This is a genomic window from Deinococcus radiotolerans (assembly GCF_014647435.1).
GTDB classification, from domain to species: domain Bacteria; phylum Deinococcota; class Deinococci; order Deinococcales; family Deinococcaceae; genus Deinococcus; species Deinococcus radiotolerans.
In genome coordinates, this window is sequence record NZ_BMPE01000005.1 from 1 (window position 1) to 54,513 (window position 54,513).

Consider the following 54,513-nt stretch of genomic DNA (forward strand, 5'->3'; position numbering starts at 1 on the left):
GTCGCCGAAGGTGAGTTTGATCTGCCCTTCGCTGATCACCGCCGCCCGCGACCGCCCGAAATTCGCCGCGGCGTCCGTACCGCCGCCCTGACGGCTGCGCATCAGCAGCACCACCAGGCCCACGATCAGCGCCAGGGTCAGCAGTAGACTCAGCGCCCCCAGCACGCTCAGGCGCGACGGCGAGCCGTACGTGACGCTCACCCCCCGCGCCTGAAGCGCCTCCAGGTTCAGGAGGGGGTCAGCCGCCAGCGTCCGCGTACGGAACGGCCCGCTGTCCAGCTCGCCCGCCACGACCGCCGTGCCGTTCTGGAACGTGATCGTGGCGGACTGCACCTCACCGCGGGCCAGCGCGCGCCCGAACGCCGTGACGTCCAGCTCACCACTCTGCACGCGGGGCCACAGCAGCCACGTCAGCAGCAGCGCCAGCACCACACCTCCAGCCGCCCACAGCCACGCTCCGCGCTTCATGCCCCAGTGTATGCCGCCCGCCGCGCGGTCAACTGCAACGCAGCCCGTCATCCCGCGCGGCGCCTCCACCCGCCAGGGGCACACTTCATACAGCCCTCAGAATGCCCCGCCGGGGCAGACGTCCGTCAGGTTCAGCGGGCATACTCTACCGGTGCTGTCTGCCCGCCCCCCCCACCCCACCCGCTCGCGCCGCACCCGCTTCCGAACGGCGCTGCTCACCAGCCTGAGTCTGCTCACGCCGCCCCTGCTGGGCGGCGCGCTGACGCTGGCCCTGCCCCTGACCAGCGCCGCGCACGCCGCGCAGCCCACCCTGGGGTCCGTGCAGATGACCTTCACCGTGGACGACGCGGACGTCTACGTGAACGGCGCCCCGCAACGCTGGCTGAGCCCGCCCCGCAACATCGGCGGGCGGACCATGCTGCCGCTGCGTGAAGCGGCCGCGCTGCTCGGCCAGCCCCTGCAGGCCAGCGGCACGCAGGTGCAGCTCGCCCGCCTGAGCCTCGACACCCGCAAGAACACGGCCGCCCTGAGCGGCGCCGCCCAGCCCGCGGGGACCGTCACCAGCGTCGGCGCCGTCACGTACGTCAGCGTCCGCACCCTGGCCGACGCGCTGAACGCCAACCTGATCGGCGAGGACGGCCGCACCTTCACCCTGACGGCCCTGCGCGACGGCGGGAACCCCATGATCCCCCAGGCGCGCTTCAGCACCGACAAGAACGTCTACGCCCCGGGCGAACGCGTCGTGTTCACCGAGTACCCCTTCGACCCGGACGGCGCGGACATCACCGCCCGCCGCTGGACGGGCCGGCAGGACGTGTACTTCCAGCCCGGCACGTACACCGTGACGCTGACCGTCACTAACGGCCGCGGCCTGCAGAGCCAGCCGTTCACGCGCACCATCCGCGTCGAGGGGCAACCCATCGACACGCCCCTCACGTACGCCCTGAAGTACGCGCAGCCCGGCGACGCCTTCCCCGACCCGCAGGTCCTGAACTACCCGGCCGCGCTGATCAGCCCGCAGCCCAGCCCCAGCTACCCGCTGCTGTTCAGTGACAGCCCCGAGGTGCCCGATCAGAGCGGCATCCTGTACCAGGACAGCGTCACCGGCCGCGCCCGACTGCTGGGGTACCACCTGAATGGCCTGAACCGCGGCGCGCGGCTGTACGTCCTGGCCCGCAACCTCGAGAGCCGCCCCGTCGAGGTCCGCAGCGAACGCCTCGGCGAGACCGCGCCCACCCGCATCGAGAGCATCCTGGGGCAGGTGACGCTGCTGGAGTACTTCGCATCGGCGGGCGGCACCACCCTGACCCTCTCGCCCGGCCAGTCAGCCGCGGTGTACGCCAGCCCCACCCTGAGCCCCGGCAGCGGCGTGAACGTCATGCAGGACCTCAGCACCTCCGGCAAGGTCGAACTGACCTACGTGATGCTCGAAGACAGCCTGCCCCCCACCCCGCAGGTCGTGCAGCAGCTGCCGTACCTGCGCCCCGACGGCCGCCACACGCGCGGCACCTTCCCGGACGCCGTGCGGACCCTGCGCGTCACGCTGGGCGCCCTGCCCACCCGCCTGATCATCGGGGACGGCCGCGTGGACCCCGCCGTGACCGGCACCGACGCCCTGACCGGCCAGAGTGTGCGCCTGAGCGGCAACTACGGCGTGCTGTACGACCTGGAAGTCAACGGTGCCGCCGGCACCGCCGTGGCCCTCAGCCCACGCGGCGGCCTGTACCGCGGCGCCATGAACATCCAGGACGGTCCGATCACGCAGACCATCAAGCTGCCCCGCACCGGCAACGCCCTGAAACCCGACGAGCCGGTGCTGCTGTGGCGCGCGCAGAGTGACCGCCTGAACATCGACTTCGTGCCCAGCAGCGGCAGCAACCTGCCCATCAGCCTCATCTTCTACCGCACGGGCCGCGTGGACGCCGAGGGCGGCGTCATCAAAACCTACCGCCCCTGACCGGGCGGGAGAGAGGGGCGCCTGCGGGAGACTGCGGCGCCCCTCCCGGCTGTTATGCCGGGTGCGCGGCCAGCCAGTCCAGCACGTCCTGCGCGCTGCGGTCCGGCGGGAACACCGGGTAGAAGACGTGTTCGATCACGCCGTCCCGCACGATCAGCGTCACGCGCCGCAGCAGCGTCTCGCCGCCCGCCTGGAAGGTCGGCAGCCGCAGTTCTTGGCGGACCGCGCCTGCCGCGTCGGACAGCAGCGGGAACGGCAGGTGCAGCCGCGCCGCCGCCTCCCGCTGGTACGCGGTGTCCTGCACGCTCAGGCCGAACACCCGCGCACCCGCCGCGCGCAGCTCGGCGTGATGGTCCCGGAACGCGCACGACTGCGGCGTGCAGCCCCGCGCGCCCGGGATCACGTCCCAGTCTTCCGGCATGGCCTGATCCGGACGGGCCGTCTTCGGGTAGGCGTAGACCACCGTCCGTCCCGGCAGGACCAACAGGTCGTGGGTCACGCCGTCCGTGCCCGGCAGCGCGTACTCCGGCCAGCGCCGCCCGGGCAGGTGCGCGCACGCGCCGTCATCAGTGGGGACGGGCAGGTCAGCCGGGAGGACATGCGGGTCAGTCACGCCCGGCAGGATAGGGAAAACGCCGCCCCCACGATCAGGGGGCGGCGTTCAGCGTCGGGGTTTACGCGCCGACGAGGGCTTTTTCCCAGCCGAAGACGGCCTTGTCGTCCACGGCGAGGCTCTCGTTGCCGGCCTTGATGGTCGCGGCGAGCGCCTTGGTTTCGGGGAACAGTTTGGCGAAGTAGAACTTCGCGGTCTGCACCTTGCTGAGGTAGAAGCCGTCCTTGTCCTGCCCGGCGTCGATCTTGTCCTGGGCGACCTTGGCCATGCGGGCCCACAGGTAGCCGTACACGACGTGCCCGAAGTAGCGCAGGTAGTCCACGGCGGCGGCGTTGACCTCGTCGGCCCCGCCTTCCTGCATGGCCTTCTGGCCGATGACCATGGTCAGAGACCCGAGCTGCTGCGCGGCCTTGCCGAGCTGGTTCACGTAGTCGCCGATGTGCTCGTCGCCCTCGTGCTCCTCGGCGAATGCCTGGAGGGTCGCGGCGAGTTTCTGAAGTTTCTTGCCACCGTCCATGAGGACCTTGCGGCCCAGCAGGTCGAGCGCCTGGATGCCGTTGGTGCCTTCGTAGATCTGGCCGATGCGGGCGTCACGGACGAACTGCTCCATGCCCCATTCCTTGATGTAGCCGTGGCCGCCGTACACCTGCTGGCTCTGCACGGCGATGTTGAAGCCGTTGTCGGTCATGAAGGCCTTGGCGATGGGGGTGAGCAGCGCGACCAGGTCGGCGGCTTCCTTGCGGGCCGTCTCGTCGGTGTGGTGGTGCTCGGTGTCGAGGCTCAGGGCCAGCCACATGGCCATGGCGCGCCCGGCCTCGGTGTAGGCCTTGCCGGTCAGGAGCATGCGGCGCACGTCGGGGTGCACGATGATCGGGTCGGCCTGCTCGCCGGGGTTCACGCGGGGCTCGTGGCGCATCTGGAGGCGGTCCTTGGCGTAGATCAGGGCGTTCTGGTACGCGACTTCTCCGAGGCCCAGACCCTGGAGGCCGGTGCCGAGGCGGGCGGCGTTCATCATGATGAACATGTGGTTCATGCCCTTGTTGATCTCGCCGACCAGCCAGCCCCTGGCGCCGTCGAAGTTCAGCACGGCGGTGGCGTTGCCGTTGATGCCCATCTTGTGTTCGAGGCTGCCGCAGATCACGCCGTTGCGCTCGCCGGGTTTGCCGTCAGCGGTGGGGATGTACTTGGGCACGAGGAACAGTGAAATGCCCTTGGTGCCCTGGGGGCTGCCGTCCAGGCGGGCCAGCACGAGGTGCAGGATGTTGTCGGCCATGTCGTGCTCGCCGGCGCTGATGAAGATCTTCGTGCCGGTGATGGCGTAGGTGCCGTCGCCGTTGTCGCTGGCCTTCGTGCGGATGATGCCCAGGTCGGTGCCGGCGTGCGGCTCGGTGAGGCACATGGTGCCGGTCCACTCGCCGGACACCAGCTTGGGCAGGTACAGGTCCTTGAGTTCTTGGCTGCCGACGGCGTGCAGGGCGCTGTACGCGCCGTGCGAGAGGCCGGGGTACATGCTCCAGGCGACGTTGGCGCTGTTCATCATCTCGACGAGCACGTTGCTGATCAGGTGGGGCATGCCCTGACCGCCGAACGCGGGGTCGGCGTCCAGCGCGGGCCAGCCGGCGTCGCGGTACTTCTTGTACGCGGCCTTGAAGCCGGTGGGGGTGGTGACCTCGCCGTTGTCGTGGCGCACGCAGCCTTCGCGGTCACCGACGACGTTCAGGGGCACCAGTTCGGTTTCCACGAAGCGGGCGGCCTCGTCGAGGACCTGTTCCAAGAGGTCCTGGTCGGCGGTGTCGTTCTGGGCGTAGTAGGGCATCTGGCCGAGCGCTTCGGGGGCGCCGAGGAGTTCGTTCATCAGGAACTTGATGTCGCGCAGGGGGGCCTTGTAGGTGGGCATTCTGTGTCCTCCTTGGTGGGGTTCGTCCGCTGGTGGACACAACCCGGCACTGTTAGTTGAACCGAGTATAAAACTTTTGGTGCGGAATGTCATGTGGGGTGGATTGCGATTCGCCCCGCGCGACCCCACCACCTGGGGGAGAACCGCGCCGCATGCGGGCCCACCGCGACATTTCAGGTATGGTGTGAAGAATCATGAACTACCCAAGCCTGGTCTGGCACCTCAAGCGAACGGAGCTCTTCGCCGACCTTGAACTTGCCGAACTGGAGCGCGTGGCCGCCAGCACGCCCTACCGCTCCTACCAGCCCGGCGAAGTCATCTACCGCATGGACGACCCCGCCGACGCCCTGTACTTCGTGCGCAGCGGCCTCGTCAAGATCAGCAAACTCTTCCCGAACGGCAAGGAAGCCATCCTGGGCGTCATCGGCCAGCACGACACCTTCGGTGAACTGCTGCTGCAACCCGAGGAGCGCCGCCCCACCCAGGCCGAGGCGCTCGAACGCACCACCCTGATCGTCCTGCCCCGCGCGGAACTCCAGAAACTCCTGGCCACCAAACCCGACCTGGCCATGAAACTCATCCGCCTGATGGCCGCGCGGCTGTTCGAGGCGCAGGCCTGGACCGCCACCGTCAGCGCCTACAGCGCCCCGGAACGCGTGGCCAGCCTGCTGTACCGCCTCGCACGTGAATTCGGCCGCCCCCACAGCCAGGGCGTCGAACTGAACCTGAAACTCAACCAGGAAGACATTGCCCGCATGGTCGGCGCCACCCGCGAAACCGTCAGTCACAGCCTGGGCAAACTGAAGCAGGAGGGTGCCATCGTCCGCGCCCGCACGCCCATCATCGTCCGCCTGGACGCCCTGAAGCACTACATCGAACAGGGCAACTGAAGCCCGCCCAGCATGCGGGCCGCACCTGCGTTACCTTCCGGGGTGGCGCGCGCCTATGCTGCCCTATGTCCGTGCCCCGCGCCCCCCTGATCCGCGCCGCCACGCCCGCCGACGCCCCCGGCATCGCCGCCGTGCACGTCCAGAGCTGGGCGGAAACCTACGCGGGCCTGATGCCCGACGACTTCCTGACCCGCATGACCAGCCCGGAAACCCAGGCCCGGCGTGAAGTGTTCTGGACGGGCAACATCGCGGACGGGCAGGACGCCGTACTGGTCGCCGAGGACGCCGGACAGATCGTGGCCTTCGCGTCCGCCGGAACGGCCCGCGACCATCCGGGCTTCGACGCGGAACTCTTCACCCTGTACAGCCTGAAAGCTGCTCAGGGCGCAGGTCTCGGGCGCGACCTGCTGCGGCGGGCGGCGCAGGCCATGCAGGCGCGCGGCGCGGGCAGCCTAGCGCTGTGGGTGCTGGACACCAACCCCACCCGCCACTGGTACGCCCGCCAGGGCGCCCACGAGTGCGGCGAGAAGCGTGAAGGCGCCCTGCGCGAACTCCGCCTGGGCTGGTCAGACCTCGCGGCCCTCGTGGGCACGCCCGCGTGACAGGCTCACCTGTATGGCGACCGATCTCAAACCCACCGTCACGCCGGCCCAGACCCTCGACCAGCTGGACATCCGCCTGGGCCGCGTCCTGAGTGCCGAACCCGCCCCCGGCACCCCCAAACCCGCCTACCGCCTGACGGTCGATTTCGGGAAGTTCGGCACGCGCGTCAGCGTGGGCCGCTTCACGGGCCACACCCCGGACGAACTGATCGGCACGCAGGTGCTGGGCGTCCTGAACTTCGAGCCTCGCCCCGTCGGGGACACCCTGTCCGAGGTGCTGCTCCTGGGGGTGCAGCTGCCCGGCGCGCCCAGCGGCGACGCCACGCCCCTGACGCCGCTCCACGCGGCGAAACTGGGCAGCAAGGTCTTCTGAACCTGCGCTGCATCCGGCGTCCGTAGGACGCTCAGCGTCTCAACTTGCGCGCCGCCTCGTCCGGGGTGATCTCACCGCGTTCCAGGCTGGCCAGCACGTCCGCCTGCGGGTCCGCCTGCTCCGGCTCGTAGCCGATGGCGCGCAGCAGCGTGTCGAAGCGGGCGCGGACCGTGGGGTAACTCAGGCCCAGCACCCGCTCGACCTCCTTCAGGTTGCCGCGCACCCGGATGTACAGTCGCAGGAACTCCAGGTTATCCGGCGTGAGGACCGCGAACTCGTTCAGTTCGAACACGCCGCGCACCGTCACGCCACTCGTGGGAAAACGCAGTTCGGTCACCAGCGGCGACTCGGTCTCGTCAGGGAAGGGCAGGGGCAGGGGCCGCATCCTCCCACTGTACGCCCCGCGCCCGGCAGGTCAGCGGACGCGCGTGACGCGCCGCGTCTCCGGGTCTTCCTGGTGTTCCAGACGCAGAATGGGCGCGTCCGGGTACTCGGCGTACAGGCCCTCGCCCCACTCGATCACGCTGACGCGACTCTCCCGCACCAGGTCCTCAAGGTCCATCTCGAACAGTTCTTGCACGTCCCGCACGCGGTAGGCGTCCACGTGCAGCACCGGACCGCCCGGCGCGGGGTACACGTTCATCAGCGCGTACGTGGGGCTCGTGACGGGTTCCGTGAAGCCGTAAGCGCCCACCAGTCCCTGTGTGAGGCTGGTCTTCCCGGCGCCCAGCTCGCCCTCCAGGAACAGCACGCTCCCCGCCGGTAGCGCCCCGGCCAGCGCCGCGCCCAGCGCCTGCTGCTCGCTCAGGCCACGCAGGATTCGGGACTCGCCGGGACGCAGGGGCAGGGAAGAGGTGACGCTCATGCGCCCAGTATCGCGCAGGCGCGCGGGCCCGCTCCAGGGGCCAGACGCAGGGCTGGACAACTGACGCTGTGCCAGTCGGGCAACGACACGGACGTCACCCGCGGCACGCCCCTGTGGCGGCGCCGCCCTGCCGGTGACGTCCGCTCGGGTTGAACAGGAGTCACGCACCGTCCAACCGGCGTGTCGTTACTCGCGCCAGATGGCCCAGTGGTTGTCCAGCGCGTCCATCTGCTCGGGCGTGCGGCCCCCCTGACGCAGCAGGCTCATGACCTGCCCACGGTGGTGGCTGTCGTGCACGATGGTGTGCATCAGGAAGTGCGCCGGGTCGCTCTGATACGTGCCCTCATTCCAGGGGTCCGCGAAGGGCTCGCCGGACGCGCGGTGCGCCTCCACGGCGGCGATGGCCGCGGCGTCCCCGGCGGCCAGCGCCGCGGGCAGGTCCGTGGCGGGCGCATTCGCCCAGCGCCACTGCGGGTCACCGTCCGCGTCCAGCTCATCCGGGTTCAGCAGGGGCATGGCGTGATCGCGGCTCATGTTCCACAGCCAGCCCACGCGGAAGGTGGCCATGTGGCGCAGGTGCCGCTCGACGGTCCAACCGCCGCGCCCGTCCGTCAGGGCAAATTCTTCGGGCGTCAGGGCGCTGATCAGCGTGTCGTTCACGCGGGCGTTGCGGCGGAAGGATTCAAGCAGCAGGGTCAGGTCAGTCATGGAATCTCCGGTGAGGGTGGGGGGCGCCCCAGGGCTGGGCGCGGCATCGACAGATGGTCTTGGAGCCGCGCGGAAAGAGGCGCCGCCCCGGTGGGTGGCATGGACGGTCGGCTCGTCCGGCAGAGGGTCGGGCGCGTGCCCGTGGGTCCAGCCCGGCCCGCAGCATGGCACGGCTGGGCCGGACGGAGCCCCACGGATCAGGGCCCGTGGGGACAGCGCGTCGGTGCGGTGCGTGGAGGCTGAGGTGACCGGTCCGGCCAGGGCCGCCGGGCTGGTCGTCAGGGGAGCTGGCAGCGAATACGTTTGGCCGGTGGCAGCGGCCCGGGTGGGGGTGCGGGTGTCAGCGTGACCTGAGGCTGTGGGGCGCTCGGGGCGGGGGTCATGAGTCCTCCGGGGGTGGGTTCACGAAGGCGGCGGCGGAACGTCCGGTTTCCAGGACGGGCAGGTAGAACAGCAGGTCCAGCTGGGGCGGCCTGACGCCCTGGGTGCGCAGCAGCGCCGCGATCTGCGCCGTGTGCCGCACCTCGTGCAGCAGGACGTGCCAGATCAGGCCGTCCAGCGTGAACTGCCGGTGCCCTTCGGGCCAGTCGTCCAGCGTGACCGTGCGGTGCAGGTCGGTGCCGTGCAGGGCGTTCAGGTACGCGCGGGTGTCAGCCTCCACGGCCTGCCAGTACGCCTCGATGGCCGCCAGGCTGAGGGTCGTCTCCGGGCCTGCCGCGCCCGCCTGCACGTCCGGGAAGCGGGCCTGCACCATCGGGAGCCCCTGGAAGTCCCCGTGAATCCAGCCGTCCTCGACTTCGGCCGTGTGGACCAGCAGGTCCAGGATGGAGTGGAAGCGCTCGCCGCGCAGCAAGGGCGCGCGCAGCACCTCGTCCGGCGTGGCGCGCAGCGTGGCAAGCAGGTCGCGCCGCGCGTGGCTCAGGTGACCGTACAGCGTTTCGGGCTTCATGGTATCTCCCTGGGGGTGCGGTTCCAGAAGTCCGGCGGGGTGAGGTCCAGCAGGCGCAGGTACGTCATGCCCTGCGCGCGGTGGTGGACCTCGTTGTCCACGGCGCCCAGCGCGGCGTTCAGCAGCAGCATCTCGCCCCAGGGCAGCCGGTCGGTCTCGCCCAGCCGGGTGTCGGGCAGGCCTTTCAGGTGACGGACGCGCTGCGTGCCCTCATCCAGCGCGGCGAGCAGCGCGGCCGGGTCCTGGCTGGGGCGGGCGTCCCGGGTGGGCGCGTCCCACGCGCCGGCCAGCAGGCCGCGCAGGACGTAGCCGCTCTGGCCCACCACCTCCCACAGCATGTCCCCGAAGGGCCGCAGGGTGGGGGCGGGCGTGAACGAGAACAGCGCGTCTGGTGGGAAGGCGGTCAGGACGCGGCGGGTCAGGGCGCGGTGGCCCAGCCAGTGATCGGCCAGCTGCGCCGGGGGCAGCGAGGCAATGGGCGCGCGGGGCACGGTTCAGCGCTCGTAGAAGGCGGGGGGTTCGGTGCCGAGGGCGCGCAGGGAGACGTACCCTTGGGCGCGGTGATGGATGCCGTTGTCCACGGCGTAGATGGCGGCCACCCAGCCGGGCATTTCGCCCCAGGGCAGGGCGTGCAGGCGCGTGAAGAAGGCCGGGTCGGTGCGCGGGCCGTGCTCGGCCAGTTCGGCGCTCACCTCATCCCAGGCGGCCAGCAGGCTGGCACGGTCGGTAGGTCCAGCGCTCCAGTCGGGTTCAGGCCACTCGCCGGTCCGCAGGGCGGTGACGGTCATGGCGTCCACGAGGTGGATCTCGGTAGCCTGCGCGCCGAAGGGCCGCATGCCGCCCAGGCTGAAGGTGAACAGCTGATCCTCGGGGAAGGCCTCGATGACGCGGCGGGTCAGGGCGCGGTGCCCCAGCCAGTGGGTGACGAAGTCGGGGATGGACAGGGCAGCGGCGGACACGGCAGCGGGTGCGGTCATGGGTGGAACCTCCTGGGGTTGAATCTGCCTGTAGCGTAACGCGGATTCCCGTCAGGGTGTGACGTGAATTCCAGTTACCCTGAAGGCATGTACGACCCGAGCATGCGGGTACTGACCGTGCTGGAACTGCTCCAGGCGCACGAGGAAGTCAGCGGCGCCGAACTGGCCCGCCGCCTGGAAGTCAGCCCACGCACCGTGCAGCGCTACGTCGCCCGACTTCAGGACCTGGGCATTCCCGTCGAGGGCCGCCGCGGTGTGGGCGGCGCGTACCGCCTGAAAGCGGGCTTCCGCCTGCCCCCCCTGATGTTCACGCCTGAAGAAGCCTTGGCTGCCGCGCTGGGCCTGCGCACCCTGCGGCACCTGGGCCTGCACGCCCTGGCCCCCGCCGCCGAGGCGGCCAGCGCCAAGCTGTCCCGCAGCCTCCCGCATGACCTGCGCGCCGACATGCTGGCCCTGGAAAGCAGCGTGCAGTTCGACACCGGCCCCTGGGTGGCGCCCACCGACGCGCACCTGCTGGCCGCGCTGCTGCGCGCCGTGCGCGACGCCTGCACCGTGACCTTCACGTACGCCGCTCCTGAGGCCCCCGAGACCCGCCGTGACGCGGACGTGTACCGCGTGGTGCACCTGGAGGGCCGCTGGTACGCGGTCGCGCACTGCCACCTGCGTGGGGCGCGGCGCTCGTTCCGGCTGGACCGCATGAGCGCCCTGACCGTGCAGGAGCGCCAGTTCACGCCCCCCGAGCACTTCGACGCGGCCGCCTACCTGCGCTCCACGCTGCGCGCGCCCAAACCCACCTACGAGATCAGCGTGTGGCTCGACTGCCCGCCCGACGACCTGCGCGGGCGGGTGTCCACCTGGGGCACGGAGGTGCGCCCCGACGGGCGGGGCACGCGCCTGACCACCACCCGCGAGGGCCTGAGCAGCTTCGCGGCGTTTCTGCTGGGCCTGGACTGCGACTTCCGCGTGGACAGCCCCCCGGAACTGCGCGCCGAATTCGCCCGGCTGGCCGAACGCTGCGCCGTGACGCTGCACGCGGTCCGCCATGAGGGACACGCCGGGGCGACGTTTCGGTCCTCTTAAGATCACGTGAGTCCACCCGCACACCGCTGGTGGTATCCCTGAGAACAGTTCACGGCGCCCCACCTCACCGCTGACCCGACCGGTCCGCGCACTTGCTCTGTGACGGGGCCGGGATGGCCCGCCGTGTTCCGGAGGTGCATGATGCCCACTCCAGACCGTCCGACCCCATTGAGTGCCAGCCTCGCGCTGGCTGGCGGCGCGCTGCTGGCCCTCTCGGCCGCGCTGGCGGTGCCGCCCCCCACCAGCAAGGGCCCCGCCTACACGGCGGCGCAGGCCACTGCGGGCGCGCAGGTGTACACCACGAGCTGCGCCGGCTGCCACGGCGCGAACCTGCAGGGCGCCGCCGGCCCCGCCCTGAGCGGCGCGTCCTTCCTGACCAAATGGGCCAGCGGCACGCACCCGCTGGCCGACCTACACGGCGTGATCGCCAAGCAGATGCCCCTGACCGCCCCCGGCAGCCTCAGCGCCGCGCAGTACCTGAACGTCACCGCGTTCATCCTCTCGAAGAACGGGTACCCCGCCAGCAGCACGGCCCTGAGCCCCACGACCCTGCAGGTCAAGCTGACCAGGCCCGCCGGGAGCAGCGGCAGCGCCGCCAGCGCCCCATCCCCGGCGCCGGGTACGCTGCCGCGCGTGCTGGGCAGCGTCAAGCCCGCCAGCACCCAGGCCCCCGACCAGGAGGAACTGACCGGTCCCGTGGGCGACAACTGGATGACCTACAACGGCAACTACGCCGGGCAGCGCTACTCCACCCTCAAGCAGATCACCACCGACAACGCCGCGCAGCTGGGCGTGAAATGCGTGTACCAGCTGGGCGAGGTCGGCAGCTTCCAGACCGGACCCGTCGTGTACCAGGGCCGCATGTACGTCACTACCCCCCGCAACACGTACGCCCTGCGCGCCGACACCTGCACGGCCCTGTGGCAGCACAGCTACGCGCCCAAAGGCGCCGAGCCGCAACCCGCCAACCGCGGCGTGGCGCTGTACCAGGGGCGCCTGTTCCGCGGCACCACCGACGGCCACCTGATCGCCCTGGACGCCGCCACCGGCAAACTCCTGTGGGACACCTGGGTGGCCGACAGCGCCAAGGGGTACTTCCTGTCCGCCGCGCCCATCGCCGCGAACGGTCTGGTGTTCGTCGGGGAGGCCGGCGCCGACTGGGGCGCCAACGGCCACATCCGCGCGTTCAACGCGCAGACCGGGCAGCAGGTGTGGAGTTTCAACGTCATCCCGCAAGGCCAGGAGAAAGGTGCCGACACCTGGAAGAAGGGCGCCGAGCACGGCGGCGGGTCCATGTGGACCACCCTCACCCTGGACGCCGCCAGCGGCCTGCTGTACGCCAGCATCGGCAACCCCGCTCCGGACTTCAACGGCGGCATGCGCCCCGGCGACAACCTGTACACCAACTCCGTGATTGTGCTGGACGCCAAGACCGGCAAGCTCTCCTGGTACGTGCAGCAGGTGCCGCACGACACGCATGACTGGGACACGGCGGCCGCGCCCCTGATCTACGACCTGAACGGCCGCAAGATCATGGCTGTGGCGAACAAGGGCGGCTGGCTGTACCTGTACGACCGCGCCACCCACAAACTCATCAGCCGCCAGGAGACCACCACGCACCTGAACGCCGACAAACCCGTCAGCCTGACCGGACGCCGCGACTGCCCCGGCATCCTGGGCGGCGTGGAATGGAACGGCCCGGCCCTGAACCCCGCCATGAACGCCCTGTTCGTGAACTCCGTCGACTGGTGCGCCACCTACAAGCTCGGTGAAACCCGCTACGTGGACGGCAGCCTGTACTTCGGCGGGGACGCCACCTTCGACCCGGTCAAGGACGCCCGCGGCTGGGTGCGGGCCTACAACGCCACGACCGGCGCGCCCCTGTGGCAGAAGAAGATGGCTACGCCCATGATCGCCGCGATCACACCCACGGCGGGCGGTGTGCTGTTCACCGGGGATCAGAACGGCGACTTTATGGCCCTGAACGCCAAAGACGGCAAAACCCTGTACCAGTTCCGCACCGGCGGCGCCATCGCCGGGGGCGTCGTCACGTACACCGTGGGCGGGCAGCAGTTCGTGGCCGTCGCGTCCGGGAACGCCTCGCGGTCCATCTGGAGTACCACCGGCTCGGCCAGCATCTTCGTGTTCAGCGTGCCCAGGCCGTGAAACGCGCCGCGCTGCTGGCGCTGCTGCTGGGCAGCGCCCTGGCTGTGCGCCCCGCCGTGACCCCGGCCCTGCTGCAGGCGGCCGCCGCCGAGGGCGAGCGGCTGGCCGCCGCGCCGGAAGCCGGGTACCCGCTGCGGCCCTACACCGTGTACGCCGTGCCGGACACCCTGAAACTTGTGGCCGCGAACGGCAGCGTGGACGCCGTGACCATCGCCACGCCCTTCGAACGCACCCGCTACGAGGTCTTCCTGCACCGCCTGGGCGAGGACCCCGTCACGCCCGCCGAGGCCCGCGCGCAGGCCGAGCTGCCCGACCATCAGGTGGCGTTCATCGTCTTCGCGCACGGCCGCACACCTGACGATCAGGCGTTCCTGTCGCAGTTCAGCGCGGCCCGCCTGACCCTGGGCGGCCAGAGCGCGCCGCTGCTGGGCACGGCCCGCTCCGGGGCGTCCATCTCGCAGTACCCCCGCACGGAAGGCGAGATCGGCCTGCGCTTCATCGGGACCGTCACGTACCGATTCCGCCTGCCCGCCGGACTGGAGAACGCCAGCGGCACCCTGCGCTTCACCGACGCCACCGGGAAGGCCTTCACGCTGCCCGTTCAACTCTCCCGCTACCGCTAGGCGCGCCCCGGCGCCCGTACACTGGGGCATGACCACGCCCACCAACGAGGAACTGGCGCAGGGAAAGGCGTACACGGCGCCCGGCATCACGGTCTACTACGACGCGCGGCGCTGCCTGCACGTCGCCAGCTGCGTGCGTGGCCTGCCGGATGTCTTCGACCCGAAGGCCCGCCCGTGGATTCAGCCCGCCAACGCCGGGGCCGAGGAGGTCGCGGCGGTCGTCCGCACCTGCCCCACCGGGGCGCTGCACTACGTCCTGGATGGACAGGAGGCCGAAATGCCCGACGAGATCACCACCATCACCCCCAGCCCCGACGGTCCACTGATGATCCGGGGGAACCTCGTGATCGACACGCCCGGCGGCGAGAAGAAGGACGTGCGCGCCGCGCTGTGCCGCTGCGGCCAGAGCGGCAATAAGCCCTACTGCGACGGCACGCACAAGAAGGTCGGCTGGACCAGCGGCGAGGGCAGCGCCCAGGGCTGACGCGCAACCACCCCCTCGAAGGGGCGCCTGGAGACAGATTTCCGTCCACCAGACGTAAACTACCCTATGACCGCGATCATTCCCGACCTGATCCGCAAGAAACGCGACGGCCAAGAGCACACCCGCGAGGAACTCGAAACCCTGGTGCTGGGCTACACGCGCGGCGACGTGCCCGACTACCAGATGAGCGCGTGGCTGATGGCCGTGTTCCTGCGCGGCATGGCTGAACAGGAAACGGCCGACCTGACCATGGTCATGGCCGAGAGCGGCGACCTGATGAACCTCGGCGACCTGCCACGCACGGTGGACAAGCACTCCACGGGCGGCGTGGGCGACAAGACCAGCCTGATCCTGACGCCCATGCTGGCCGCGCTGGGCCTGACCGTCGCCAAGATGAGCGGGCGCGGCCTGGCGCACACCGGCGGCACCATCGACAAACTGGAAAGCATCCCCGGCTGGACCAGCGAGCTGGAGGAGGAGCAGTTCCTGACCCAGGCGCGCGAGATCGGCCTCGCGCTGGTGGGCCAGAGTAAGGACCTCGCCCCGGCGGACGGCAAGCTGTACGCGCTGCGTGACGTGACCGCCACCGTGGACTGCCTGCCCCTGATTGCCAGCTCAATCATGAGCAAGAAGCTCGCGTCCGGCGCGCACACCGTCGTGCTGGACGTCAAGGTGGGCGCCGGCGCGTTCATGCGCACCCTGGACGCCGGGCGCGGCTTGGCCCGCGCGATGGTGGACATCGGCAACCGCGCCGGACGGCAGGTGCGCGCTGTCCTGACCGACATGGACACCCCGCTGGGCCACATGGCCGGCAACAGCCTGGAAGTTCTGGAGGCCCTGGCGACCCTGCGCGGTCAGGGCCCCCACGACCTGACTGAACTGTGCGTGGCGCTGGCCGTCGAGGCCCTGGCCGCCCAGGGTGAGGACGAGGCCGCCGCCGAGGCCCGCGCCCGCGCCACCCTGACGGACGGCAGCGCCCTGGCGAAATTCCGCGCGTTCATCGCCGCGCAGGGCGGCGACGCCACCTACATGGACGACATCAGCAAGTTCGACGTGGCGCCCGGCCGGGCCGACGTGACCGCCCCCGAAGCCGGGTTCGTGGCGGGCATCGACGCCCTGAGCGTGGGCCGGGCGGTGCTCGTACTGGGTGGCGGCCGCGAACGTAAGGGCGAGGCCATCGACCACGGCGTGGGCGTGGAACTCCTGCGCAAACCCGGTGAGGCTGTCCAGGCGGGCGAACCCGTGCTGCGCATCTACCACCGGGACGGGCGCGGCCTGGACGCCGCCACGCGCCTCCTCACCGAGGGCCTGACCCTCAGCGCCCAGACCCCCGCACCCGAGGCCCTGATCCTCGACCGCGTGTTTTAAAGGGTCGGTAGTCAACAGTTGATGGTTGATGGAAGGGACACCCCCTCTATCAACCATCAACTGTCAACCATCACCTCGTCTTACCGCCGACCGTAACCGCTCCCGCTGGGATTCGTTTCCGGCGTGCTGGTCGTGCGGGCGTCCCCGCTGCCATTGCCGCGGCCGAAGTCGTTGCGGCCTGAGGCGTACCCGCCCTGGGCGGGCGTGACGGTCGCGCCGAAGCCCTGCACGGGCGCCTGGCCGTACCCGGCGGGCATGCCGGCCGCGCCGCCCGCCGTGCTGATGTTGGGGTCGTTCGCCAGGCGGGCGAATTCCTTGCTGTCCACGGCGCGCTCCACGCCGGTGTCGAAGGAGATCACGCGGCGGCGGTACAGGTTCGCCAGGAAGGCGTCCATGGTGATCATGCCCTCGCGCGCGCCGGTCTGCATGACGGACGTGATCTGGTACGTCTTGCCCTCGCGGATCAGGGCGCGCACGGCCGGGTTGGCGATCAGCAGTTCGTACGCCAGGATGCGGCCCTGCCCGTCCAGGCGCGGCAGCAGCTGCTGCGTCATGACGGCCACGAGGTTGTTCGCGAGCTGCACGCGGATCTGCTCCTGCTGCTCTTCGGGGAACACGTCCACGATACGGTCGATGGATTCCGGGGCGCTGTTCGTGTGCAGGGTGCCCATGACCAGGTGGCCGGTTTCGGCGGCGGTCACGGCGGCCTTGATGGTTTCGTAGTCGCGCATTTCGCCCACGAGGATCACGTCGGGCGCCTGGCGCAGCACGGCGCGCAGCGCGTCGTTGAAGCTCATGGTGTCCGCGCCGACCTCGCGCTGGTTGATGATCGACTGCTTGTGCGTGTGCATGAACTCGATGGGGTCCTCGATGGTCATGATGTGCAGCCGCTTGGTGGTGTTGATGTGGTCGATCATCGCGGCCAGCGTCGTGGATTTGCCCGACCCGGTCGGGCCGGTCACGAGCACCAGGCCGCGCGGGGCGTTGGCGATCTCGATGACGCTGGCAGGCAGCCCCATGTCGGCGGCGCTCTTGATCTTCGTGGGAATCAGGCGCAGCACGCCGCCCACGTTGCCGCGCTGCATGAACGCGTTCACGCGGAAGCGGGCCTTCTCGCCCAGCGCGAACGAGAAGTCCAGCTCGCGGCGTTCCTCGAAGGTCCGCTGCTGCTTCTCGTTCATCATGGAGTACATCAGTTTCCGCGTGTCCGTCGCGGAGAGCTCCGCGAAGCCCTGCGAGTCGTACGTGCCCTGCAGCTTGAACTGCGGGGACAGGCCGACGGTGATGATCACGTCGGACGCGCCCTTATCGGCGGCGAAACGCAGGATGTCGGTGATGTCGGCGGCGGGCTGGGTCATAGGGATCACCTCGCGGGTGGGGAGGGGCGGGGAGCTGGGGTGGGGGGTTACTTGCTGGTGACGGCCAGCACCTCTTCCAGGGTCGTGACGCCCTGGAGGGCCTTCTCGATGCCGTCCTGCCGCAGGGTTTTCATGCCGCTCTGGGTCATGGCGACCTCGGTGATCTCGGTGGCGTTCTTCCCGGAGCCGATGGCGACGCGCAGCGGCTCGTCAATGACCATCAGTTCGTGGATGCCCATGCGGCCCTTGTAGCCGGTGCCGCCGCAGCGGTTGCAGCCTGCGCCGCGCATCAGCTGCGCGCCCCGCAGGTCCCGCTCGGTGATGCCCAGGCGGCGCAGCACGTCCGGATCGGCGTTCGTGGGTGCCTTGCAGTCCGTGCAGACCTTGCGCACCAGGCGCTGCGCGACCACGCCCACCACGGCGGCGCCGATGTTGAAGTGCTCGACGCCCATCTCCTCGAGGCGCACGATGGCGCCCGGGGCGTCGTTGGTGTGCAGCGTGGCCAGCACCAGGTGTCCGGTCAGGGCGGCTTCCACGGCGATCTTCGCAGTTTCGGTGTCGCGGATCTCGCCCACGAAGATGATGTCCGGGTCCTGACGGAGGAAGGCGCGCAGCGCGCGGGCGAAGGTCATGCCCGCCGCGTTGTTCACCTGCGACTGGATGATGCCCGGAATCTCGTACTCGACCGGGTCCTCGATGGTGGTGGTGTTCTTCTCCGGCACCGCGATGCGCTTGAGGGTCGAGAACGACGTGAACGACTTGCCCGACCCCGTGGGCCCGGTCACCAGGAAGATCCCGTTGGGCTTGTGGATGGTGTCCAGGTACCGCTGGTAGTTGTGCTCACTGAAGCCCAGCTGCTCCACTTCCGGGATGTTGCTGGCCTTCTGCAGCAGACGCATCACGGCCTTCTCGCCGTACACGGTGGGCAGCGTGGACAGTCGCAGGTCCAGGTCGATGCTGCCCTTCTTGAAGCGCACGCGGCCGTCCTGCGGCACGCGCCGCTCGCTGATGTCCAGGTGCCCCATGATCTTGATGCGCGCCAGGATGCTCTGCGAACTGCCCTTGGGCAGCTCGTTCTGCTCGCGCAGGATGCCGTCCACGCGGTAGCGGACCTTCAGGGCCGATTCGGTCGGCTCGATGTGAATATCACTGGCCTCCTGCAGGGCCGCCTCGCGGATGATGTTGTCCACGACGCGCACCACGGCGTTGTCGTCCAGTCCGGCGCTCAGGTCCTCGGCGTCCTGGCGTCTGTTGGCCGTTTCGCGGTCCTTGCTTTCCTTGGCGAGCTGCTGGTTCAGGTTCGCCATGTCCTGACTGCCGAAGTACCGCTCGATCAGGCGGGTGATGTCCTTTTCCGCCATGACAGCCGGGATAATCTCGCGGCCCGTGATGAGCTTCAGGTCGTCCAGCGCGAACACGTTGCGCGGGTCCTTCATGGCCACGACCAGCGACTCGCCCTGGAGCCGCACCGGCACCACGCCGTAGCGGCGGGCGGTGGATTCGGGGATCATCAGCGCGACCTTGCTGTCCGGCGGGTTCTGAACGGGATCCAGGAATTCGTAGCCCAGCTGCGCGGCCAGCGAGCGGGCCAGCATCTCCGGGCTGAGCTTCCCGGACTGCACCAGCGTGTCCTCCAGGCGCCCGCCGCCCGAGTTCTGCTTCTGCAGGGCGTTGTCGATCTCGTCGGCGGCCGCGAAGCCCAGTTCGACGATCACCTCGCCCAGCGGTTTGACGCGGCCCTCGCGGGCCTGCACCTGAAGGGCCTCGCGCAGCTGCTCGCGCGACAGGGTGCCCTGCTGCACCATCTGCTCGCCCAGGCGACCACGCTGCGGGTAAAAGCGCTCGATCAGCGTCTCGATGTCACGCGGTTTGGCCAGCACCAGCTGCACCGGGCGGCCCACCAGCGCCTCGATGTCGTCCTGCTTGCGCGGGTCGCTGGCGACCACGGTCACGCCGTGATCGGTCTCGTCGACCGGCACGGCCGAGAGGCGCAGCGCGTCGGCGCGCAGCATGCTGCCCAGCACGTCCTCGCTGGGCTGGAAGTCCCGCGGGTTGCGCAGGAACACCCCGCCGGTCTGCTCGGCCAGCACCTCGTACAGCTGGTCCTCCCCGATGATGCGCTGCGCGACCAGCGTCGCGCCCAGCGGCTCGCCGGTCTGCTGCTGCGCGTCGAGCGCCACCTGCAGCTGCGCGTCGGTGATCAGGCCGCGCGCAATCAGGCGCTGGCCCAGCATGCCGCCCGCCGGGCCGCCCTCCGCCTCGGCGGGCAGGTCCGCCGTGAGGTTCAGTTCCGGGTAGAACGTGGCGATCGCCCAGAGAATCTGATCGCGCAGCGCCTGGTACACCTCGATGTTCAGGCCGCTGTCGTCCTCCAGCGCCTCGATGGCCATGCTCGACAGGGGGTCCACGATGGCCACGCGCAGCGTCTGGCCGTCCAGCGCGAACGGAAACGCGTGGTGTTGCAGCGCCGTCTGGGCGCGCACGGCCTGCAGGGCGCTGGGTTCGGGATTCACGACCAGCAGGTTCACGAGGGGAATGCCCAGCGCTTCCTCGATGGCGCGCGCGATGCGTTTCTCGCCGACCAGGCCGGAGTCGATCAGGATCTCCGCGAGCCGCCCGCCCACCTCGGCGTGGCGGACCAGTGCTTTTTGCAGGTCCATGTCGTTCACGTAGCCCTGTTCGAGCAGAATGGCGCCCAGGCGCCGGTCACCAATGGAAAGAGCCATGCGTTCAGTCTCCTTTCGTGAGGGAAATGGGGAGGCCAGGGGTCAGGCGGGCGAGGTCAGGCATCAGTACTGCCAGTCGTGGCCGTAGCGTTTCAGCACGGCGCGTTCCAGTCGCCGGGCGACGCGCGTGTGAGGAAGGGCGTTGGTGGCCAGTGGGCGCACCAGGATCGTGTGCATGCCGCTTAAGTTACCGCCCAGCACGTCCGTGAACAGCTGATCCCCCACCATCCCCACCTGCGCGGGCGGCAGGTTCAGGGCCCGGACGGCCTTGCGGAACGCCCGGGGGTTGGGTTTCCCGGCCAGTCCGACGCCCTGGAATTCCAGTTTGTCCAGCCAGAACGAGGCGCGCTGCCCGGTGGCGTTGCTCAGCAGGTACAGGCCCACCCCGGTGAGTTTCAGGTCGCGGACCCACGCCAGGGTCTGGGCGACCCCCGCCTCGTCGTAGCTGCCGTACGGCACCAGGGTGTTGTCCAGGTCCAGCAGCAGGCCCCTGAGGTTCCGGTCGGCCAGGAATTCCGGCGTGATGTGCGTGACGTGGTCGATCACGTCGGCCGGGCGCAGCAGGCTGCGGGAGGCGGCGGGGCGGCTCACGCGGCCCTGCCGATCACGGCCCACATGCGCCCGGTGACGCCCGCGTCGCGCCGGAAGGAGTAGAAGTCACCCTCCGTGGAGCAGCGGCCGCTGACCCACACCTGCGCGTCCGGGACGCCCGCTTCCAGCAGCACGGCGCGGTTCGCCCCGGCGAGGTCGAGGTGCGGTCCGTCCCCGCGGGCCTGCACGAACTCGCCCAGGCCCGCCCCGCGGAAGGCGTCCGCGACGGCCCCGCCCACCGGGTACGCGGCGGCGCAGATGCCCGGGCCGACTGCCGCCCGAATCCGCTCCGGGTGCGCGCCCAGCGCGGTCATGGCGTCCACCGTACGCTGCGCGACGCGGCCCAGCGTGCCCTTCCACCCGGCGTGCGCGGCGCCCAGCACGCCCGCTTCCGGGTCTTCCAGCAGCAGGGGGTAGCAGTCGGCCGTGCCGATGGCCAGCAGCACCCCGGCGCGGTCAGTGACCAGCGCGTCCCCGGTCCAGTGCCCACCCGAGGTGACGGTCACGACGTCCGTGCCGTGCACCTGGGTCAGGCGGGCCACCTGCGCGGGCGTGAAGCCCAGCGCGCCGGTCAGCCGCGCGCGGTTTTCCTGCACGGCCTGCGCGTCATCCTCCCGGTCGTCGAGGTTCAGTCCCGCGTACGGCCCGCCGGACACGCCGCCCAGCCGCGTGGTGAACGCGTGCGGCGCGCTCAGGTGCGGCGCGTGAAGCAACATCAGCCCAGTATCGCGTGTCATCTCTCACCGGATTCTGACGCTTTTCACTGCTGCGGCGCTGTGAAGGTCCCCATGCCCGCACGTTTTTTGCACCCGCATCAGCGCCGGGCGGCGCGGGATTGCTAGAGTCCCCCGCATGACGGTGCAGATTGACCTGAGTGACAAGACCGCCCTGGTGATGGGCGTCGCGAACGCCCGCAGCCTCGGCTGGGCCATCGCCGAGCAGCTCCTCTCGGCGGGCTGCCGCGTGGGCTTCTCCTACCAGGGCGAGCGCCTCAGGAGCGAACTCGACAAGCTCCTGATCGGTAAAGAGGGCGTGTGGGCCCAGCAGGCCGACGCGACCAGCGAGGAGGACCTGAGCGCCCTGTTCGCCCGCGTCAAGGAAGAGTTCGGGCACCTGGACTACCTGATCCACTCCATCGCGTTCGCGCCGCGCACCGCCATGGACGGCCGCTTCCTGGATACGACCGAGGCCGACTGGAACACCGCCCTGAACGTCAGCGCGTACACGCTGGTGTCCACCGCCCGCCACGCCGAGCCGCTGCTGCGCCCCGGTGCGAGCATCGTGAGCCTCACGTACCACGCGTCTCAGAAGGTCGTGCCCAAGTACAACGTCATGGGCGTCGCCAAGGCCGCGCTGGAAGCCACGACCCGCTACCTCGCCAGCGAGATGGGTGCGGCGGGCGTGCGCGTGAACACCATCAGCGCCGGACCCATGCGCACCATCGCCGCGCGCAGCATCCCCGGCTTCGGCACGATGTTCGAGAAGGCCGCCGAGGCCGCCCCGCTGGGCCGCAACGCCACCCCCGAGGAGGTCGGCAAGCTGGCCCTGTTCCTCCTGAGTGACCTGGGCAGCGGCGTGACCGGACAGACCGTGTACGTGGACGCGGGCTCCAGCATCATGGCCATGAAGATCGAACAGCCGAGCTGAGCGGCGCTGTATTCGGGGTCGGCCTTCCAGTGTGGAGGTCGGCCCTCAGTCCGTTCAGGTGCCCTGTTCGCGCTGGCGGTACGTTTCGCCCCAGGCGAGCATGGCGCGCACGATGGGTTCCAGCGTCTGCCCCAGCGGGGTCAGCGAGTACTCCACTTTCGGCGGGACCTGCGGGTAGACCTCCCGGTGCACGAGGCCGTCGGCTTCGAGTTCGCGCAGTTGCAGGGTCAGCATGCGCTGCGTGACGCCCGGCATGCGCCGCTGGAGGTCCGAGAAGCGGCGCGGCCCGCCGAGCAGGTGGTACACCGCCACGGCCTTCCACTTCCCACCGATCACGGACACGGTGGTCGTGACCGCGCAGGTGGGGGGCGCCTCGGTGGGGGAGGGGTGTGGCGCGGGCGCGGTCATGCGGTCAGGATAGGCCTTCACGGTTCCTGAAATGTGCGTACCTACCTTTGCTGTACGTACTTGGAAAGTCGTGGGTACCCTGGCACACTGGGGGCACCGCAGGGGGGAGCCGCCCGCCTGCCCCAACCTCCCAGTTCAGACCGGCGGGCGCCCTGACAGGCCCGCCGCAGGAGTCCCCATGTCCCTGACCGAACCCCTGTCCCTTCCCGGAACCATGACCGTGATCGAACTCGCGCAGCCCGGCGGGCCCGAGGTGCTGCGCCCCGCGACCCGCCCCGTCCCCACGCCCGGGCTGGGCGAGGTGCTCGTGCGCGTGCGGGCCGTGAGCATCAACCCGGTGGACACCAAGGTGCGCCGGAACGGCCCGCTGCCCACGCTGCCGGCCGTGCTGGGCTGGGACGTGTCCGGCGAGGTGGTGGCCGTGGGGCCCTTCGTGAACGAGTTCGCCGTGGGCGACGAGGTGTTCGGCATGCTGGCCTTCCCCGAGCAGCCCGGCGCGTACGCCGAATACGTCCTGGCCCGCGCCGGAGACATCACCATCAAGCCCGCCGAGCTGAGCCACACGGACGCCGCCGCCATGACCCTGGCCGCCCTGACCGCCGAGCAGGCGCTGGAGAAGATGGACCTGCGGGCCGGGCAGCGGATCCTGATTCACGCCGGGGCCGGAGGGGTCGGGCACTACGCGGTGCAGCTGGCCCGCGCGCGCGGCGCGCACGTGATCGCCACCGCGTCCGCGCCCAATATGGACTTCGTGCGGGCCCTGGGCGCCGACGAGGTCATCGACTACCGCGCCCACCCCTTCGAGGAGCAGGTGCAGGGCCTGGACGCCGTGCTGGACACCGTCGGCGGCGACACCGCCACGCGCTCGCTGGAGGTGCTGCGGCCCGGCGGGTGGCTGGTGTGCATCGCCGCGCAGCCCGACGCCGCGCGGGCGCAGGCGCTGGGCGTGCACGCCGCGCGCATCCTGGTGTACCCGTCGCGCGCGGGGCTGAACACCCTGGTAAAGCTGGTGGAGGCCGGGGCGCTGCGCTCGCACGTGAGCCGCACCTTCCCGCTGGCGCAGGTCGCGGACGCGCACCGCGCGCAGGAAACCGGGCGCACGGTCGGCAAACTGGTCCTGACCGTCCCCTGAGCCTGGGGGCGTGCCGGACGGGGCAGACCGTCAGCGGTCATGCCGTCCTGGCGGGCGCGGGGCCGCTATTCTGGGCGGCATGACCCTTTCCGCGCACGCCCTGCTGCTGCTGAACGCGCAGCGTCACGATCTGGACGACCGGCCCGACGAGCGGTCGGTGGCGCGCGACTGGTCGCACCACGTGGCCGAGGCCCGCGCGCAGGGCTGGGTGGTGGCGTTCGTGCAGTGGGACGCCCCGCACGGCGCCGGGTGGGACACCTTCTCGAAGGACTGGACACTGCACCCGGACTTCCGCGCCGAGCAGGGCGACGTGCTGGTGCGCGCCGAACTGCCCGACGCGTTCGCGGGCAGTGAACTGGCCGCGCAACTGCACGCCCGCGCCGTGCAGAGCCTGCACCTGCTGGCCCTGAGCGGCACGCCCGCGCTGGACGCCACGCTGGCCTCCGCCGGCGAGCAGGGCTTCCGGATCGAGTCGCTGGAGGTGCCCGCATGAACCTGGACTACACCCTGGACGTCCTCGTGCGTCTGCTGGGCACGCCCAGTCCCACGGGCTTCACGGAGGCGGCGGTGGCGCTGCTGGAACAGGAGCTGACGGCGCTGGGGGTGGCGCCACAGCGCACCCGCAAGGGCGCCCTGACCTGGGAGGTCGCGGGGACCGGCGACGGCCACGTGACGTTCAGCGGGCACGTGGACACCCTGGGCGCGATGGTCAAGGGCGTCAAGGACAGCGGGCGGCTGCGGCTGTGGCCGCTGGGCGGCTACGACTGGGCGACCGTGGAGGGCGAGGATGTCCTCGTGCACACCCAGGCGGGCCGCACCCTGACCGGGACGGTCGTGAACGTCCGCCAGAGCACCCACGTGCACGGCGCGGCCCTGCGGGACCTGAAACGTGAGGCGGCCGTCATGGAGGTCCGTCTGGACGAGACGGTCTTCAGCGCCGGGGACGTGCGCGCGCTGGGCGTGCAGGAGGGCGACTTCGTGAGCTTCGACGCGCGCCCCCGCGTGACCGCGAGCGGGTACGTGAAGGCCCGGCACCTCGACAACAAGGCGGCGGTGGCGGTGTTCCTGGCGGTCACCCGTGACCTGCTCGCGGCCCCCGCGCCTGTCACGGCGTCCTTCCACGTCACCACCTACGAGGAGGTCGGGCACGGCGCGGCCACCGGTATTCCCGCCCACACCGACGCGCTGATCGCGGTGGACATGGCCGCGGTCGGCGAGGGGCAGACGAGCAGCGAGCACTGCGTCTCGCTGTGCGTCGCGGATGGCGGCGGGCCGTACGATCACGCGCTGGGCAATCGCCTGCGCGCCGCCGCCCGCACGGCCGACCTGGACCTGCGGGTGGACATCTACCCCTTCTACGCGTCGGACGGCACCGCCGCGTGGCGCGCGGGCGGGGACTACCCGGTCGCGCTGATCGGGCCGGGCGTGGACGCCAGTCACGCCTATGAGCGCACGCACACGGACGCCCTGCGCGCCACGGGCGAACTGATCCTGGCCTACCTGCGCGTGTAGAGACGAGGGAGGCGCCGCGGCGTGCCCGCTGTGCCCGGGCCGGGTCAGTGGGCGGGCGCCTGATCGGGCGTGGGGGCCGGGTCGGGCTCGTTCACCTGATCCAGGGTGTCGCGGGTCAGGCTGCCTTCGGGGAGCGGGAGGCCGTTTTCACGCAGCAGGTACGCGGTGACGTCCAGGACCTCCTGGGCGCTCAGGGTGCCGCGGCGGTCATAGGGCATGGTGTCGCGGATCAGGTCGTGCAGCGCGCGCGGCGGCAGCTTGCGGTACAGCGCGCGGAAGTCGTCGCCGCTCAGTTCGGGGGCGCTGACGCCTTCCAGACGGTCGCCGTGGCACATGGCGCAGGCCAGGACGTACGTGGTCTCGCCGCGCTGGAGCTGTTCCGCCAGGGCTGGGCTGGGGATGGGGGCCGTGGGGGTCACGGCCAGGGCGCTGAGGGACGCGAGCAGCGGCAGGAGGAGCAGGGCGGGGCGCACCGGGGCACTCTAGCGGGGCGTGCGGGCCCGGCGGATGAACCGGGTTCAGCCGTGCGGTAGGGGCGCTGAAGATGTATACAATCCCGCCTCGTCCCTGTAAGCTGGACGGGTGCTCTCTCTTCAGAAGGCGGCGAACATCCTGGGCGCATTCAGCGCCGAACAGCCCGAATGGGGGGTCCGCGCGCTCGCCGCGCACCTCAGCGTGCCCCGCGCCACCGCCCACGCCTACTTGGCCGGGCTGACCGAGGCCGGATTCCTGCGCCGCACGCCCGCCGGCAAGTACCGCCTGTCCTGGCACATCGCCGAGATGGGCGCCCAGCTCACCTCCTCCCTGCCGTGGTTCCAGGAGGCGCGCGCCCTGATCACCCGCCTCGCGCTGGAAGTCCGCGCTGTGGCCTTCCTGTGCATCCTGGAAGGCGACGAGGTCGTGGCTGCCATCCGCGAACGCCACCCCGACGCGGACATCGACCTGCCGCTGGACATCTACCTGCCCGCCACCGCCACCGCCAGCGGCAAGATCCTCTACGCCCACGCCGACATGACCCCCCGCACCTTCGCCGCGTGCACGCCCAGCTCCATCACCAGCATGGACGAGTGGCGCACCGAGGTCGCCAAGGTCAAACGCCTCGGGTACGCGTACTCCATCGAGGAATGGGTCCCCGGCCAGTGCACCCTGGGCGTGCCCTACCACGCGCTGCACACCGCGCACGGCGACACCGACACCGTCGTGGCCGCCATCGGCGTGCAGATGAGCGCCCAGCGCTACCTGCGCGAGGAACGCCACATCCGCGAGCGCGTCGTGCAGATCGTCCGCGAAGCCGAAGCCCTGCTGTAACCCGGTCCTGCTCCAACGCGCCGCCCAGCCGCACAGGCCGGGCGGCGCGCCCGCTGTTCACTCCTCAGTCAGTTCGCCCGTGCGGGGCACCAGCGTCCAGTCCGTCACAGCCCAGCCCTGCGCGCCGCGCGCGAGGTTCACGATCATCGTGAAGCGCTCCCCGTTCACGTACTCGCTGTCCGTCTTCGCGTCCGTGAAGCCCACCGTGGTCGTCATGACCGCCTGCGCCCGCGTGGGCGTGTCCGTCAGCAGCCGCACAGAACTGAACGTGAAATTCCCCAGCCGCTCCAGCGCGAACGCCTCCGGGCCCTTCCAGCCCGCCAGCCACGGCTGCGCGCGGCTCACGGCCGCCTGCACGCGCCGCTTCACCTCAGCCTGCTGCTCGGGCGTGCGCTTCACGTCCCGGAACTGCGCCGCCACGTGCCCCGCCACGCCACTCAGGTCCCCCAGCAGGCGCGCCGTGACGCCCAGCGCGTCGTCCTTCAGTTCCGTCATGCCGCCCGCCGACACGCGCACCGGCAGGTAGCGGACGCTGCCGCTGCGCGCGTCCCGCAGCAGCGCGTCGTCCCGGCCCGACGCGCGGCGCACCGTCACCTGGGGCCACACCGGCACGACCGGCTCCCCATACCCGTCACGGGTCACCGGCACCGACAGCAGGACGGGCCCCGCCACCACCCCTGACCCCTGCGCGCGGTACAGGCGCAGCGTCGCCGCGTCGGTGCCGATCACCTGCGCCAGGTACGCCCGCGTGCCCGGCGTGAGGAACGCCCCGCCGATCCCACTGCGCCCCGCGTCCGCGTTCACCCCGGCCCGCGTGGGCCAGTCCCACATCCCGAAATCCGACAGGTCCTGCCCCACGTCTGGGCCGTAGTTCGCCAGCCACGACCGGTACGGCTGCGGCTGCCCCTGCGCCCACGCGTCCGCCGCGGCCGCGCCCTGCGTGAGCACCCGCGTGGCGTACGCCACCAGCACGCCCCCACTGAACACGTCGCCGCTGTTCATGCGTGCGGCGAAGGTCTGCATGAACCCCGGAAAGGCCCGCGTGTTCTCCACGAACCGCGCCCCGCCCGGCGTGGGCAGCAACGAGTACACCACCGGCAGCGGCGCACTCTCCGCGAAACTCATGCCGTACCCGTACGCGAAGCGCCAGTCCGACCCGACCAGTTCCAGCGGCCCCCGCCCGTCCAGCTGCCGCGCCTCCAGCGTGTCACTGTGCGCGCTGAACGCCGTCAGGAGCTTGCGGGGTGGCGAGGTCAGCGAGTACAGGTGATGCGTGAAGCAGCAGTGCGCGCCGCCCGAGAAGCCCGCCAGCAGCACCTCCGGCACGCCGTCCCCCGTCACGTCCCGGCACCAGTCCACACTGACCATCGTGTCCTCGACGGTCGCGTACGTCACGCCCCCCCGCGACAGGGTCACGCGGTCCGGCGGGTCGTCGAAGCCGTTCTCGACGGTCTTCACGGTGTACGCCCCGCAAGTGCTCAGGGTCGTCTTGGTGGTCTGGGTGGCCTGCGCGCGGGCAGAGACACACAGGAGCAGGGCGGGCAGGGACAGGAGCAGCAGGGCGCGGTTCATGGAAACCTCCGGGCAGTGGGATACCGGGCTTCATCTTCCCCGGTCTGGACGTGTGAAACCACCCCGGCTTCCACGCCCGGGCGGCGGGGTGTACACTCGCCGCACAGTCACCAGGGGTGCCGACCGTCAACAGCGTCGGCTGAGAGAACACCGTGTTCAACCCTAGGAACCTGATCTGGTTCACACCAGCGGAGGGAGCGTGACGGGTGCCGAAACGTTTGTCGTGTTTCGCTCCCCTCCGACGCGTGAGGGGGGCGTTTTGTTGTTGCGAATCCACTGACCTGACCGACCTGATCTGCCCTGACGGGCTGCCCGGCTGACGGCAGCCCCCATATCCGGACGCCCGCATGGGTGCCCGGCGGCCCCGTCCTGTTCCCGTTTTCTTTGGAGTGTTCATGACCACCCTGACCGAAGCCCTGACGATTCTCGACCCGGAGCTGACCGCGCCGTTCCCGAACAGCGAGAAGGTGTACCTGACCGGCACGCTGCACGCGGGCGTGCGGGTGCCCGCGCGGTGCATCCGGCAGTCGCCGACCCTGGAACGCGTGGGTGACCTGACCCGCACCGTCCCGAACCCGGTGGTCCTCGTGCCGGACACGAGCGGGCCGTACACGGACGCCCGCCTGAGCGTGGACCTGCGCGCCGGGCTGGGGCACGCGCGCCCCTGGCTGGCCGGGGACGCCCGGCTGGCACTGGCGCAGGAGCGGCACCACCCGGCGCTGGATGTCAGTGGCCCGCTGCCGTTCCCGCGTGTGCCCCGCCCGCGCCGCGCCCGCCCCGGCGCGGGGATCACGCAGTTTCAGGCGGCGCGGCGCGGCGAGATCACCCCGGAGATGGAATTCGTCGCCCTGCGTGAGGCGCTGCGGCAGGAGGCGGACTTCGACCTGACCCACCAGCACCCCGGGCAGGCCTTAGGGGCGGCCATCCCGCGCGAGATCACGCCGGAATTCGTGCGGTCGGAGGTCGCGCGGGGCCGCGCCGTGATCCCTGCGAACATCAACCACCCGGAACTCGAACCCACCGTGATTGGGCGGAACTTCCGCGTGAAGATCAACGCGAACCTCGGCACCAGCATCGTCACCAGCTCCATCGAGGAGGAGGTCGGGAAGATGATCTGGGCGACCCGCTGGGGCGCGGACACAGTCATGGACCTCTCCACGGGTCGGCACATCCACCCCACCCGCGAGTGGATCGTGCGGAACAGCGCCGTGCCGGTCGGCACCGTGCCGATCTATCAGGCGCTGGAGAAGGTCGGCGGCGTCGCCGAGGACCTCACCTGGGACGTGTACCGCGACACGCTCATCGAGCAGGCTGAGCAGGGCGTGGACTACATGACCGTCCACGCCGGCGTGCGGCTGGCGCACCTGCCGCTGACCGCGCGGCGACGCACCGGGATCGTGTCGCGCGGCGGGAGCATCCTCGCGAAGTGGTGCCTCGCGCATCACCGCGAGAACTTCCTCTATACCCACTTTGCGGACATCTGCGAGATCCTCGCCGCGTACGACATCACCTTCAGCCTCGGGGACGGCCTGCGCCCCGGCAGCATCGAGGACGCCAACGACGCCGCGCAGTTCGCGGAGCTGGATACGCTGGGCGAACTCACGCGCGTCGCGTGGGACCACGGCGTGCAGACCATGATCGAGGGTCCCGGGCACGTCCCCATGCAGCTCATCCGCGAGAACATGACCCGGCAGCTCGACGTGTGCCAGGAGGCACCGTTCTACACGCTGGGGCCACTCACGACCGACATCGCGCCCGGCTACGACCACATCACGTCCGCGATCGGCGCGGCGCAGATCGCGTGGTACGGCACCGCCATGCTGTGTTACGTCACGCCGAAAGAGCACCTGGGCCTCCCGGACCGGCAGGACGTACGTGACGGCGTGATCGCGTACCGCATCGCCGCGCACGCCGCCGACCTCGCCAAGGGCCACCCCGGCGCGCAGGCCCGCGACAACGCCCTCAGCAGGGCCCGCTTCGAGTTCCGCTGGGAGGACCAGTTCAACCTGTCCCTGGACCCCCTGAAGGCCCGCGCGCTGCACGACGAGACGCTGCCCGCCGACGCGGCGAAGACCGCGCACTTCTGCTCCATGTGCGGCCCGCACTTCTGCTCCATGAAACTCAGCCACGACCTGCGCGCCCCCGACGTGCTGGCCGGACTGGAGGAGAAGGTCCGTGAGTTCCGCGCGCTGGGCGGCGAGGTATACGTGCCCCGGCCCGAACAGGCTGGCGAGGAGCAGGGATGAAGCTCGGCCACCTGTATCTCGTCGCCACGCCCCGCGCCGGGCAGCCGGAACCCGAGTTCCTGGCGCGGGTGGGGGCCGCGCTGGACGGTGGGGTGGACACGCTGCAACTGCGCTGCAAGGACTGGGAGGCGGGAGCGTACATCGCGCTGGGCGAGCGGGTGGCGGCGCTGGCTCGCGCGCGCGGCGTGCCCTTCTTCATCAACGACCGCGTGGACGTCGCCGCCGCGTGCGGTGCGGACGGCGTGCACCTGGGGCAGGGGGACCTGCCGCCCGCCTGGGCACGCAGGCTCGCGCCGGGGTTGCCCCTGGGCTTGAGCACGCATGTGCCCGCGCAGGCGCACGCCGCGCTGGCCGAGGTACCCGCCTACATCGCCGCCGGGCCGGTGCACGCCACGCCCACAAAACCGGGCCGCGCGCCCGCCGGACTGGCTTACGTGCGCACCGTGGCCGCGCTGAACCCACCGCTGCCCTGGTACGCCATCGGCGGCATCGACGCCTCGAACGTCCACGAGGTGCTGGTCGCCGGGGCGACCCGCGTGGCGGTCGTGCGCGCCGTACTGGACGCCCGCGACCCCGCCCAGGCCGCGTCTGACCTGCGGGCGGCGCTGCGGGGGGTGCCCGCGTGACCCGCCCCGCCACCCTGACCGTGAACGGCGAGGCGCGGCCCCTCACGCCCGGCCTGACCCTGCACGCCCTGCTGCGCGAATTGAACGTGAACCCCTCGCGCGTGGCGGTGGGCGTGAACGACGACGTGTACCCCGGCGCCCGCGCGCCGCACCGCACCCTGGAGGCTGGAGATGTCATCGAGATCGTCCGCATCATCGGGGGGGGCTGAGATGGCCCCTGATGCATTCACCCTCGGCGGCAGGACCTTCACCTCGCGCCTGATGACGGGCACGGGCAAGTTCACGGATTTCGGCGTGATGCGCGAGGCGCTCGCCGCGAGCGGATCGCAGATCGTGACCGTCGCCATCCGCCGAGTGGAACTGAGGGCGCCGGGGCACGACGGGCTGCTCGACGCGCTCGACTGGGACGCGCTGCAACTCCTGCCGAATACTGCCGGGTGCCGCACCGCCGAGGAGGCGCTGCGCGTGGCGCGGCTGGCGCGCGTGGCGACCGGCGTGAACTGGATCAAGCTGGAGGTCATCCCCGACGCCCGCTATCTCCTGCCCGACCCGGTGGGCACGCTGCGCGCCGCCGAAGGGTTGGCGGCCGACGGGTTCACGGTGCTGCCGTACGTGCAGGCGGACGCGGTCCTGGCCCGCGCGCTGGAGGAGGCCGGGTGCGCCGCCGTGATGCCCCTGGCGAGCCCCATCGGCTCCGGGCGCGGTCTGCGCAGCCCCGAGCTGCTGCGCACCGTGCTGGACGGCGCGCGCGTGCCCATAGTCGTGGACGCGGGCCTGGGTGTCCCGAGCGACGCGACGCAGGCGCTGGAACTCGGCGCGGACGCCGTGCTGGTGAACACCGCGATTGCCGAGGCGCGCGACCCCGTCGGCATGGCCCACGCCTTCGCGCTGGGCGTGCAGGCGGGCCGCGCGGCCTTCCTGGCCGGGCGCATGCCTGAACGCGCGCACGCCAGCCCCAGCAGTCCCACGGGCGGGGTGGTGCGCCTGCCCGACCCGGAAGTGCCCGTGTGAAGCGGCAGAAATCCCTTCAGGGGGGAGGCCGCGAGGGGGTGCCGTCATGACCCGCACGCGGGAGGTCATCGTGGTGGGCGGCGGCCTGATCGGGTCGCTGGTAGCGTTCACGCTGCGCCGGGCGGGCGCGGACGTACTCGTGCTGGACGCGGACCGGCCGGGCGCGGCGTGGCGGGCGGCGGCGGGCCTGCTCACCCCGGACGGCGAGCGGCTGCGGGGCACGCCCCTGCACGCGGACGCGCTGGAGGGACTGCGGCGCTGGCCCGCGCTGGCGGCGGCACTTGAACGCTCGGGCGTGCCCGTTTACCTGCGGTCCGGCGTGACCCGGATGCAGCCGGGCGGGGGGGTGGTCTGCACGCCGGGGGAGGGGAGCCTGCACCCGCCCTCGGTGGTCCGCGCCGCCCGGCAGGGGCTGGAGGTGGTGGCCGCGCAGGTCCAGGGCCTCGTGCCGTCGGGTGGCGGGGTGCGGGTGCGGACGGACGCGGGCGACTGGTTCGCCGGGCAGGTGATCCTCGCGGCGGGCGCGTGGAGCGGCGCGTTCGGCGTGGATGTGGGGGCGCAGCAGGGGCAGGCGCTGCTGCTGCGCGGCGCGGAGGATGTGGGCGCGTGGTACGGCCCGCCCGCGCGGGGGTTCTCCCGGTACGCGCTGTCCCGCCCGGACGGCCTGTACGTTGGCGCGACCAGCCGCGACACCTGGGCCACCACGCCCGACGCCCACGCGACCCGCTGGCTGCGTGGCGCCGCCCGGACGCTCGTGCCCGGCGCAGACGGGGCGGAGGTCGCCGCGCACCTCGTGGGCCTGCGCCCGGTCACGCCGGACGGGCGGCCGCTGGTCGGCCCGCACCCCACCCTGCCGGGGGTGCTCGTCGCGGCGGGGCACGGGCGGCACGGGTCGCTCCTCGCCCCGGTCACGGCGGCGCGCGTGCTGGCGCTGGCGGGGCAGGGCGTGAGCGCATGACGGTGCCCGTCGCACTGACCATCGCGGGCTCGGATTCCGGCGGCGGGGCGGGCATCCAGGCGGACCTGAAGACCTTCGAGGCGCACGGCGTGTACGGCACGAGCGTCCTGACGCTGATCACCGCGCAGAACACGCGGGGCGTGCAGGCGACGCACCCCCTGCCGCCAGAGCTGGTCGCGGCGCAGCTGCGTGCCGTGCTGGACGATTTCCCGGTCGCGGCGGTAAAGACGGGCGCGCTGGGGAACGCGGGGCTGGTGCGCGCGGTCGCAGACGTCCTGCGGGGCCGCCATCTGCCACTGATCGTCGATCCGGTCATGCTCGCCAAGAGCGGGGACGCCCTGCTGGACGCCCGCGCCCTGCACGCCCTGCGGGACGAGCTGCTGCCCCTGGCGACACTGGTCACCCCGAACGTGCCCGAATGGGCGGCCCTGCGCGCGGCGGGCGTGCCGGACACCACGCCGCTGCTCCTGAAGGGCGGGCACGCGCCCGGCGAGACCGTCATCGACGAGCTGCGCGCCCACGGGCACCACCTCACGCTGAGCGCAGCGCGGCAGCACACCCGGCACACGCACGGCACCGGCTGCACGCTGTCGGCGGCGATCACCGCGAACCTCGCGCGCGGTCTGGTCCTGCCGGACGCGGTGCAGGCCGCGCACGTCTACCTTCAGGCCGCGATCCGCGCCGCGCCGGGGCTGGGCGGGGGGCACGGGCCGCTGGGGCACCGGGCGGCCGGGCTGACCCTGCAACCCAGACCACACCCGACCTAACGCTCGTTAGGTACACTGGGGGCAAGTCCCCATCCGGAGGTTGTCCCCATGACCCACCCCACCCCCGCCCAGACCGGTATCGCACCCGGCGAAACTGCCGAGCAGCACGCCCACTTCGAGGCCCGCATCGCCCGCGGCGAGAAGATCGAGGCCGGCGACTGGATGCCCGCCGAGTACCGCCGCCAGCTCATCCGCATGATCAGCCAGCACGCCCACAGCGAAGTCGTCGGCATGCTCCCCGAAGGCGAGTGGATCACCCGCGCGCCCAGCCTCAAGCGCAAGACCATCCTCATGGCCAAGGTCCAGGACGAGGCCGGGCACGGCCAGTACCTCTACCACGCCGCCGAAACGCTCGGCGCCACCCGCGAGGACATGCTCCAGGCCCTCCTGAGCGGCAAGGCCAAATACAGCAGCATCTTCAACTACCCCACCCACACCTGGGCGGACGTCGGCATGATCGGCTGGCTCGTGGACGGCGCCGCCATCAAGAACCAGACCATGCTCGCCGGCTGCTCCTACGGCCCGTACAGCCGCGCCATGGTCCGCATCTGCTCGGAAGAAACCTTCCACCACAAGCAGGGCAAGGAAATGATCGTCGCCTACGCCCAGGGCACCCCCGAGCAGCGCGCCATGGCGCAGGACGCCCTGAACCGCTGGTGGTGGCCCGCCATGATGATGCTCGGCCCGCACGACGCCGACAGTCCCAACAGCGGCGTCCTGAGCAAATGGGGCATCAAGCTCAAGAGCAACGACGAGGTCCGCCAGGAATTCATCAACGAGCACGTCCCCGAACTGCTCGAAGCGGGCCTCACCATCCCCGACCCGGACCTCCACCAAGACGAGCAGGGCAACTGGCGCCACGGCCCCATCCACTGGGATGAGTTCTGGGCCGTCATCCGCGGCGAGCAGGGCCTCAACAGGGAACGCCTCGGTGCCCGACAGGCCGCCCACGACGACGGCGCCTGGGTGCGCGACGCCCTCCAGGCCTACACCGACCGCCAGCGCGCGGTCGCCGCTGACTGAAGGCCATGCCCCTCCGCCGGAAGGAACAACCCATGACTGAACCTCAACCCCACGCCCAGACCACCGACACGCAGTGGCCCCGCTGGGAGGTCTTCAAGCAGGACGCCCCGAACCGCCCCCACCAGGCGGTCGGCAGCGTGCACGCCGGTGACCCGCAGCACGCGCTGCTCACCGCCCGCAACGTCTTCGTACGCCGCCCCGCCGCCGTGAGCCTGTGGTGCGTGAGGGAGGATGACCTCCTGACCGCCACGCCCGAAGAACTCACCACGACCCCCACGCTGCTGGACACCCCCGGCGGGCCCGGCGTGTACTACGTGGGCGTGAAACGCACCAACAAACGCAGCATGACCTTCGTGGACCTCAGCGGCACCGTGACCGCCGACGGCCCCGGCGACGCGCTCAGGCAGGCCCGCACCCTGCACCCCGATGTCCTCGCCTGGATGGTGTTCCCCGAAACGGCCGTCGTCCGCACCGACGAGGACCCCGGCACCGTCGACAGCTGGTTCGCGCCCGCCAAGGAGAAGACGTACAAGCAGCAGCAGTACTACGGCGTGATCGGCCGGCACGTCGGGGAACTCAAACGCGCCGGGCTCATGCCGGGCCGCGCCGCCAGCGAGGACCACGCATGACCGCTGGCACCCACCCCCTCACCGACACGCAGACGCAGGCCCTGATTCGCCGCCTGACCGCCCTCGCCGACGACGAGATCATCCTCGCCCACCGCGGCGGCGAGTGGACCGGGCACGCCCCGATCCTCGAAGAGGACATCGCCCTGGCCAACATCGCGCAGGACGAACTCGGGCACGCCGGCCTGTACCTGACCCTGCGCGCCGACCTGGACGGCAGCGACCCCGACCGCCTCGCCTTCTTCCGGGACCCCAGTCAGTACACGAATACCCGTCTCGTGGAACTCCCGAAAGGCGACTGGGCCTTCACCATGGTCCGGCAGTTCCTGTACGACACCTTCGAAGCCCTCTGGATGGAAGCCGCCACCCGCAGCACCTACGCCCCCCTGGCCGAGGTCGCCGCCAAAGCCGTGCGCGAGGAGAAATTCCACGTGCAACACACCGCCCTGTGGGTTGAACGCCTCGCCCTCGGCACGCCTGAAAGTGAACGCCGCACCCAGGCCGCGTTGACCGAACTCTGGCCGCACGCCGCGCAACTCTTCCAGCCCGTCGAAAGCGAAGCGGAACTCGTGCACTCGGGCCTCCTCCCCGATCTGAACGCCGTGCACGCCCGCTGGACCGGCCTCGTCACCCGGCACCTCACAGACAAATGCGGCCTCACCCTCCCCGCCACCCCCGACACCCAGCCCGGCCGCGACACGCACACCGAGCACCTCGCGCCCCTGCTGGCCGAAATGCAGAGCGTCGCCCGCGCCCACCCCACCGCCGAACTCTGGTGACGCCGCCTGCCGGGAGGGAATTGCCGGCCGGGAACAAAGGCAACCCATGCGCCACGCCCCCCACCCAGAGGTTTCCCCATGACCACCACGCACCCCACCCCCGACGCCATCTGGACCGCCCTGGCCGCTGTCCCAGACCCGGAAATTCCGGTCGTGAGCATCACGGACATGGGCATGGTCCGGGACGTCACCGTGAGTGACGCGGGGCGCGTGACCGTCACGTTCACGCCCACGTTCAGCGGCTGCCCCGCCCTGCACGTCATCAAAGGCAGCATCGAACAGGCCGTGCGCGACCTGGGCGCAGCGGACGTCGAGGTCAGAAGCACCCTCACGCCCCCCTGGACCACCGACTGGATAGGCGACGACGCGCGCGAGCGGCTGCGGCAGTACGGCATCGCCCCCCCCGCCCCCACCGGAGAAGGGCAGCTGATTCAACTGGACGCGGAACCCACCCGCTGCCCCCGCTGCGGCAGCCTGAACGTCCGCATGACCGCGTCTTTCGGCCCCACCCTCTGCAAGCGAATGTACGTCTGCGACACCTGCCGCGAACCGTTCGAGGGCTTCAAGAGCGTGTAATGTCCACTGCCCATAGTCAGATCGTGTCCCGGATTGATGAAACCCGACTACAGCGCGCCCTGCGATCCTTGGATGGATTGACCCTGGGTGATCAGTTTGGGGAGCTGTTCTTCCTGGAGGTGACGCAATTCGAGGATCTGGTCGGGAACCGCAAAGTTCCCGAGCAGGCGTGGCATTACACCGACGATACCGAGATGGCGCTATCGGTCGTGCTGAACCTCAGGCAACACGGCAAGATCGATCAGGACAGCCTCATGCACAGTTTCGCGCTGCGGCATGACATGACCCGGGGCTATGGGCCCAGCATGCGGCGAGTGCTGTCGGACGTCCGAGAAGGTGCGGCGTGGCGGACGACCATCGCCGGCACTTTCGAAGGGCAGGGGTCGTGGGGGAACGGTTCCGCCATGCGGGCTGGGCCGATCGGTGCCTACTTCGCAGATGATCTACCCGCTTGCATTGAGCAGTCACAACTGTCCAGCCTCGCCACACATACTCACCCAGAGGCGGTTGCTGGCGCCCTTGCCGTTGCCGTGTCTGCTGCTCTGGCCTGCCATGATTCCAAGCCGTCACCTGCCGAATTCATCCTGGCAGTTGCGGACTACATCCCGGACAGCGAGGTCAGAAGTCGTTTGCTCCGGGCCAGCCGACTGGCGCCGGGCACGTCACCCGTGCATGCGGGGCATATGCTGGGGAATGGCAGTGAGATTTCCGCGCCGGACACGGTCCCCTTTGCCGTCTGGTGTGCCGCCCAGCACCTTGGCGACTACGAGGAAGCCCTCTGGAACGCAGTCAGTGCCGGAGGAGATCGGGACACCATTTGCGCCATTGTGGGCAGCATCGTCGCCATGAGCAGCCGGACTACGCTCCCTGCCAACTGGATGTCACTCATGGAACCTTACCCACAATGGTTCAGGGAAGCTCTATGAGATTCGGACTCCGCGCGAGGATGCCTGCTCGTTCATGCCGTCAATATCACCGGTTTTCCTTTGGTGATCATGATGGTGTGTTCGACGTGGGCGGCGAGGCCGCCGTCGGTGGTGGCGAGCGTCCAGCCGTCGCGGCGGGTGCGGACGCGGGGGCTTTTGCCGGTGCTGATCATGGGTTCCACGGCGATCACGAGCCCCTCGTGCAGCGGTTGTCTCAGCGCGGGTCGGTAGTAGTTGGGGACGTCGGGTTTCTCGTGGATGGCGCGGCCCACGCCATGCCCCTGAAGTTCCGGCAGCAGCGTGAAGCCCCGGCGCTCCACTTCGGTCTGGATGGCGCGCCCGATGCCGTTCAGGGGTTGCCCGGCGCGGGCGGCGTTCAGGCCGCGTGCCAGGGCCGCCTCGGCAGCCTCGATGAGGCGGGCGGCGGTGGGGGAGACGGGCGGCACGGCGACCGTGATGGCGGCGTCCGCGACGAACCCGCCGACGTTCGGCGTGACGTCGATGCACACCACGTCCCCCGCCTGAAGCGGGCGGTTGGTGGGCAGGCCGTGGACGATGTCGTCGTTCACGCTGATGAACACGTTGACGGGCGCGCCGTACTGGGCACGCGGGGCGGAGAACGCCCCGAACTGCGCGAACACCTGCCCGGCCAGGGCGTCCAGTTCGGCGGGCGTCACGCCCGGTTCCACGGCGGCGCGCAGGGCGTCGAGGGTGCGGGCGACGACCTTCCCCGCGAGAGTCATGCCGTCCAGTTCATGCTGCGTGGTGATCGTCATGCGGCAGTGTAAGCGTGTCGTTGCAGTTCGGACTGTGGTGGAGCGGTGAGCCGCATGTCTGCCCGACTCCTCCCTCGACATCAGATCGAATCTTCTTTCTCTCCAAGGAGCGTTTCTTTGTGACTCAATCAATCACTTCTGATCTTCTTCGTCCGGCGTCTTACGTGTCGGGTTCGTGGCATGCGAATGCGGATGGGCAGGTGCTCTTGGACGCGGTGTATGGGCGTCCGGTGGCTGTGATTTCGTCCGAGGGCGTGGATTTCGGTGGGGCGCTGGCGTACGGCCGGAAGGCGGGTGGGGCGCTGCGCCGCATGACGTTCCACGAGCGGGCGCGGGCGCTGAAGGCGCTGGGGGCGTTCCTGATGGAGCGCAAGGAGGCGTACTACGCCCTGAGTGCGCTGACGGGGGCGACGCGGCGGGATTCGTGGGTGGATATTGAGGGTGGGATCGGCACGCTGTTCAGTTACGCGAGTGCGGCGCGGCGGGAACTGCCGGACGAGCGCTTCTGGCCGGACGGGCGTTTGGAGCGCCTGGGGCGAGAGGGGACGTTCGTGGGGCGTCACCTGCTCGTGCCGCGTGAGGGTGTGGCGGTGCAGATCAATGCGTTCAACTTCCCGGTGTGGGGGATGCTGGAGAAGTTTGCGCCGGCGTTCATCGGGGGGATGCCGAGTCTGGTGAAGCCCGCGCCGCAGACGGCGTACCTGACCGAGCGGGTGGTGCGGGACATTGTGGCGTCGGGCCTGATTCCGGAGGGGACGCTTCAACTGGTGACGGGGGAGCCGGGGTCGCTGCTGGATCACGTGGAGGAGCAGGATGTGGTGGCGTTCACGGGGTCGGCAGCGACGGCGGCGAAACTGCGGGTGCATCCGGCGATCGTGGGGCGGTCGGTGCCGTTTAACGCGGAGGCGGACAGCCTGAACGCGTCGGTGCTGGGCCTGAGCGTGAAGCCGGAGGATCCGGAGTTCGCGCTGTTCGTGCGAGAGGTGGCGCGGGAGATGACCGGGAAGGCCGGGCAGAAGTGCACCGCGATCCGCCGGGCGCTGGTGCCGTCCCATCTGGTGGAGGCGGTGACGGAGGGCCTGCGCCGCGAGTTGAGCAAGGTGACGCTGGGCGACCCGGCGCGGGATGACGTGCGGATGGGCGCGCTGGTGAGCGTGGAGCAGCGCGAGCGGGTCCGCGAGACGCTGGAGAAATTGCAGCAGGAGGCGCGTGTGGTGATCAGCGGCGAGGCGACGCTGCTGGGCGGCGACCGCGAGAAGGGCGCGTTCCTCGACCCGACAGTGCTGCTGTGCGAGACCCCCCTGACCGCGAAGGGGCCGCATGAGCTGGAGGCGTTCGGGCCGGTGGCGACGCTGCTGCCGTACGACTCGCTGGAGGACGCCATTCACCTCACGAAGCTGGGCCGGGGGTCGCTGGCCGGGAGCATCGTGTCCCGCGACCGCGCGGAGGCGACGGAACTCGTGTTGGGCATGGCGAGTTCGCACGGGCGCCTGCTGGTCCTGAACCGCGACAACGCGAAGGAGAATACGGGGCACGGGTCGCCGCTGCCGCAGCTGAACCACGGCGGGCCGGGCCGCGCGGGGGGCGGCTCGGAACTCGGTGGCCTCAGTGCGGTGCGGCATCACATGAACCGCGTGGCGGTGCAGGCCGACCCGACCACCCTCACGAGCATCACGCGGGAGTTCGTGCCCGGCGCCGAAGTCACCGAGGATGTGGTCCACCCCTTCCGCAAGTCCTTCGACGAGATTCAGGTGGGGGACAGCCTCCTCACGCACCGCCGCACGGTGACTGAGGCGGACATCGTGAATTTCGCAGGCCTGACCGGTGATCACTTCTACGCGCACGTCGATGAGATCGGCGCGCGGGAGGGCATCTTTGGGAAGCGCGTGGCGCACGGGTACTTCCTGATCTCGGCGGCGGCGGGGCAGTTCGTGTCGCCCGCGCCGGGCCCAGTGCTGGCGAACTACGGCCTGGAGAACCTGCGCTTCATTGAGCCGGTCGGGATTGGGGACACCATCCGCACGCGGCTGACCTGCAAGCGCAAGATCCGCAAGGACCTGCGCCCCGGTGAGACCCGCCCGACCGGCGTGGTCGAGTGGCGCAGCGAGATCACGAACCAGGACGGCGTGCTGGTCGCCACGTACGACATTCTCACGCTGGTCGAGCGTGCCCGCGATGAGTTCGATCCGCCCGCCGAGGACAGCAGCGTTCAGGCGTAAACCCAGCGTGTGACAGGGGCGGAGGGCGCGCGTGGCGTACCCTCCGCCCATGACCTTGATCACTGGACTGGATCACGTGCAGGTGGAGGCCCCGGCGGGCTGTGAGGCGCAGGCTCGCGCGTTTTTCGGGTCGTTCCTGGGCCTGCCGGAACTCGCGAAACCCGAGGCGCTGCGGCGCAACGGCGGCGTGTGGTTCGGCCTGCCGGACGGGCGGCAGCTGCACGTGGGCGTCACGCCAGAGTTCGTGCCGCGGGTGAAGGGCCATCCGGGGTTGCGCTGCGCCGATCTGGCGGCGTTCACCGCGCACTGCGTCCGTCACGGCGTGCCCTACCGCGCCGACGCGGAGGCCGGCGTGGCCCGCGTGTTCCTGACCGACCCGTTCGGGAACCGGCTGGAGGTCGTGCAGGACGCGCATCCCAGCGTCCGGTGAAGGGCGGGGCGGGTCAAGGAATCGTGAATTCCCGCGCCTGACGGGGCCTTCGGGGGGGGTGGTACGGTGGCGGTATCCGGTACGACCCCTCCTGCGGGCCCTGCGATGGGTGTCCGGTGGGGCGGTGGGGACGGACGCGTGCCGCTCCGTCCGGGAGGCCCTCATGAATTTCGCTGAACTGCTGCACTCCTTCTTCGATGAGTCAGGCGCCGCGCGTCTTGCCCAGGCGGCCGACGTGGACCCCGCCGAGGTCCGCCGCATCCTGGACGCCGGTCTGCCCCTGCAACTGAACGCCCTGACCGGGCAGGCGGACACGCCCGCCGCCGCGCACCTCGCAGAGGCGGTTGCCAGCCTGCCTCACTTCGAGACTGTCGGGGCCGTCCTGAACGAACCGGACGGCGCGTCGAACCTGCGTCAGGCCGGTGAACTGCTGGGCCCCGCCCTGCTGGGCGACGGGACGGGCCAGCTGGCGCGTCAGGCGGCGGGCCTGGCGGGCACCAGCGAGGACCGCGCCGGGCGGGTCCTGACGTTGACGCTGCCGCTGCTGCTCAGCCTGCTGGGCCGCGCCGGGCTGACCGCCGGGAACGTCAGCACTCTGCTCAGGGACCTGAGCGGCCCGCTTGACCCGCCGGCCACGCCACCGGTGGTCGTCCCTGGCCTGGACGCCCCGTCCGCCGAGACGGGCGGACCCGGGGACGCGCTGGCGGCGGGCGCGACCACCGCGGGCCTGGCGACCCTGACCGGTCCGGCGCTGCTGGACTGGCTGCGCGCGCAGCTGGCCGGGCCGGTCGGGGAGCGGCTGGGCGTGGCCGCCGGGCTGGGCGCCTCGGGGGCCGGGCGGGCCACGCAGGCGGCGCTGCCGGTCCTGCTGGCCGCGCTGGTGCGCCGCGCGGGCACGGACGCGGGCGCGCAGGAGCTGCTGGACCGCGGCGCCGCCACGCGGGACCTGGTCGATCCGGACGGCGCGCCAGTCACCCGGCTGCTAAGCGACCCGGCGGAAACCGCGCGGATAGAGGGGCAGGGGCGGGCCCTGCTGGGCAGCGTGTTCCCGAACCTGGACCCGGTCACGGGCCGCCTGGGGTCCGCGCTGGGCAGCAGTGGCGCCAGCGCGGGGCGCCTGCTGGCGCTGCTGGGGCCGTTCCTGCTGGCGCTGCTGGGCGCCCGGGCGCGCGCTGGTGGGCTGGGCGCCGCGGACTTCCGGACCCTGCTGGGCGGTCTGGGCGGGAACCTGGGGGGGCTGCTGCCGGCGGGCCTGGGCGGCCTGAGAACCCTGCTGGACGAGACGCCGGACGTTGTTCCGGCCGTCACGCCTGCCGCCGCGGCCCCGGTCACGCCCGTCGTGACCCCCGCGGCCCCGCCACCGGTCACGCCGCCGGTCACCCCGGTGCGGCGCGGCGGGTTCCCCTGGTGGATCATTCCGCTGCTGCTCCTGCTGGGACTGGGCGGCTGCTGGCTGGTCAACCAGAACCGCGCGGCACCCCCGGCGGCCAGCAGCGCGCAGGCGGCCAGCATCGTCGTGACGAACCCCACGTCCGGCGCGGACCTGCCCGCCGAGCCGTTCACCATGAGCGGCACCGGCCCCGCGAGCACCGCCCTGACCATCGCGGATCAGGGCCAGGAGGTCGCGCAGGCCACGGTCGGCGCGGACGGCAACTGGACGGCGGACCTGCCCGCCCCCACCCCCGGCGAGCACACGTACACCGTGGACGGCGGCGGCGGACGCAGCGAACTGAAGGTGAACGTCGCAGATGCGAGCGCGTCAACCGGCGCTAACGGCGACACCAGCACCAGTGGCGACACCAACGCGGCGTCCGGTAGCACTGACGCGGGCACCGCGCCCACCGACAGCACCGGCAGCGCAGCATCGGGCGCCGCGACCGGCAACTCGGCCAGCAGCTCAACGGGCAGCGCGGCCAGTGGTGACGCGGGGAGCGGCGCGGCCGACCCGGCCAGTCCTGACGCCAGTGACGCGAGCACAGCCGCGGCGGCCGGCGCGTTCACGATCAGCGAACCCGCCGCGGACGCCACGCTGCCCGCCGGGACGTTCACCCTGCGCGGGAACGGCACGGCCAGGCAGCAGGTGGAACTGTTCGAGGACGACACCAGCCTTGGGAAGATCACGGTCGGACCGGACGGCACCTGGAGCTTTGATGTGCCCAGCCCCGCCGCTGGGCCGCACACGTACCGCGTGAAGGCGGAAGACGGCACCGAACTCGCCTCGGTGGGCGCGACGGTCGGCGAGCCCGCCGCGGACGCCAGCGCGGCCAGCTGCACCGAGACCTACACCCTGAGCATGACGAATGGGCAGACCGTGAATGAACCCTTCCGCTTCGGCGGCGTGGGCCAGGGGCAGGGGTACAGCGTGACCGTCAAGCGCGGCGCGCGGACCATTGGCACGAAGGACATCCCGCTGGACGCCACGTGCGGCTGGAGTTACCAGAGCCGCCCCGGCCCCGGCAAGATCACGTACGAGGTGCGTCCGCTGGGCGACGCGGCCGCCGCGCCCCTGAGCACCGTGAACCTGACCGTCGCGCAGTAAACCTCACGCGCCGCGAGGTGGCGGCACCGTGGCCCGCACCTCCACCCGGAGGTTGCGGGCCTCCTCGTGCCTGACGACGAGCAGAGACGAAAAAACACCCCCGCGCGGGGCGGGGGCGAAGGTCGTGCGTGCGGGGCTTAGACCGCGAGCACCTGACGGCCGTTGTAGTAGCCGCAGCTGGGGCAGATGTGGTGGCTGAGCTTCTTCGCGTGGCACTGGGGGCACTCGGTCAGGTTGGGCGCGACGAGGGCGTGGTGGCTGCGGCGCATGTCGCGCTTGCTCTTGCTGGTCTTCTTCTTGGGAACGGGGTGTTTGGCCATGTCTGTTCTCCTGGGCCACACGGCGTTTCCCGCCGGGGCGCGATTCTCGCCGGGGGGACCCAGCCGAGACAACAGGGGGGAGTATACCACAGCCTCGCCGATCTGGGACAGTGAGCCGCGCCTCGCTGTTCATGAAGCTGAGTGCCCCGCTCCGGGCCGGGCGCGACCCCGCCCGCCGGGGTCCATCTGGGGTGCGTGAAGCCGCGCCGCCGGAGGGCGTTTTACAGTAGGAGGCGTGCATGAACTCGAGTGGGCGCCCATCACGCTGGAGACCGGCCTGCGCGTTCTCGACCTGATCGGCGTGCTGGCCTTCGCGATGTCCGGCGCGCTGCTGGGCGTGCGCAAGCGCTTCGACCTGTTCGGCGTGCTCGTGCTGGGCTGCGTGACCGCCGTGGGCGGCGGCGCGATCCGCGACACGCTGACCGGGCAGACCCCGCCGCTGTTCCTGCGGGACGAGACGTACCTGTACGCCGCGCTGCTGGGCTCCGGGCTGGCGTTCGCGTTCGGCACGCGCCTGGCCCGCTTCGAGCGGACCCTGAGCGTGTTCGACACGGTCGGCCTGGGCCTGTTCGCCGCGTCCGGCGCGCTGGGAGCGATCAACTTCGGGCTGGGGCCGCTGGGCGTGGTGTTCGCCGGGATGCTGTCCGGCGTGGGCGGCGGCGTGATCCGCGACCTGATCGCCAACGAGGTCCCGGAGATCATGTACCGCAGCGAGCAGCTGTACGCCACCGCCGCCGCCGCCGGAGCGCTGACCGTGTGGCTGCTGTACCCGCACGTCACGCCGTTCCAGGCGCAGTTCAGCGGCGCGGTGGTCGTGTGGGGACTGCGCTGGATCTCCCGGCGCGGCTGGGTGCGCCTCCCGGTGCGCCGCCTCCCCGAGGACACCCCGCAGGGCTGAGCGCCGACGTGAGGGCCGACGCCTGCCCGGGAACGGTCAGCGATCCCACGCCTGCGCGCCCGGCGCCGCTGGTACAACGGCATGCATGATCCATGACGCCCGCGTGCAGGTCCTGCGGTCCGGCACGCCCCGCCGGGAGGGATTCGTGCTGCTGTGGGTGCAGGCCAGCGTCCGCACCCGCGACAACCACGCCCTGGAATACGGGGTGCGCGAGGCCAACCGCCTGAACCTGCCACTGGTGGCCGTGTTCGGCCTGACCCCTGGTTACCCCGAGGCGAACGCCCGCCACTACGCCTACCTGCTGGAGGGCCTGCGGGACCTGCGCGCCAACCTCGCCGCGCGGGACGTGCCGCTGCGCGTGGCCCTGGGCAGCCCGCCCGAGGTGGCTCTGGATGCGGCAGGGGAGGGCGCGGCGTTCGTCGTGACCGACGTGGGCTACACCCGCCTTCAGCGTGAGTGGCGCGACTGGCTGGCCGACCGGCTCGACGTTCCGCTGGTGCAGGTGGAATCCGAGGCGGTCATTCCCGTGGGGGTAGTCAGCGGCAAGCAGGAGTACGCGGCGCGCACCATCCGCCCCAAGATCCACCGGTTGTGGCACGACTACCTCGTCCCCCTGGACACCCACGACCTGAAACGCCGCGCGCGCGACTGGGACGGCGGCGAGGACGTCACCGACCCCGCCCGCCTCCTGAAGACCCTTCCCATCGACCACGGCGTCCCCCCCGGCGACGAGGAAGGCGGCGAGAATGCCGCGCACGACCTGCTGGAAGACTTCATCACCCGCAAACTCGACGGGTACGCCGAGAGGCGCAACGACCCCACCGTGGACGGCAGCAGCCGCCTCAGCGCGCACCTGCACTACGGGCACCTCTCCCCGCTGACCGCCGCGCTCGCCGCGCGCGAACACCCTGGCCCCGACACCGACGCCTTCCTGGAAGAACTCATCGTGCGGCGCGAACTCAGCTTCAACTACACCACCTACAACCCCCACTACGACCGCTACGCGGGCCTCCCTGCCTGGGCCCGCGCCACGCTGGACGAACACGCCGGAGACCGCCGCGACCACACCTACACCCGCGACCAGCTGGACGCCGCGCAGACGCACGACCCGTACTGGAACGCCGCGCAGCGCCAGATGACCCGCACCGGCCGCATGCACAACTACATGCGCATGTACTGGGGCAAGAAAGTCCTCGAATGGACCCCCACCCCCCAGCAGGCCTTCGACACGCTGCTGTGGCTGAATAACCGCCACGAACAGGACGGCCGCGACCCGAACTCATGGGTGGGCGTCGGCTGGGTGTTCGGCCTGCACGACCGTCCCTGGACCCGCCGCCCCATCTTCGGCACGGTGCGCTACATGAACGCCGGCGGGCTGAAACGCAAATTCGACATCGAAAAATACGCCCGGCAGTGGACGGAATAGGAGAGCCCGGCGCCCCGCACCCGCTAGAGTCCGCTCATGACCGATGCTGTCCCTCTTACCGCGCTGCACGTGACGAGTGGCGGCACGCGCGTGTACACGTTGCCGGTGCGGGCCTTTCCGAATTTCCGCGCGAACGTGTACCTAGTCGTGCGCGGAGACCCGCACGCCCCGGCGTATGCGGCGCTGGTGGATACCGGTGGGGCTGGCCCGGACAGCCTGGGTGACCTGCGGGCGGGCCTTGCGTCGGTGCGGGATGGGTACGGCGAGGCAGTGGGCCTGGACACCCTGGGTCGGATCGTGATCACGCATCCACACCCGGATCATCTGGGCGGCCTGAGCGCCCTGCGGGAGCACACGGAGGCACCCGTGGCGGCCTTCCACTCGGCGGTGCCGTTCATTGAGCAGCCCGGCGCGATTCGCGCGGCGTGGCTGATGCAACCCGATGCGCAGGCCGTCTGGCTAGGGCTGCCGCCCGGCAGCGAACTGGACGGCCGTATCCGCCGCCGGGGCTCGAACCTCAGCGTGCCCCGTGCCCTCCCGGTCGCCACGCCCCTGCGCGACGGGGACGTGCTGGACGACCTGCTACACGTCATCCACACGCCGGGTCATGAGGGGAACTAGATCTGCTTGCGCGTGGACGACGTGCTCCTCAGTGCCGATCACCTGCTGCCGCTGAACTCGCCGCCGCTGATGCCCGCGCGGTTCCTGCCCGGCAGCGGCGTGGCGGCATTCCTGCACTCGCTGGATCGCGTGGAGGCGCTGGACGGCGTGAACCTCGCGCTGGGCGGGCACGACGGCCCTATGCGCGACCCCCGCGCCCGCATCCGCGCGCTGCGGAGTCGCACGCACGAGAAACTGGACGGTCTGCTCGCTGCCTGCACGCACCCCATGACCATCCAAGACCTGCTGCTGGCGCTGCACCCGCGCCTGCGGTCCATTCAGGCGGTGCTGCTGCTCGACCAGACCGCCGCCCTGGCCGAGTACCTGGCGGGAACGGGCGCGCTGCGCGAGAGCACGCGCGAGGACGGCGCGGCGCTGCTCACCCGCGCGTGACGCCGCCCCCTAACCTGCTGCTGGACTGGGGCCTGCGCGACCCTCAGCCGCTGGGAGGCCGCCTGAACCGGCACTGGCAGGTCCGCGCTGGACCGGAGGTCGCCGCGCTGCGCCGCTGGCACGACTCACACACGGTTCCGTATGAATTGGACCTGCTGACCCGCCTGACCGGCGGCGGACTGGACCTGCCCTGGCGGCTGCGCGGCCCCATGGAGCGGGAGGGGGCGGTGTGGACGCTGCACGCCTGGGTGCCCGGTGACCCCGCCCCCCGTGAGGACGCCCGCGCGCGGGGCCGCTGGCTGGCGGACCTGCACGGACGCTGGGCGGATGTGCCCCTCCCTGAATCCCGCCCCGGCTTCCCGGACGAGTGGGCGTTCCTGCGCGACCCTGCCACTGACGCCCTGCTGGACACGCACGAGTCTACGCAGCCCGTTTGGGTGGGCCTGCTGCGCGCCCACCTGCACGCCGCCCGCGCGGTCACTGCGCGCGTGCACGCGCGGCCCCGGCAGCTGATTCACGGGGATTTCACGCCCTGGAACCTGCGCGTGCAGGGGACCAGGTGGACGGGGCTGCTCGACCTGGAATTCACCCGGCCTGCCGATCCGCTGGCGGACTTCGCGCTGGCGTGGCGCGGTGCACATGACGACGTCATCCACGGGTACGCCGAGGTGCGCCCCCTGAGCGATGAGGACCGGGCCCTGATCCCAGCGCTGTGGTGGGCGCACCTGCTGACCGGCGCACTGCACGACCTGCGCGCCGGGACGTGGGATGACGGCTGGACGGCGCGAATGCTCGCGCGGCGCTCCCCGCTGATGGGGGCGCTCGGGGCGGCGCTGCCGGGCGTGCGGTACTCTGGAGCGTTATGACCCCGGAGCGTTACGCCAAGATTCTGCGCGTGCTGAGTAAGCGGCAGCCGACCCTGACCGTCCTGATGGACGAGGTGAACAAACCCCACAACCTCTCCGCGATCGTGCGCACCTGCGACGCGGTAGGCGTGTTGCAGGCGCACGCGGTCCCGCCGCGCGGCGGGCGCCTCGTGGATTTCGATGGGCACACCTTCGAGGCCACCAGTGGCAGCGCGCACAAGTGGGTGCCCGTGCAGAAGCACGAAGGCGCCGTGGGGGCCGTGCGGGACCTACAGGCGCAGGGCTTCCAGGTGCTCGCCACGCACCTCTCGCAGCGCAGCGTGGACTACCGCGAGGTGGACTACACCCGCCCCACCTGCGTCCTGCTGGGCGCCGAGAAGTGGGGCGTGGGCGACGAGGCTGCCGACGCTGCCGATCACAACATCATCATCCCGATGTTCGGCATGGTGCAGAGCCTGAACGTGTCGGTGGCCGCCGCGACCATTCTGTTCGAGGCGCAGCGCCAGCGCCTTGCGGCTGGGATGTACGACGCCCCGCAGCTGAGCGATGAGGACCTGCGCCGCTGGGCGTTCGAGTGGGCGTACCCCGACCTGGCCCCCGGCTACCGCGAGCGTGGCGAGGCCTACCCCGCGCTGGACGAGCACGGCCAGATTCAGGGCTGAGTGATGCCCCTACCCCCGCCCGGGTGTCCCCCGGCGCGTGCCCACCTTGCGTGCAAAACGTTCACGGCTCGTCAGGAACCGCCCCGGCCGCACCCGTTAGACTGACCACTCACACCGAGCCTCTTGAGCCGCCCCCGAGGCGGCTGTGGGGCCAGAGGACACAGCATTGAACACTGAAATTGTGGTGATCCTGGCGACCCTCGCCGTTCTCGAGGGCCTGCTTTCCGCCGACAACGCGCTTGTCATGGCCGTCATGGTCCGCCCCCTGCCCGCCGCGCAGCAGCAGAAAGCCCTGACGTACGTCATGTGGGGCGCCATGGTGCTGCGCCTCGCCGGGGTGCTGCTCGCCAGCTTCATCATCAAGTACTGGTTCCTGCGCGCCTTTGGCGCCGCGTACCTCGCGTACCTGGTCATCGCGCACTTCGTGAAGAAAGGTGGTGACGACGGCCAGCCCAAGGAACTCAAGGGGTCATTCTGGAACGTCGTGATCAGCCTGAACCTCGTGAACCTCGCGTTCTCCGTGGATTCCATCCTGGCGGGCGTCGCGCTGCTGAAACCCGAGATGCGCGACACCGCCACCGGCTTCTGGATTGTCGTGGCGGGCGGCGTCATGGGCCTGATCCTCGTGCGTTTCGCCAGCACCTTCTTCCTGAAACTCCTGGACCGCTTCCCTGCTCTGGACGACGTTGCGTACATCCTGATCGGCTGGATCGCCCTGAAGCTCGGCATTGAGACGGTCGAGCAGGTCAGCGAGCTGTACCACCTCGGCTGGAACGCGCATATGCCTCCTGCGATCTTCTGGGCGGGCATGGGCCTCATCGCGGGCGTGGGCACGTTCATCGCCACGCGCAAGGCCGCCCGCACCGAAGCGCAGGCGGACGAAGACGTCGCCGAGATCCGTGAGGAACTCAACCGCGCCGCCAACGATCCCCTCGACGGCCGGATTGACGGCCGCTGACCCCAGCGCCACGAACGCGGGCCGCTTCCCTGACCGGGGAACGCGGCCCGCGCTCTGCTGATGAGGGTGCACCCGGTTCAAAACAGGCCCGGTCCTCCGCCGCGAGACGCCGCGCTGCACGTGCTGCCCGGCGTGCCCCGGGCAAGCGGTGGGCGCGCACCTGCCCATATGCCCTGACCTGCCGCAGTTCGTGTCCGGCGTACACTGACTGCATGAGCGACCTTCTGGACACCATCCGCGACCTCGCCAAGCCGACCGACAGCAAGATCCTGATGGTCGTCCTCGACGGCGTGGGCGGCCTGCCCCTCGAAACCAACGGCGACACTGAACTCGCCGCCGCGAAGACCCCCAACCTCGACGCGCTCGCCGCGCAGAGCCAGCTCGGGCAGGTCGAACTCGTCGGCGCGGGCATCACCCCCGGCAGCGGCCCCGGCCACCTCAGCCTCTTCGGGTACGACCCCCTAAAGTACGTCGTCGGACGCGGCGCCCTCTCGGCCGTCGGCATCGGCGTGAAGCTCGGCGCGGGCGACGTCGCCGTGCGCGGCAACTTCGCCACCCTCGGCGCCGACCGCATCGTGCAGGACCGCCGCGCAGGCCGCCCCAGCGACGAGAAGAACGCCGAGATCGTCACCAAGCTCAAGGCCGCCATCCCCGACATAGACGGCACCCCCGTCGAGATCTACACCGAAAGCGAACACCGCTTCGTGGTCGTCTTCCGCGCGGGCGGCGGCAGCCCCCTCGGCGCGAACCTCAGCGACGTGGACCCCCAGGCGACCGGCGTGCAACCCATGACCGCCCAGGCCCACGACGCCGCCAGCCAGAAAACCGCCGACCTCGTCAACGCCTTCGTGCAGCGCGCCGAAGCTGCCCTCAAGGACGAAACGCAGGTCAACGGCGTCCTCTTCCGCGGCTACAGCGACGTCCCCCACTTCCCCAGCTTCGACGCCGCCTACCAGCTCAAGGCCGCGTGCATCGCCAGCTACCCCATGTACAAGGGCCTCGCCAGCCTCGTCGGCATGGACGTCCTCACCGTCGAAGGGGAAGAAGACGCCCTCGACGGCAAGGTCCAGGCCCTCAAGGACAACTGGAGCAAGTACGACTTCTTCTACTTCCACGTCAAGAAAACCGACAGCACTGGCGAGGACGGCGACTTCAAAGCCAAAGTCAAGAAGATCGAACTCTTCGACGCCCTGCTCCCCCAACTCCTCGCGTTGAACCCCGACGTCATCGCCATCGTCGGCGACCACAGCACCCCCAGCAAGCTCGCCACGCACTCCTGGCATCCCGTTCCGCTGCTCATCCGCAGCAACTACGGGCGCAAGGACCTCGCCCAGCGCTACACCGAAGACGAAGCCCAGAGGGGCAGCCTCGGCCTGCGCCGCGGCACCGACCTCATGCCACTCCTCATGGCCAACGCCCTGAAACTCAACAAGTACGGCGCGTAACCCCCACCGCACCCACCCACACGGCTCCCGCCCCCCCGGCGACGGGGCCGTTTCCACAACCCCACCTCAACACCCCTTCAGCCCCGCATCAGATTCACACGGCAGGGTGAACCCATTACGTTCCCACCCGGAACACGGAGGACCCATGCATAGAGCCATCCTGATCACCGCCCTCACCCTCGCCACCACCGCCAGCGCCCAGACCCTCAGCGTCAACATCAACGCCACCGTCCAGTACCCCAGCATCATCCAGACCACCGCCAACCTCCTCAACCTCCTGTCCCAGGGCGTCAAGGTCACCCTCCTCACCCCCACCAACCAGCAGGCCGCCACCCTCGGCACCAGCGGCGGCATCGTCGTCAACCCCGCCTACCCCACCACCACCCGCCTCACCCAGGTCCAGGTCATGACGCAGGTCCCCGGCACCACCACCTACGTCAAAGAGATCTACCCCCTCGCGCAACCCATCACCACCGCCCAACCCCTCAGCGCGCAGAGCATCGTCGTCAAAGCCAAAGACGGCACCCGCCAACCCCTCATGAACGTCATGGCCCGCCAAGCCGCCTGGGCCAAAGCGCCCGGCCTCCAGAAAAAACCCGGCGGCATGCCCCCCGGCCAGTACAAGAAAACCCAGGGCAACAAGTAACCCCAGCCCCACAGACCCCTCCCACGCGGAGGGGTTTCTCCTATCCTGACCCATGCTGCCCCGGACCCTCCTGATCCTCGACCTGGACGAAACCCTCTGGCACGGCACCCCCAACCCCACCGCGCACATCACCCTCCGCCCCCACCTGCGCGACTTCCTCCAGGGCACCCACGCCGCGCACGACCACGCCATCTGCACCGCCGCCAGCCCCGACTGGATGCACGCCGGCCTCCAAACCATCCACAACGAAACCGGCCTCTACCTCACCCACACCGCCGCATTCCTCTGGCACCGCGACCGCTGCTCCTGGCACCGCGACGAACACGGCGAACACCAGCCCCACAAACACACCCGGAAACTCCGCGCCCACTGAATACGATCCCGCTACCCCCGCGAACGCATCCTCGCCATCGACGACCGACCACAAAACTGGGCCTCCGGCTACGGCCACCTCGTCCGCGTCACCCCCTGGACCGGCGACCCACCGACGACGAACTCCCCCGCCTCGCCCGGTACCTGCTGAGCATCGCGGACACCCCCGACCTGCGGCGGGTGGAGAAGCGGGGGTGGCGGGGGCGGGCTCTCGACTGAACTTTAGGGCGACCCTTTGGAAGGGGTGCGCCTGGCGGCGAGCCTCCCCACCCCCCAGCCCCCTACCCCAGAGGGGCAGGGGGGCTTACGTTGGCACTGGGCAAGAGTTTTTACTCGCGCGGCGGAGGTGTGTTGGGCGGTGATGTGCCCGGCTTCGAAGCCATCCTGCGCCCCCCACGTAGGCCCGCGCGCTGCGCGCACGACGGCCGGTGGCAGTCTGCGGTGGCTGGCAGAGCAATCTGAAGCGATCCGCTGATCTACTTTCAAAAGACAGCTGTTGCAGAAGCTGGAAAAAGTAGAACCTTCTGGTTCACGCCAAGATGTGGGGTCAACCCATCGTCGTGGCAGCCGAGCCCGTCGTGCGCGCAGCGCGCGGGGCGCATGTGGCGACACTGGAGGCATGCAACCCCATCCGTGGCCGAACCCGCCCCATACCCGCTGACCAACTCAGCGAAATACCTGCCGAGCGCAGCGACTGCTCCCCCTGCCCCTCTGGGGTAGGGGGCTGGGGGGTGGGGAGGCCCGCCGCCAGGCGCACCCCTTTGACCGCACAGAAACTCGCCGCACCCACGTCCATCTCAACTCAGTTCAGGCCAGCCGGTCACTTCCCCTGCTCGTGAATTCCGCCCACGCCCGCGCGAGCCGGTTGACCGCTTCGGGGATGTGGTCGGGGTGGAGGGTGAAGGGGATGCGGAGGTACTGGTCGGGGAGGGGGGTGACGCCCATGCTGGCGCCGGGGTAGAGGCGTAGGCCGTGGCGGGCGGCGTGGTGGGTGTAGGCGCTGGTGGTGGGGGTGGGGAGGGTGATCCAGAGGAATTGTCCGCCGGGTGGGGTGGTGAACGTCCAGTCGGGGAGGTGGGTGCGGATGAGGTGGGCGAGGTGGTTGCGGGCGGGGGTGATGGCGGCGCGGCGTTCGCTGATGAGGGTGGGGAGGTCGGCGAGGAGGTGGAGGGCGAGGTGCTGGGCGGGTTGGCTGCTGCCGAAGTCGGTGAGGGTCTTGGCCTGTTTGAGGGTGGGGGCGAGGGTGGGGGGGAGGCGGAGCCAGCCGATGCGCAGGCCCGCCCAGTAGAGCTTGCTGAGGGAGCCGACGTTGAGGATGGGGGCGTGGGGGGCGAGGGTGCTGAGGCGGGGGGGTGGGGGGGTGTCGGTGAAGGGGAGGTCGAGGAGGGTGTCGTCTTCGAGGGTGGGGAGCCCTGTGTCGTGGAGGTGCGCGGCGAGGTGTTGTCGGGCGGGGTGGGGGAGGGTGGTGCCGGTGGGGTTGTGGTGGGTGGGGGTGAGGAAGGCGAGGCGGGGGTGGTGGGTGCGGGTCTGGTGGGCGAAGTGGTGGGGGTCGAGGTGCTGGGCGGTGACGGGGGTGCCGGTGAGGTGGGCGCCGGCGGCGCGCATGACGTCGATGGCGCCGAAGTAGGTGGGGGTTTCGAGGAGGGCGGTGTCGCCGCGTCTGAGGAGGGTGTGGGCGGTAAGGGCGATGGCCTGCTGGGCGCCGCTGGTGATGAGGATCTGGTCGGGGGTGGTGGGGAGTCCGGCGTGGGTGTAGTGCTGGGCGAGGAGGTCGCGCAGGTCGGGGAGGCCGTGGGGGTGGTAGGGGCTGTCATAGTGGGCGTGCTGAGCGGCGTCGCGCAGGCGGGTGCGCTGCTGGTCGGTGAGGATGGGGACGGCGATGGTGAGGTCGATCTCGCTGGGGTGGGCCGCGCCGACGGGGGTGCGCAGGGTCAGGAGGGGTTGGGCGCGGGGGGCGGTGGGGGCGACGTGCGTGCCGCGTCCGACGTGCCGGGTGAGGTAGCCGCTGGCGGTGAGGTCGTCGAGGGCGGTGACGGCGGTGGCGCGGCTGACCCCGAGCAGGCCAGCGAGGGTGCGTTCGGCGGGGAGCCG

At 70.7% G+C, this 54,513-nt stretch carries 56 protein-coding genes, 1 pseudogene and 1 riboswitch (1 of these 58 only partly in view); of the genes and pseudogenes, 38 read left to right on the top strand and 19 right to left on the bottom strand.

Annotated features, from left to right (window positions below):
* Positions 1–468: pseudogene (locus IEY63_RS10640) on the bottom strand (ATP-dependent zinc metalloprotease FtsH); the annotation flags it as partial.
* A 325-nt stretch (positions 469–793) separates the two neighbouring features.
* Between IEY63_RS10640 and IEY63_RS10645 the strand changes: the two are divergent.
* Positions 794–2,425, top strand: coding sequence for a PKD domain-containing protein (locus tag IEY63_RS10645; RefSeq protein ID WP_189069182.1), 1,632 nt, complete (start codon positions 794–796; stop codon positions 2,423–2,425).
* Positions 2,426–2,477: 52 nt separating this feature from the next.
* On the opposite strand, the gene IEY63_RS10650 is transcribed toward IEY63_RS10645, so the two are convergent.
* Both IEY63_RS10650 and IEY63_RS10655 read right to left on the bottom strand, forming a co-directional pair.
* Positions 2,478–3,038: a peroxiredoxin gene (locus tag IEY63_RS10650; RefSeq protein WP_189069003.1), complete on the bottom strand. Its 561-nt coding sequence runs from the start codon at positions 3,036–3,038 to the stop codon at positions 2,478–2,480.
* 61 nt (positions 3,039–3,099) lie between these two features.
* Positions 3,100–4,935, bottom strand: a complete 1,836-nt coding sequence (locus tag IEY63_RS10655) for an acyl-CoA dehydrogenase C-terminal domain-containing protein (protein WP_189069004.1) — start codon at positions 4,933–4,935, stop codon at positions 3,100–3,102.
* 194 nt (positions 4,936–5,129) lie between these two features.
* Here IEY63_RS10655 and IEY63_RS10660 point away from each other — a divergent pair, with 194 nt between their 5' ends.
* The 3 genes from IEY63_RS10660 to IEY63_RS10670 all read left to right on the top strand — a co-directional run bounded on the left by IEY63_RS10660 (position 5,130) and on the right by IEY63_RS10670 (position 6,800).
* Complete coding sequence (locus tag IEY63_RS10660; protein ID WP_189069005.1) at positions 5,130–5,825, top strand: Crp/Fnr family transcriptional regulator; 696 nt, start codon at positions 5,130–5,132, stop codon at positions 5,823–5,825.
* A gap of 65 nt (positions 5,826–5,890) precedes the next feature.
* A complete protein-coding gene (locus IEY63_RS10665) occupies positions 5,891–6,427 on the top strand; it encodes a GNAT family N-acetyltransferase (RefSeq protein ID WP_189069006.1) in 537 nt (178 codons plus the stop codon).
* Between the two features lie 13 nt (positions 6,428–6,440).
* Positions 6,441–6,800, top strand: coding sequence for a tRNA-binding protein (locus tag IEY63_RS10670; protein WP_189069007.1), 360 nt, complete (start codon positions 6,441–6,443; stop codon positions 6,798–6,800).
* Positions 6,801–6,831: 31 nt separating this feature from the next.
* Here IEY63_RS10670 and IEY63_RS10675 read toward each other — a convergent pair whose 3' ends face one another.
* The 6 genes from IEY63_RS10675 to IEY63_RS10700 all read right to left on the bottom strand — a co-directional run bounded on the left by IEY63_RS10675 (position 6,832) and on the right by IEY63_RS10700 (position 10,299).
* The gene (locus tag IEY63_RS10675; protein WP_189069008.1) at positions 6,832–7,185 is read right to left on the bottom strand and encodes a DUF2089 domain-containing protein; all 354 of its coding nucleotides are present in this window, start codon (positions 7,183–7,185) and stop codon (positions 6,832–6,834) included.
* A 30-nt stretch (positions 7,186–7,215) separates the two neighbouring features.
* Complete coding sequence (gene tsaE, locus IEY63_RS10680; RefSeq protein WP_189069009.1) at positions 7,216–7,665, bottom strand: tRNA (adenosine(37)-N6)-threonylcarbamoyltransferase complex ATPase subunit type 1 TsaE; 450 nt, start codon at positions 7,663–7,665, stop codon at positions 7,216–7,218.
* A gap of 186 nt (positions 7,666–7,851) precedes the next feature.
* Positions 7,852–8,373, bottom strand: coding sequence for a DinB family protein (locus IEY63_RS10685; protein WP_189069010.1), 522 nt, complete (start codon positions 8,371–8,373; stop codon positions 7,852–7,854).
* Positions 8,374–8,752: 379 nt separating this feature from the next.
* Positions 8,753–9,322: a DinB family protein gene (locus IEY63_RS10690; RefSeq protein ID WP_189069011.1), complete on the bottom strand. Its 570-nt coding sequence runs from the start codon at positions 9,320–9,322 to the stop codon at positions 8,753–8,755.
* Positions 9,319–9,813, bottom strand: a complete 495-nt coding sequence (locus tag IEY63_RS10695) for a DinB family protein (RefSeq protein WP_189069012.1) — start codon at positions 9,811–9,813, stop codon at positions 9,319–9,321. The genes IEY63_RS10690 and IEY63_RS10695 overlap by 4 nt, the downstream gene beginning before the upstream one ends.
* Before the next feature lie 3 nt (positions 9,814–9,816).
* Complete coding sequence (locus tag IEY63_RS10700; RefSeq protein WP_189069013.1) at positions 9,817–10,299, bottom strand: DinB family protein; 483 nt, start codon at positions 10,297–10,299, stop codon at positions 9,817–9,819.
* A gap of 87 nt (positions 10,300–10,386) precedes the next feature.
* Here IEY63_RS10700 and IEY63_RS10705 point away from each other — a divergent pair, with 87 nt between their 5' ends.
* The 5 genes from IEY63_RS10705 (at position 10,387) to IEY63_RS10725 (ending at position 16,020) form a co-directional block, all read left to right on the top strand.
* Positions 10,387–11,379 (top strand): helix-turn-helix transcriptional regulator, encoded by a 993-nt coding sequence (locus IEY63_RS10705; RefSeq protein WP_189069014.1) that lies wholly within the window; start codon positions 10,387–10,389, stop codon positions 11,377–11,379.
* A gap of 138 nt (positions 11,380–11,517) precedes the next feature.
* Positions 11,518–13,545: an outer membrane protein assembly factor BamB family protein gene (locus IEY63_RS10710; protein ID WP_189069015.1), complete on the top strand. Its 2,028-nt coding sequence runs from the start codon at positions 11,518–11,520 to the stop codon at positions 13,543–13,545.
* The gene (locus IEY63_RS10715; protein ID WP_189069016.1) at positions 13,542–14,168 is read left to right on the top strand and encodes a hypothetical protein; all 627 of its coding nucleotides are present in this window, start codon (positions 13,542–13,544) and stop codon (positions 14,166–14,168) included. Before IEY63_RS10710 ends, IEY63_RS10715 begins: the two co-directional genes overlap by 4 nt.
* Before the next feature lie 28 nt (positions 14,169–14,196).
* Complete coding sequence (locus tag IEY63_RS10720) at positions 14,197–14,652, top strand: (4Fe-4S)-binding protein (protein WP_189069017.1); 456 nt, start codon at positions 14,197–14,199, stop codon at positions 14,650–14,652.
* Between the two features lie 66 nt (positions 14,653–14,718).
* A complete protein-coding gene (locus IEY63_RS10725) occupies positions 14,719–16,020 on the top strand; it encodes a thymidine phosphorylase (RefSeq protein ID WP_189069018.1) in 1,302 nt (433 codons plus the stop codon).
* An 80-nt stretch (positions 16,021–16,100) separates the two neighbouring features.
* Here the strand turns inward: IEY63_RS10725 and IEY63_RS10730 are convergent, their stop codons facing one another.
* The 4 genes from IEY63_RS10730 to pgeF all read right to left on the bottom strand — a co-directional run bounded on the left by IEY63_RS10730 (position 16,101) and on the right by pgeF (position 21,411).
* The gene (locus IEY63_RS10730; protein WP_189069019.1) at positions 16,101–17,378 is read right to left on the bottom strand and encodes a type IV pilus twitching motility protein PilT; all 1,278 of its coding nucleotides are present in this window, start codon (positions 17,376–17,378) and stop codon (positions 16,101–16,103) included.
* A gap of 47 nt (positions 17,379–17,425) precedes the next feature.
* Positions 17,426–20,104, bottom strand: coding sequence for a type II/IV secretion system protein (locus tag IEY63_RS10735; RefSeq protein WP_189069020.1), 2,679 nt, complete (start codon positions 20,102–20,104; stop codon positions 17,426–17,428).
* Between the two features lie 63 nt (positions 20,105–20,167).
* Entirely contained in the window at positions 20,168–20,695 is a 528-nt protein-coding gene (locus tag IEY63_RS10740; protein WP_189069021.1) for a YqeG family HAD IIIA-type phosphatase, read from the bottom strand.
* On the bottom strand, positions 20,692–21,411 hold the full coding sequence (gene pgeF, locus IEY63_RS10745) for a peptidoglycan editing factor PgeF (RefSeq protein WP_229784653.1): 720 nt from the start codon (positions 21,409–21,411) through the stop codon (positions 20,692–20,694). The genes IEY63_RS10740 and pgeF overlap by 4 nt, the downstream gene beginning before the upstream one ends.
* A 136-nt stretch (positions 21,412–21,547) precedes the next feature.
* On the opposite strand from pgeF, the gene IEY63_RS10750 reads away from it, so the two are divergent.
* Positions 21,548–22,342: an enoyl-ACP reductase FabI gene (locus tag IEY63_RS10750; protein ID WP_189069023.1), complete on the top strand. Its 795-nt coding sequence runs from the start codon at positions 21,548–21,550 to the stop codon at positions 22,340–22,342.
* A gap of 54 nt (positions 22,343–22,396) precedes the next feature.
* On the opposite strand, the gene IEY63_RS10755 is transcribed toward IEY63_RS10750, so the two are convergent.
* Positions 22,397–22,750, bottom strand: coding sequence for a winged helix-turn-helix transcriptional regulator (locus IEY63_RS10755; RefSeq protein ID WP_189069024.1), 354 nt, complete (start codon positions 22,748–22,750; stop codon positions 22,397–22,399).
* A 178-nt stretch (positions 22,751–22,928) separates the two neighbouring features.
* Here IEY63_RS10755 and IEY63_RS10760 point away from each other — a divergent pair, with 178 nt between their 5' ends.
* The 3 genes from IEY63_RS10760 (at position 22,929) to IEY63_RS10770 (ending at position 25,394) form a co-directional block, all read left to right on the top strand.
* Positions 22,929–23,882 (top strand): NADP-dependent oxidoreductase, encoded by a 954-nt coding sequence (locus tag IEY63_RS10760; protein ID WP_189069025.1) that lies wholly within the window; start codon positions 22,929–22,931, stop codon positions 23,880–23,882.
* A 79-nt stretch (positions 23,883–23,961) separates the two neighbouring features.
* The gene (locus IEY63_RS10765) at positions 23,962–24,375 is read left to right on the top strand and encodes an isochorismatase family protein (RefSeq protein WP_189069026.1); all 414 of its coding nucleotides are present in this window, start codon (positions 23,962–23,964) and stop codon (positions 24,373–24,375) included.
* Complete coding sequence (locus IEY63_RS10770; protein WP_189069027.1) at positions 24,372–25,394, top strand: M42 family metallopeptidase; 1,023 nt, start codon at positions 24,372–24,374, stop codon at positions 25,392–25,394. Before IEY63_RS10765 ends, IEY63_RS10770 begins: the two co-directional genes overlap by 4 nt.
* Positions 25,395–25,438: 44 nt before the next feature.
* On the opposite strand, the gene IEY63_RS10775 is transcribed toward IEY63_RS10770, so the two are convergent.
* Positions 25,439–25,867, bottom strand: coding sequence for a c-type cytochrome (locus IEY63_RS10775; protein ID WP_189069028.1), 429 nt, complete (start codon positions 25,865–25,867; stop codon positions 25,439–25,441).
* Positions 25,868–25,976: 109 nt separating this feature from the next.
* Here IEY63_RS10775 and IEY63_RS10780 point away from each other — a divergent pair, with 109 nt between their 5' ends.
* On the top strand, positions 25,977–26,702 hold the full coding sequence (locus IEY63_RS10780) for an IclR family transcriptional regulator (RefSeq protein WP_189069029.1): 726 nt from the start codon (positions 25,977–25,979) through the stop codon (positions 26,700–26,702).
* A 57-nt stretch (positions 26,703–26,759) separates the two neighbouring features.
* Here the strand turns inward: IEY63_RS10780 and IEY63_RS10785 are convergent, their stop codons facing one another.
* Positions 26,760–28,274, bottom strand: coding sequence for a hypothetical protein (locus tag IEY63_RS10785; RefSeq protein ID WP_189069030.1), 1,515 nt, complete (start codon positions 28,272–28,274; stop codon positions 26,760–26,762).
* A 102-nt stretch (positions 28,275–28,376) separates the two neighbouring features.
* Positions 28,377–28,489, top strand: a riboswitch (TPP riboswitch).
* A gap of 180 nt (positions 28,490–28,669) precedes the next feature.
* Here IEY63_RS10785 and thiC point away from each other — a divergent pair.
* The 11 genes from thiC to IEY63_RS10840 all read left to right on the top strand — a co-directional run bounded on the left by thiC (position 28,670) and on the right by IEY63_RS10840 (position 37,812).
* Entirely contained in the window at positions 28,670–30,520 is a 1,851-nt protein-coding gene (gene thiC, locus IEY63_RS10790; protein WP_189069031.1) for a phosphomethylpyrimidine synthase ThiC, read from the top strand.
* Positions 30,517–31,146 (top strand): thiamine phosphate synthase, encoded by a 630-nt coding sequence (thiE, locus tag IEY63_RS10795; RefSeq protein WP_189069032.1) that lies wholly within the window; start codon positions 30,517–30,519, stop codon positions 31,144–31,146. Before thiC ends, thiE begins: the two co-directional genes overlap by 4 nt.
* Complete coding sequence (gene thiS / locus IEY63_RS10800) at positions 31,143–31,355, top strand: sulfur carrier protein ThiS (protein WP_229784654.1); 213 nt, start codon at positions 31,143–31,145, stop codon at positions 31,353–31,355. The genes thiE and thiS overlap by 4 nt, the downstream gene beginning before the upstream one ends.
* Position 31,356: 1 nt before the next feature.
* Positions 31,357–32,157, top strand: coding sequence for a thiazole synthase (locus IEY63_RS10805; RefSeq protein ID WP_189069033.1), 801 nt, complete (start codon positions 31,357–31,359; stop codon positions 32,155–32,157).
* 46 nt (positions 32,158–32,203) lie between these two features.
* Positions 32,204–33,115 carry an NAD(P)/FAD-dependent oxidoreductase gene (locus IEY63_RS10810; RefSeq protein ID WP_189069034.1) on the top strand — a complete coding sequence of 304 codons (912 nt, stop codon included), beginning with the start codon at positions 32,204–32,206 and terminating at the stop codon, positions 33,113–33,115.
* The gene (thiD, locus tag IEY63_RS10815) at positions 33,112–33,882 is read left to right on the top strand and encodes a bifunctional hydroxymethylpyrimidine kinase/phosphomethylpyrimidine kinase (RefSeq protein ID WP_189069035.1); all 771 of its coding nucleotides are present in this window, start codon (positions 33,112–33,114) and stop codon (positions 33,880–33,882) included. Before IEY63_RS10810 ends, thiD begins: the two co-directional genes overlap by 4 nt.
* 48 nt (positions 33,883–33,930) lie before the next feature.
* A complete protein-coding gene (gene paaA / locus IEY63_RS10820; protein WP_189069036.1) occupies positions 33,931–34,905 on the top strand; it encodes a 1,2-phenylacetyl-CoA epoxidase subunit PaaA in 975 nt (324 codons plus the stop codon).
* 32 nt (positions 34,906–34,937) lie between these two features.
* Positions 34,938–35,534: a phenylacetic acid degradation protein gene (locus IEY63_RS10825; RefSeq protein WP_189069037.1), complete on the top strand. Its 597-nt coding sequence runs from the start codon at positions 34,938–34,940 to the stop codon at positions 35,532–35,534.
* Positions 35,531–36,310 (top strand): 1,2-phenylacetyl-CoA epoxidase subunit PaaC, encoded by a 780-nt coding sequence (gene paaC, locus IEY63_RS10830; protein WP_189069038.1) that lies wholly within the window; start codon positions 35,531–35,533, stop codon positions 36,308–36,310. Before IEY63_RS10825 ends, paaC begins: the two co-directional genes overlap by 4 nt.
* Positions 36,311–36,388: 78 nt before the next feature.
* Positions 36,389–36,886 (top strand): 1,2-phenylacetyl-CoA epoxidase subunit PaaD, encoded by a 498-nt coding sequence (gene paaD, locus IEY63_RS10835; protein ID WP_189069039.1) that lies wholly within the window; start codon positions 36,389–36,391, stop codon positions 36,884–36,886.
* A gap of 23 nt (positions 36,887–36,909) precedes the next feature.
* Positions 36,910–37,812: an ADP-ribosylglycohydrolase family protein gene (locus IEY63_RS10840; protein WP_229784655.1), complete on the top strand. Its 903-nt coding sequence runs from the start codon at positions 36,910–36,912 to the stop codon at positions 37,810–37,812.
* 32 nt (positions 37,813–37,844) lie between these two features.
* On the opposite strand, the gene map is transcribed toward IEY63_RS10840, so the two are convergent.
* The gene (gene map / locus IEY63_RS10845; RefSeq protein WP_189069041.1) at positions 37,845–38,588 is read right to left on the bottom strand and encodes a type I methionyl aminopeptidase; all 744 of its coding nucleotides are present in this window, start codon (positions 38,586–38,588) and stop codon (positions 37,845–37,847) included.
* A 119-nt stretch (positions 38,589–38,707) separates the two neighbouring features.
* Between map and paaZ the strand changes: the two genes are divergently transcribed.
* The 3 genes from paaZ to IEY63_RS10860 all read left to right on the top strand — a co-directional run bounded on the left by paaZ (position 38,708) and on the right by IEY63_RS10860 (position 43,776).
* Positions 38,708–40,807: a phenylacetic acid degradation bifunctional protein PaaZ gene (gene paaZ / locus IEY63_RS10850; protein ID WP_189069042.1), complete on the top strand. Its 2,100-nt coding sequence runs from the start codon at positions 38,708–38,710 to the stop codon at positions 40,805–40,807.
* Positions 40,808–40,856: 49 nt separating this feature from the next.
* On the top strand, positions 40,857–41,237 hold the full coding sequence (locus IEY63_RS10855; RefSeq protein ID WP_189069043.1) for a VOC family protein: 381 nt from the start codon (positions 40,857–40,859) through the stop codon (positions 41,235–41,237).
* Positions 41,238–41,400: 163 nt separating this feature from the next.
* Positions 41,401–43,776 carry a DUF937 domain-containing protein gene (locus IEY63_RS10860; protein ID WP_189069044.1) on the top strand — a complete coding sequence of 792 codons (2,376 nt, stop codon included), beginning with the start codon at positions 41,401–41,403 and terminating at the stop codon, positions 43,774–43,776.
* A gap of 137 nt (positions 43,777–43,913) precedes the next feature.
* Here the strand turns inward: IEY63_RS10860 and rpmF are convergent, their stop codons facing one another.
* Complete coding sequence (gene rpmF / locus IEY63_RS10865) at positions 43,914–44,096, bottom strand: 50S ribosomal protein L32 (RefSeq protein ID WP_046843905.1); 183 nt, start codon at positions 44,094–44,096, stop codon at positions 43,914–43,916.
* A 235-nt stretch (positions 44,097–44,331) separates the two neighbouring features.
* On the opposite strand from rpmF, the gene IEY63_RS10870 reads away from it, so the two are divergent.
* The 10 genes from IEY63_RS10870 to IEY63_RS10910 all read left to right on the top strand — a co-directional run bounded on the left by IEY63_RS10870 (position 44,332) and on the right by IEY63_RS10910 (position 52,423).
* Positions 44,332–44,994 carry a trimeric intracellular cation channel family protein gene (locus IEY63_RS10870; RefSeq protein WP_189069045.1) on the top strand — a complete coding sequence of 221 codons (663 nt, stop codon included), beginning with the start codon at positions 44,332–44,334 and terminating at the stop codon, positions 44,992–44,994.
* Between the two features lie 85 nt (positions 44,995–45,079).
* Positions 45,080–46,420, top strand: coding sequence for a deoxyribodipyrimidine photo-lyase (locus IEY63_RS10875; RefSeq protein ID WP_189069046.1), 1,341 nt, complete (start codon positions 45,080–45,082; stop codon positions 46,418–46,420).
* Between the two features lie 36 nt (positions 46,421–46,456).
* On the top strand, positions 46,457–47,041 hold the full coding sequence (locus IEY63_RS22210) for an MBL fold metallo-hydrolase (protein WP_229784656.1): 585 nt from the start codon (positions 46,457–46,459) through the stop codon (positions 47,039–47,041).
* A gap of 12 nt (positions 47,042–47,053) precedes the next feature.
* Positions 47,054–47,473 carry an MBL fold metallo-hydrolase gene (locus tag IEY63_RS22215; RefSeq protein WP_229784657.1) on the top strand — a complete coding sequence of 140 codons (420 nt, stop codon included), beginning with the start codon at positions 47,054–47,056 and terminating at the stop codon, positions 47,471–47,473.
* Positions 47,470–48,339 carry a phosphotransferase enzyme family protein gene (locus tag IEY63_RS10885; RefSeq protein ID WP_189069047.1) on the top strand — a complete coding sequence of 290 codons (870 nt, stop codon included), beginning with the start codon at positions 47,470–47,472 and terminating at the stop codon, positions 48,337–48,339. Before IEY63_RS22215 ends, IEY63_RS10885 begins: the two co-directional genes overlap by 4 nt.
* A complete protein-coding gene (trmH, locus tag IEY63_RS10890; protein ID WP_189069048.1) occupies positions 48,336–49,001 on the top strand; it encodes a tRNA (guanosine(18)-2'-O)-methyltransferase TrmH in 666 nt (221 codons plus the stop codon). Before IEY63_RS10885 ends, trmH begins: the two co-directional genes overlap by 4 nt.
* A 166-nt stretch (positions 49,002–49,167) precedes the next feature.
* Positions 49,168–49,959 carry a TerC family protein gene (locus IEY63_RS10895; RefSeq protein WP_189069049.1) on the top strand — a complete coding sequence of 264 codons (792 nt, stop codon included), beginning with the start codon at positions 49,168–49,170 and terminating at the stop codon, positions 49,957–49,959.
* A 212-nt stretch (positions 49,960–50,171) separates the two neighbouring features.
* The gene (locus IEY63_RS10900) at positions 50,172–51,404 is read left to right on the top strand and encodes a 2,3-bisphosphoglycerate-independent phosphoglycerate mutase (protein ID WP_189069050.1); all 1,233 of its coding nucleotides are present in this window, start codon (positions 50,172–50,174) and stop codon (positions 51,402–51,404) included.
* A gap of 145 nt (positions 51,405–51,549) precedes the next feature.
* A complete protein-coding gene (locus IEY63_RS10905) occupies positions 51,550–52,050 on the top strand; it encodes a hypothetical protein (RefSeq protein ID WP_189069051.1) in 501 nt (166 codons plus the stop codon).
* Between the two features lie 52 nt (positions 52,051–52,102).
* Positions 52,103–52,423 carry an NIF family HAD-type phosphatase gene (locus tag IEY63_RS10910; RefSeq protein WP_189069052.1) on the top strand — a complete coding sequence of 107 codons (321 nt, stop codon included), beginning with the start codon at positions 52,103–52,105 and terminating at the stop codon, positions 52,421–52,423.
* An 806-nt stretch (positions 52,424–53,229) separates the two neighbouring features.
* Here IEY63_RS10910 and IEY63_RS10915 read toward each other — a convergent pair.
* A protein-coding gene (locus tag IEY63_RS10915; protein WP_189069053.1) for an aminotransferase-like domain-containing protein crosses the window boundary here: on the bottom strand, positions 53,230–54,513 show its 3' portion. The gene runs 144 nt beyond the window's last position; 1,284 of the gene's 1,428 nt are visible here — the last part of the coding sequence; its start codon lies off the right edge, out of view; its stop codon occupies positions 53,230–53,232.

Excerpts from the sequence above, each read along its gene's own strand:
- IEY63_RS10645 (WP_189069182.1), top strand. The coding sequence starts at position 794 with ATGACCTTCACCGTGGACGACGCGGACGTCTACGTGAACGGCGCCCCG.
- IEY63_RS10655 (WP_189069004.1), bottom strand. The coding sequence starts at position 4,935 with ATGCCCACCTACAAGGCCCCCCTGCGCGACATCAAGTTCCTGATGAAC.
- IEY63_RS10660 (WP_189069005.1), top strand. The coding sequence starts at position 5,130 with ATGAACTACCCAAGCCTGGTCTGGCACCTCAAGCGAACGGAGCTCTTC.
- IEY63_RS10665 (WP_189069006.1), top strand. The coding sequence starts at position 5,891 with ATGTCCGTGCCCCGCGCCCCCCTGATCCGCGCCGCCACGCCCGCCGAC.
- IEY63_RS10670 (WP_189069007.1), top strand. The coding sequence starts at position 6,441 with ATGGCGACCGATCTCAAACCCACCGTCACGCCGGCCCAGACCCTCGAC.
- IEY63_RS10675 (WP_189069008.1), bottom strand. The coding sequence starts at position 7,185 with ATGCGGCCCCTGCCCCTGCCCTTCCCTGACGAGACCGAGTCGCCGCTG.
- tsaE (WP_189069009.1), bottom strand. The coding sequence starts at position 7,665 with ATGAGCGTCACCTCTTCCCTGCCCCTGCGTCCCGGCGAGTCCCGAATC.
- IEY63_RS10685 (WP_189069010.1), bottom strand. The coding sequence starts at position 8,373 with ATGACTGACCTGACCCTGCTGCTTGAATCCTTCCGCCGCAACGCCCGC.
- IEY63_RS10690 (WP_189069011.1), bottom strand. The coding sequence starts at position 9,322 with ATGAAGCCCGAAACGCTGTACGGTCACCTGAGCCACGCGCGGCGCGAC.
- IEY63_RS10700 (WP_189069013.1), bottom strand. The coding sequence starts at position 10,299 with ATGACCGCACCCGCTGCCGTGTCCGCCGCTGCCCTGTCCATCCCCGAC.
- IEY63_RS10705 (WP_189069014.1), top strand. The coding sequence starts at position 10,387 with ATGTACGACCCGAGCATGCGGGTACTGACCGTGCTGGAACTGCTCCAG.
- IEY63_RS10710 (WP_189069015.1), top strand. The coding sequence starts at position 11,518 with ATGATGCCCACTCCAGACCGTCCGACCCCATTGAGTGCCAGCCTCGCG.
- IEY63_RS10720 (WP_189069017.1), top strand. The coding sequence starts at position 14,197 with ATGACCACGCCCACCAACGAGGAACTGGCGCAGGGAAAGGCGTACACG.
- IEY63_RS10725 (WP_189069018.1), top strand. The coding sequence starts at position 14,719 with ATGACCGCGATCATTCCCGACCTGATCCGCAAGAAACGCGACGGCCAA.
- IEY63_RS10730 (WP_189069019.1), bottom strand. The coding sequence starts at position 17,378 with ATGACCCAGCCCGCCGCCGACATCACCGACATCCTGCGTTTCGCCGCC.
- IEY63_RS10735 (WP_189069020.1), bottom strand. The coding sequence starts at position 20,104 with ATGGCTCTTTCCATTGGTGACCGGCGCCTGGGCGCCATTCTGCTCGAA.
- pgeF (WP_229784653.1), bottom strand. The coding sequence starts at position 21,411 with ATGTTGCTTCACGCGCCGCACCTGAGCGCGCCGCACGCGTTCACCACG.
- IEY63_RS10750 (WP_189069023.1), top strand. The coding sequence starts at position 21,548 with ATGACGGTGCAGATTGACCTGAGTGACAAGACCGCCCTGGTGATGGGC.
- IEY63_RS10755 (WP_189069024.1), bottom strand. The coding sequence starts at position 22,750 with ATGACCGCGCCCGCGCCACACCCCTCCCCCACCGAGGCGCCCCCCACC.
- IEY63_RS10760 (WP_189069025.1), top strand. The coding sequence starts at position 22,929 with ATGTCCCTGACCGAACCCCTGTCCCTTCCCGGAACCATGACCGTGATC.
- IEY63_RS10765 (WP_189069026.1), top strand. The coding sequence starts at position 23,962 with ATGACCCTTTCCGCGCACGCCCTGCTGCTGCTGAACGCGCAGCGTCAC.
- IEY63_RS10770 (WP_189069027.1), top strand. The coding sequence starts at position 24,372 with ATGAACCTGGACTACACCCTGGACGTCCTCGTGCGTCTGCTGGGCACG.
- IEY63_RS10785 (WP_189069030.1), bottom strand. The coding sequence starts at position 28,274 with ATGAACCGCGCCCTGCTGCTCCTGTCCCTGCCCGCCCTGCTCCTGTGT.
- thiC (WP_189069031.1), top strand. The coding sequence starts at position 28,670 with ATGACCACCCTGACCGAAGCCCTGACGATTCTCGACCCGGAGCTGACC.
- thiE (WP_189069032.1), top strand. The coding sequence starts at position 30,517 with ATGAAGCTCGGCCACCTGTATCTCGTCGCCACGCCCCGCGCCGGGCAG.
- IEY63_RS10805 (WP_189069033.1), top strand. The coding sequence starts at position 31,357 with ATGGCCCCTGATGCATTCACCCTCGGCGGCAGGACCTTCACCTCGCGC.
- IEY63_RS10810 (WP_189069034.1), top strand. The coding sequence starts at position 32,204 with ATGACCCGCACGCGGGAGGTCATCGTGGTGGGCGGCGGCCTGATCGGG.
- thiD (WP_189069035.1), top strand. The coding sequence starts at position 33,112 with ATGACGGTGCCCGTCGCACTGACCATCGCGGGCTCGGATTCCGGCGGC.
- paaA (WP_189069036.1), top strand. The coding sequence starts at position 33,931 with ATGACCCACCCCACCCCCGCCCAGACCGGTATCGCACCCGGCGAAACT.
- IEY63_RS10825 (WP_189069037.1), top strand. The coding sequence starts at position 34,938 with ATGACTGAACCTCAACCCCACGCCCAGACCACCGACACGCAGTGGCCC.
- paaC (WP_189069038.1), top strand. The coding sequence starts at position 35,531 with ATGACCGCTGGCACCCACCCCCTCACCGACACGCAGACGCAGGCCCTG.
- paaD (WP_189069039.1), top strand. The coding sequence starts at position 36,389 with ATGACCACCACGCACCCCACCCCCGACGCCATCTGGACCGCCCTGGCC.
- map (WP_189069041.1), bottom strand. The coding sequence starts at position 38,588 with ATGACGATCACCACGCAGCATGAACTGGACGGCATGACTCTCGCGGGG.
- IEY63_RS10855 (WP_189069043.1), top strand. The coding sequence starts at position 40,857 with ATGACCTTGATCACTGGACTGGATCACGTGCAGGTGGAGGCCCCGGCG.
- IEY63_RS10860 (WP_189069044.1), top strand. The coding sequence starts at position 41,401 with ATGAATTTCGCTGAACTGCTGCACTCCTTCTTCGATGAGTCAGGCGCC.
- rpmF (WP_046843905.1), bottom strand. The coding sequence starts at position 44,096 with ATGGCCAAACACCCCGTTCCCAAGAAGAAGACCAGCAAGAGCAAGCGC.
- IEY63_RS10875 (WP_189069046.1), top strand. The coding sequence starts at position 45,080 with ATGATCCATGACGCCCGCGTGCAGGTCCTGCGGTCCGGCACGCCCCGC.
- IEY63_RS22210 (WP_229784656.1), top strand. The coding sequence starts at position 46,457 with ATGACCGATGCTGTCCCTCTTACCGCGCTGCACGTGACGAGTGGCGGC.
- trmH (WP_189069048.1), top strand. The coding sequence starts at position 48,336 with ATGACCCCGGAGCGTTACGCCAAGATTCTGCGCGTGCTGAGTAAGCGG.
- IEY63_RS10900 (WP_189069050.1), top strand. The coding sequence starts at position 50,172 with ATGAGCGACCTTCTGGACACCATCCGCGACCTCGCCAAGCCGACCGAC.
- IEY63_RS10905 (WP_189069051.1), top strand. The coding sequence starts at position 51,550 with ATGCATAGAGCCATCCTGATCACCGCCCTCACCCTCGCCACCACCGCC.
- IEY63_RS10910 (WP_189069052.1), top strand. The coding sequence starts at position 52,103 with ATGCTGCCCCGGACCCTCCTGATCCTCGACCTGGACGAAACCCTCTGG.